Below are 57671 nucleotides of genomic sequence, written 5' to 3' on the forward strand. Positions count from 1 at the left end.
ACGAGAGCCACTACGGCCTGGCCCTGGCCCTCGGCGGCGGCGAAATGACGCCCGAAGAGCTGGCGCGGCTGTATGTGATGCTCGCGGGTGACGGGCATCTGCGGCCGTTACGCTATTTGCAGGAGCAACCGCAAACCGTCGGTGCACAACTGCTGACGCCTCAGGCGGCGTTTATGGTGCGCGACATGCTGCGCCATAACCCGCGTCCAGACGGATTGCCCGGCCGCCACTGGCGCACGGCGTGGAAAACCGGCACTTCCTGGGGTTTCCATGATGCCTGGAGTGCCGGCCTGGTCGGCCCCTACGTGCTGGTGGTGTGGGTGGGCAACTTCGACGGTCGGCCGAACCCGGCATTTGTCGGCGCCAAGACGGCTGCGCCGCTGTTCTTCCGCATTGCCGATGCCCTGCCGCTGGCCTTGCCCAACGTGGTGATCAAAGCCGACAAACCGCCCGCCGGACTGGTGCGCATCGATGTGTGTGCGGCCTCCGGTGAACTGCCCAACCGCTGGTGCCCGCAAACCCGCAAGACCTGGTACATCCCCGGCGTGTCCCCGATTCGCGTCTCCAACCTGCACCGTCCGGTGCTGATCGACACCCGCACCGGCAAAGCCGCGTGCCCGCCGTTCGATCCGCAATACACCCGTGAAGAAGTCTTCGAATTCTGGCCCAGCGACGTGCAGCGTCTATACCGCGCCGCTGGCCTGCCACGGCGTACGCCGCCCAATGTGATGAAAAACTGCCAGCCCAACCGCATCGGTGATTCAAGCGAAGCGCCGCAGATCCGCTCGCCGCTGACCCAAGTGAGTTATCAACTGCGCCTGTCCCAACCGCAGGAAAGCATCCCGCTGAATGCCAACGCGGCCAGCGATGCGGTGACGTTGTACTGGTTTGCCAACCAGACGTTGATTGGCCAGGGCTCACCGCAGACCACATTGAACTGGCGGCCGGGCAAGTCGGGGGAGTATCGGTTGCGGGTCAGTGATGATCAGGGGCGCAGTGCCAGCCGTGGATTGAAGGTGGAGTTTGTGCCGTGATCGGGCGCCTCTGTTGGCTGGCTCCGTAAAACCGCCGGTGAGGCTGCGCAAACAGAGAGCGTTTTAAACGTCCGCCCGATCACTCTCTCAAATGGCTGGCGCCTGTTACAAGGCCCCTCCCTGGCTCTACATCTGCCTGCCGTCACGCGCCGCAATTGCAACCGTGGTCGGTGATTCAGCCAATGGCACGAAGCGCCGTGTAGCGCCATCAAGCGCATCGATGCACCCCGCCTCGATGTCGTAGACCCAGCCGTGCAGATTCATGCGCCCCTGTTCGAGCGCCAGGGCAACCGAGGGATGCGTTCGCAGGTTGGCCAGCTGCGCGATCACGTTTTCGCGCACGAGACCATCGAGCTTCGCGCGGGGTGTGTCGAACTCATGCGCTGCGTTAATCGCTTTCGCGGCGTCCGAGTGCCGCAACCAGTTAGCGACCGCAGGAAGGTGGTCCAGGCAGGTGCAGCGTGAGATCGCGCCCATTGCGCCGCAGTCCGAGTGGCCGCAGATCACGATGTCTTGTACGCCGAGCACTGCGACTGCATATTCCACCGTGGCTGAAACGCCGCCGGGTTCAGGACCATACGAGGGCACGATATTACCGGCGTTGCGAATCACGAATAGTTCGCCCGGTTCGCGCTGTGTAAGGAGTTCCGGTACTACACGACTGTCCGAGCAAGTAACGAATAAAGCCTTCGGATTTTGTGCTGTCGCCAGCTGCTTGAAAAGCTCGACACGTTGCGGATACACCTCGCGCTGAAACCGCAGAAAACCGTCAATGATGTCACGCATAAAGTCCTCCAAACCCGAATACCGGATACTGGCGCGGGCACTCGATATGCCATCGCGCCGTTGTGGTCGTGATTATTGCAGACGTCGCGCCTATTGGCTGTAGTCGTTCGGCGATGGACGTCGAGCCGTGCACGGCGCCGCAGATTTGCGAAACATCGAGGCGGTCGACATTTATCGTTCGCATGGCCCGGTGATCGCAGATCCAGCCAGCCCGTGGGCGGACATTGGGCAACTCTTTGACAATAACGTTTCTGTAACTGACGAACGGTTAACTTGTGACTATATTCACATGTAGTCACAAGTTGTCATCAATCGTCGGGATGCGTAAGCTGCTCCCATGAATCAGCCAACACCACCTTCGCCCAGCACTCGCGGCCCAGCCGATCATGATATTCGCGACCAGATTGTCGCGGCGGCCAACGAGCATTTCAGCCAATACGGTTACGCCAAGACCACGGTGTCCGACCTGGCCAAGGCCATCGGCTTCTCCAAGGCGTACATCTACAAATTCTTCGATTCCAAACAGGCAATTGGCGAGGCCATTTGCTCCGGCTGTCTTGCGAAGATCGTCGAGGCCGTCGAGGAAGCCATAAACGAGGAGGGAATCTCTTCGACAGAGCGTTTTCGCCGTCTGGTCAAAACCCTGATCACCACGGGAATCGACCTGTTCTTCAATGACCGCAAACTCTACGACATTGCCGCATTCTCCGCGTCGGAACGCTGGCCCAGCTCCCAGGTGTATGACGCGCGAATCAAACAGTTCGTGGTGCAGGTAGTGCGTGAAGGGCGCGAAAGTGGTGAGTTCGAGCGCAAGACACCCCTGGATGAAACCGTCGAGGCGATACACCTGACCCTTCGGCCTTTCGTCAATCCTCTGTTGCTGCAATACAGCCTCGATCACGTCGAGGTCGCACCTACGCTTACAGCCAACCTCATCCTGCGTAGCCTGATGCCCTGAGGGAACGGCTGCTGGTCGCAGCCCTCCCCGTTCAAACGACTTCTTTTGCAATCGGTTTGTATCTAAGTGGCTAGACTAATTTGTCCTGATTGTGACTAATTAAACAAACAGTCACTTGATTAAATATGACATGGCGCTGTTTTTGAGTGATCACTAAGATCACGCTCACCAACGGAATGCTCAGCGTGGCAGGGGCCGGCGGACAACGCTGTACTCGTCACTGGAACTCAGCGCCCATGACATTCGCCATCAGACGTTGGTGAAGCCAGCGTGGCGTGGCCCAGGTCAGCACCGTGAGCACTTTGTTGCCGAAGCCGGGTACGACACTCATGCGTCCGGCTTGCAGCGCTCGGATACCTGCGCGAACCACGGGTTGAGGTTGCATCATCACCATTCTCAGCGCGGGCGTGAGTTTCTGGTTGGCGCTTTGGGCAAATCCCGTGTCGGACATACCCGGGCACAGTGCAGTCACGACGACGCCATGGCCCTTGAGCTCCTGGTGCAGCGCCTCGGAGAAGCGCAGCACGTAGGCTTTGGCCGCTGAATAGACCGCGAAATTCTTCACGCCCTGGTAGGACAGCAGGCTGGCGACCTGCAGTATGTGACCGCGGCGGCGAATGCGCATGTCCGCGGCGAATAGGCGAGTCATGATGGTCAGGCTGGCGATGTCCAGGTTGATCATTGACAGGGACTGGTCAATGGCATGGTCCAGGAACGGGCCCTGCAATCCATGCCCGGCATTGTTGATAAGCACATCGACCGCAATCCCTTGCTGAACCAAGCGCTTGTGCAACTGGGTCACCGCCGGAATCGAAGACAGGTCGACTTGCTCGATCACCACCTCGATACCGAAACGCCCGCGCAGTTCTTTCGACAGCGCTTCGAGCCTGTCGAGCCGACGTGCGACCAGAACGAGGGATTTTCCCTGCGCGGCGTATTGCCGGGCAAACTCCTCGCCAAACCCGCTCGAGGCGCCGGTAATGAGCACCCAGGAATTCTGGTTCGTTTTCATGTAGCCGGACTCCGGTTGTAATGACTGAAAACAACAGCGACTGTGCGTGCCCCAGTGCGAGCGGGCTGGTGTTTATGCCGGATCATCGATTCGCCACGGACTGTGGCTGGGGCGCTTGCCAACCGCCGCCGAGCGCCCGGAATGCCGCGACCGCAGCCCGGGCCGATTCGGTGCGTGCTTGTGCACGGGCGTCGGAAGCCTGGAGCAGCATTTCGTCGGCATTGAGGACGTCTATCAGGCTGGCGGCGCCTTTCTGGTAGGCGATGAATGACGACTGGCGAGCCTCGGTCAGTGACGCTTCGCCCGCGGTCAGCGTAGTGGCCTGGGCTTCTCGGTTCACCAGGGCGGAGAGCGCGTTCTCGACATCTTCGGTGGCGCGCAACGCCGACTGGCGATAGGCGGCCAGGGCCTCGGCTTCCTGCCCCTTGGCCTGATCGATCTGCGCGTTGATGCGCCCAAAATCAAACAACCTCCAGCGCAGACCCAGCGCGCCCGATGCCTGGCTGGCGCCGCCGGAGAACAAATGCCCGGCGGACACGGATGTGGCGCTACCCAGCAAGGCGCTCAGGGAAAATTTAGGGTAGTACTCTGCGACTGCCTCACCAATGCGGGCACTGGAGGCCGCGAGACGGCGCTCAGCGACGATCAAGTCAGGTCTGCGGCGCAACAGGTCGGCCGGCGTTCCCATCTCCGTGATTTGTGGGGCCAGTGGAATGCTGCCAGCCTCGGCCAGTTGCTGGCGATGGGTGCCTGGCGGTGTTCCGAGCATCACGTCGAGGGCATTCATGGCGGCATCCAGTCCGGTCTGCAGCACCGGCACCGTTGCCTGCACCTGGGCGAGAGCACCCTCGGTCTGGCGGACCTGATAGCTGGCGGCGAGGCCTTTGCTGTACAGCAGCCGGACTTTCTCCAAGAGGTCCTGCTGAGTCTTGACCTGGCGATTGGCGATATCCAGCCGGGCCTGCAAGCCACGCAGCGTGAGGTAAATATCGGCAGTCTGCGCCGCGACGGCGAGCCTTGTTGCCACAGCACCAGCCTCGGAGGCCTGGTACTCGGCCAATGCGGCTTCTCGTCCGCGCCGCAGGCCGCCAAAGATATCCAGCTCCCAGCTAGCACCGAGGTCCAGTTCGTAGGCGTTTCCATAACGGTCAAACCCAGGGTTTGAATTGAGCACCTGACCCAGCGGCGTCTCGATGGACTGATAGGCGCGTGCAGCCTGGCCACTGATGTTTCCCGAAGGCAGCAAGGCGGCATTGGCTGCGCCCAGGCCTGCACGCGCCTGGGCGACTCGTGCCGACGCCTGCACCAGGTCGAGGTTCTGCTCCAGAGACCGGGTGACGAAGTCGGTCAGTACCGGGTCGCCAAACCCCACCCACCAAGCAGTAAGGCTGGCTTGCGATGCGCCCGTCCTGTGTTCGACAGAGGACTGGCCCATAAAACGTTGCGAAAGCGCAGCGTCGGGGCGCTGGTAGTCCGGACCGACCGCGCAGCTGGCCAACAAACTGGCGCTTACTAAAAACGCTAGGGGGCGAAGCGGTGGCATTGAGGTGCCCTCAGATGAATGCTTGTGACCATATTATATTATGGTCACACCCTGTCAATTGGTTAAGTAAACAGCCGAACGTCTCTAAAGCTGCCTGTTTACAGACAGCTGATCACAAAGCAGGTGGGTTAAAAGCAATAAGCCAACTTGTGACGATTGACAGTATTGGTCACAAGCATAAGAATAAACTCCCGTCCTCTGCTCAATAAAGGGAACCTATGCTCCGGCTCCGACCTGTCACCCTTGCCGCTTGCCTGTTGCCTCTCGTCCTTACGGCGTGTGGCGACTCATCCACCGCCGTCGATCCGCGCACACTGGCCCCTTTGGTAAGGGTCGCGCAGGTACAGGATTCGTCCACTGGCGGGCGCTCTTTCACCGGGGTCGTGGCGGCCAGGGTCCAGAGTGACCTGGGTTTTCGCGTGTCGGGCAAGGTGTTGGAGCGCCTGGTGGACGCCGGCCAGACCGTTAAAAAGGGCCAGCCGCTGATGCGCCTGGACCCGATAGATCTCGGATTGCAGGCACGTGCCCAGCAGGAAGCCGTCACGGCCGCCCGCGCCCGCGCCAAACAGACCGCAGATGATGAGGCGCGGTACCGTGAGTTGGTGGCCGCCGGGGCGATTTCGGCGTCGGGCTACGATCAGATCAAAGCCGCAGCCGATACCGCCAAGGCGCAACTCAGCGCCGCTGAGGCGCAAGCCGATGTGGCCCGCAATGCGTCCGGCTATGCCGTGCTGCTCGCAGACGCCGACGGCGTAGTAATGGAAACGCTTGCCGAGCCGGGCCAAGTCGTCAGCCCTGGGCAGCCGGTCGTCCGACTGGCGCGAGCCGGGCAGCGCGAAGCCGTCGTGCAACTGCCCGAAACCCTGCGCCCAGCTGCAGGGTCCAGCGCGCAGGCAACGCTTTATGGCAATGCCGCCGGGGCTGTCAACGCCAGGCTCAGGCTGCTTTCGGACTCTGCTGACCGCGTGACTCGTACCTTTGAAGCACGCTATGTCCTCGAGGGGGCAGTGGCCAACGCACCGCTGGGCTCGACCGTTACACTGCGTATCGCCGAAGGCGCGGTCCAAGGGCAGGTGATGCAAGTGCCGATCGCGGCGCTTTACGACCCGGGCAATGGTCCCGGCGTGTGGGTCATTGACGGCGAACCGGCAAAAGTCAGCTGGCGCCCCGTCCACGTGCTGGGCTTGAGTGACGACGCCGCGCGAGTGGCAGGCCAACTCAACGTCGGTGAGCGCATTGTCGGCCTGGGTGCACATCTGCTGCGCGAAGGCGAGCCGGTCAGGCTGCTTGAACAGGGTGATGTGAAGGTCGCCGGGAGTCGCCAATGAGCCTCAACCTGTCGGCACTCGCTGTGCGCGAGCGCTCCATCACGGTGTTTTTGATCTTCCTGATCGCGGTCGCCGGGACCCTGGCATTTTTCAAGCTGGGGCGCGCAGAGGATCCGCCGTTCACGGTCAAGCAATTGACCGTCATCACCGCATGGCCGGGCGCGACGGCGCAGGAGATGCAGGATCAGGTCGCCGAACCGCTGGAAAAGCGCCTGCAAGAATTGAAATGGTATGACCGCTCGGAAACCTACACCCGACCCGGGCTGGCCTTCACCATGGTCTCGCTGCAGGACCGCACGCCGCCTTCACAGGTGCAGGAAGAGTTCTACCAAGCGCGCAAGAAGCTCGACGACGAAGCCACCAAGCTGCCGGCGGGGGTGATCGGGCCATTGGTCAATGACGAGTACTCGGACGTGACGTTCGCGCTTTTCGCCCTCAAGGCCAAGGGCGAGCCGCAGCGGCGGCTGGTGCGTGATGCCGAGGCATTGCGCCAGCGGCTATTGCACGTAGCGGGCGTGAAGAAGGTCAACATCATCGGCGAGCAGGCCGAGCGTATTTTCATTTCCTTCTCCCACGACCGGCTGGCGACCCTGGGTGTTTCGCCACAGGACATCTTCGCCGCGCTGAACAGCCAGAACGTCCTCACACCTGCCGGTTCCATCGAAACCAAAGGACCGCAGGTTTTCCTGCGGGTGGACGGCGCCTTCGACAAACTGGAGAAAATCCGCGATACACCGCTGGCGATCCAAGGGCGCACCTTGAAGCTTTCGGACGTGGCGACGGTTGAGCGCGGTTATGAAGACCCGGCGACTTTCCTGGTGCGCAACAATGGCGAAGAAGCGCTGTTGCTGGGCGTGATCATGAGCGAAGGCTGGAACGGCCTGGATTTGGGCAAGGCGCTTGATGCAGAGACCAGCAAGATCAATGCAGGCATGCCACTGGGCATGACGTTGACCAAGGTGACGGATCAGGCGGTGAACATCAACTCGGCGGTCGACGAGTTCATGATCAAGTTCTTCGTCGCCTTGCTCGTAGTGATGGTGGTTTGCTTTATCAGCATGGGCTGGCACGTGGGGATCGTCGTCGCGGCGGCTGTCCCCTTGACCCTGGCCATCGTGTTCGTGGTGATGGCGGCCACCGGCAAGAATTTTGACCGGATCACCCTGGGCTCGCTGATCCTGGCCCTCGGGCTGCTGGTGGACGACGCCATCATCGCGATCGAAATGATGGTGGTGAAGATGGAGGAAGGTTACGACCGGATCAAGGCTTCTGCCTACGCCTGGAGTCACACGGCTGCACCGATGTTGTCCGGTACGCTGGTGACGGCAATTGGCTTCATGCCCAACGGCTTCGCCCAGTCCACTGCCGGCGAGTACACCAGCAACATGTTCTGGATCGTCGGCATTGCCCTGATCGCCTCCTGGGTGGTCGCGGTGGCGTTCACCCCCTACCTGGGGGTGAAGATGCTGCCGGACATCAAGAAGGTCGAGGGCGGCCATGCGGCAATCTATGATACGCCGCGTTACAACCGCTTCCGTCGGATCCTGACGCGAGTGATCGCGCGCAAGTGGCTCGTGGCCGGCACGGTCATCACGTTATTTGTCGTGGCGATCCTGGGCATGGGCCTGGTGAAGAAGCAGTTCTTCCCCACCTCAGACCGCCCCGAAGTGATGATCGAAGTGCAGATGCCCTACGGCACCTCCATCGAACAGACCAACGCCACCACCGCGAAGGTCGAGGCCTGGCTGCAAAAACAGGCGGAAAGCAAAATCGTCACGGCCTACATCGGCCAGGGTGCGCCACGCTTCTTCCTGGCGATCGCCCCTGAATTGCCGGATCCGTCGTTCGCCAAGATTGTGGTACTGACAGATAGCCAGGAATCACGGGAAACCCTCAAGCTCCGACTGCGCGAAGCGGTTGCCGAAGGGCTCGCCCCAGAGGCACGGGTCAGGGCAACGCAAATTGTCTTCGGTCCGTATTCGCCATTCCCGGTGGCCTACCGCGTGATGGGGCCTGACGCGTCGAAACTGCGGGAGATCGCAAGTCGCGTTCAGGACGTGATGCAAGCCAGCCCGATGATGAGGACCGTCAACACCGATTGGGGCCCGCTGACGCCGACGCTGCATTTCAACCTGGATCAGGATCGCTTGCAGGCGGTCGGCCTGACGTCCAGCGCAGTCGCCCAGCAGCTGCAATTCCTGCTGGCCGGGGTGCCGATAACGGCCGTTCGCGAAGACATCCGTTTGGTGCAGGTAGTGGGACGCGCCGCCGGGGATATCCGCCTTGATCCGGCCCGGATCGAAGGCTTTACCCTGGTGGGCGCTGCGGGGCAGCGGATTCCGTTGTCCCAGGTCGGCGAAGTGGACGTACGCATGGAGGATCCGATCCTGCGCCGCCGTGACCGTACCCCGACCATTACCGTGCGCGGCGACATTGCCGAAGGCCTGCAACCACCGGATGTGTCGACTGCCATTATCAAGCAGTTGCAACCGATCATCGACACGCTGCCCGATGGCTATCGGATCGAGCAGGCAGGGGCCATCGAGGAGTCCGGCAAGGCCGGCCAGGCCATCGTGCCGCTGGTACCCATCATGATTGCCCTGACGCTGCTGATCATCATCGTCCAGGTGCGATCGATCTCGGCCATGATCATGGTGTTTTTGACCGCGCCACTGGGGTTGATTGGCGTGGTGCCGACGCTGCTGATTTTCCATCAGCCGTTTGGCATCAATGCCTTGGTCGGCTTGATCGCGTTGTCGGGGATCCTGATGCGTAACACGCTGATCCTGATCGGGCAGATTCACCAAAATGCCCAGGAAGGCCTGGACCCGTTCCACTCGGTCATCGAAGCCACGGTGCAAAGAGCCCGGCCGGTGCTGCTGACGGCGATGGCGGCGATCCTGGCGTTTATCCCGCTGACCCATTCCGTCTTCTGGGGGACGCTGGCCTACACCCTGATCGGCGGCACATTCGTCGGCACCATCATGACCCTGGTGTTCCTGCCGGCAATGTATTCCATCTGGTTCAAGATCCATGCGGCCAAGCCCGTTCAAACTGAAACAGTAAAGCTGGCATAAGCGATTGATCACTTGCCGTTGCAGCGGGCATCTACGCAAATGAAGAGGTTTTATGAGTACTCCAACAGGTAAAACGCGCATCGTAGTCACCGGCGTGGGTATCGTCGGCCCCTTGGGCTGTGGCGTCGAGGAGGTCTGGCGTCGGCTGCTGGACGGGCGTTCCGGCATTCGCAACCTGCCCGGCGAGTTCACTGAAGGTACGGGTGTTGCGGTAGGCGGCCAGGTACCGAACCTGGAAGAGGATGCTATTGCCGGCTACGACCCGGAGCGTTTTATCGCGCCCAAGGATCGCAAGAAGATGGATCGCTTCATCGAATTCGCCCTGGTGGCCGCCCATGAGGCCCTGGAGCAGGCTGGCTGGCATCCGTCTGAAACCGCAGACCAGGAGCGGACCGCCACGATCATTTCATCGGGAGTCGGCGGTTTTGGCGCCATTGCCGACGCCATACGCACTACCGACTCGCGCGGACCACGTCGCTTGTCGCCGTTCTCGGCTCCAGCGTTTCTCGCCAATATGGCGGCGGGGCATGTTTCCATCCGCCATGGCCTTAAAGGCCCGCTCGGCGCGCCGGTCACCGCTTGCGCCGCCGGCGTGCAGGCCATCGGCGATGCGGCGCGAATGATCAGGAGCGGCGAGGCGGACATTGCCGTTTGCGGTGGCACCGAGGCCGCAATCGATCGCGTGACCCTGGGCTGCTTCGCAGCGGCCAGAGCGCTTTCCACCGGTTTTGCCGAACGCCCTCAGGAAGCTTCGCGCCCCTTTGATCGTGATCGCGATGGCTTCGTCATGGCCGAAGGCGCGGGGTTGCTGGTGATCGAGTCGCTGGAGCACGCACTGTCGCGGGGAGCCAAGCCTTTGGCGGAACTGGTCGGCTATGGCACCAGCGCCGATGCCTATCACCTGACAGCCGGACCCGAAGACGGCAACGGCGCCCGGCGCGCCATGGAACAGGCGCTGCGCCAGGCCGGAGTCAGCCCGGCCGAAGTGCAACACATCAACGCCCATGCGACCTCCACCCCGGTGGGTGACAGCGGGGAGTTGGCGGCGATTCGCGCAGTGTTCGGGCGTGATGCCGGCGTGGCAATCACTTCGACCAAGTCCGCTACCGGACACTTGCTGGGCGCAGCCGGCGGCGTCGAAGCCATCTTCACGGTGCTGGCCCTGCGTGATCAGGTCGTGCCACCTACCTTGAACCTGCTTCATCCGGATGAGGGGTCTGAGGGGCTGGATCTGGTCGGGCTGAAGGCCCGCAAGATGCCAATAACCCATGCGCTGTCGAATGGGTTCGGGTTTGGTGGGGTCAATGCCAGTGTGCTGTTCCGGCGTTGGGAACAATGACCTGAACAGTTGATGCGATTCCCTGAATCCAGGGCTGTAGGCGAAGCTGCCGGCATGCAATACGCGGCCTGATGAGCCAGGTTGGTGTAGCAGGAGCTGGTTCGACTGATCTCACCGGCTCCCGCGACAGGGTTAATTCTCTGAACCAACCCTCATTCTCGTGCAGCCAATTACTCCACAGTCACCGACTTCGCCAGGTTGCGCGGCTGGTCAACGTCGGTGCCTTTGAGCACGGCCACGTAGTACGACAGCAACTGCAGCGGGATGGTGTAGAGGATCGGCGACAGGGTGTCGTGGATGTGCGGCATGTTGATGACATGCGTGCCTTCACCGTTGGTCATGCCGGCTTTCTCGTCGGCGAACACGATCAACTGGCCACCCCGGGCGCGTACTTCCTGCAGGTTGGATTTGAGCTTCTCCAGCAGTTCGTTGTTCGGCGCCACGGTAACGACTGGCATGTCGTCATCCACCAAGGCCAATGGGCCGTGCTTCAGCTCACCGGCCGGGTAGGCTTCGGCGTGGATATAGGAGATTTCCTTGAGCTTCAGCGAGCCCTCCATCGCCACTGGGTACTGCGCGCCACGACCGAGGAACAGCGTGTGGTTCTTGTCGGCGAACAGCTCGGCGACTTTTTCCACGGTGGCATCCATCGCCAGGGCTTCGCCCAGACGGGTTGGCAGGCGGCGCAGCTCTTCAACCAGGGTCGCTTCAACGCCGTCGGCGAGGGTGCCGCGCACTTGGCCCAGGGACAAGGTCAGCAGCAGCAGGGCGACCAACTGGGTGGTGAAGGCTTTAGTGGATGCGACGCCGATTTCACGCCCGGCCTGAGTCAGCAGGGTCAGGTCGGATTCGCGCACCAGGGAGCTGATGCTGACGTTGCAGATCGCCAGGCTTCCGAGGAACCCCAGCTCCTTGGCATTACGCAGGGCGGCCAACGTGTCAGCGGTTTCGCCGGACTGGGAGATGGTCACGAACAGGGTGTCGGGTTGCACCACCACCTTGCGGTAGCGGAATTCACTGGCCACTTCGACCTGGCACGGGATGCCGGCCAGTTCTTCCAGCCAGTAGCGGGCAACCATGCCGGCGTGGTAACTGGTGCCACAGGCAACGATCTGCACATTGCGCACTTTGGCGAACAGCTCGGTGGCCTGCGGGCCGAATGCATTGACCAATACCTGGTTCTGGCTCAGGCGACCTTCCAGGGTGCGTTGCACCACGGACGGTTGCTCGTGGATTTCCTTGAGCATGAAGTGGCGGAATTCGCCCTTGTCAGCCGCTTCGGCGCCATCGCGATATTGCACGGCTTCGCGCTCGACAGATTGACCGTCGATATCCCAGATCTGCACGCTTTCACGGCGAATGTCGGCGATATCGCCTTCTTCCAGGTACATGAAGCGATCGGTGACCTGGCGCAGTGCCAGTTGGTCGGAAGCCAGGAAGTTCTCACCCAAGCCCAGGCCGATCACCAGTGGGCTGCCACTACGGGCGGCAACCACACGGTCAGGCTGGCTGGCGCTGATGACGGCCAGGCCATAGGCACCGTGCAGTTCCTTGACCGTGGCCTTGAGGGCAGTGGTCAGGTCGCTGTGGTCCTTGAGTTTGTGGTTCAGCAAGTGGGCGATGACTTCGGTGTCGGTGTCCGATGTGAACACGTAACCCAGACCCTTGAGCTGTTCGCGCAGCACTTCGTGGTTCTCGATGATGCCGTTGTGCACAACGGCCAGGTCACCGGAGAAATGCGGGTGAGCGTTGCGTTCACACGGCGCACCGTGAGTTGCCCACCGGGTGTGCGCAATGCCCAGGCGGCCCACCAGCGGCTCGCCGGCCAACGCCTGGTCCAGCTCGCTGACCTTGCCGGGGCGACGCATGCGCTCCAGCTTGCCGGCGTTGGTGAAAACCGCCACACCGGCACTGTCATAGCCGCGGTATTCGAGGCGCTTGAGGCCTTCGATCAGGATGGCGGTAACGTTACGTTCAGCGACTGCGCCAACAATTCCACACATGGTGTTTCTCCTAGATGACTGCCGCGCATATCAGCGTAATGCCGCGGGCTTGGATCTGGTCGCGGGCCTCAGGCGGCAGGCGATCATCGGTAATAAGGGTATGGACACTGCTCCAGGGCAGTTCCAGGTTGGGAATCTTGCGGCCGATCTTGTCGGATTCGACCATTACCACTACTTCACGGGCGACCTCGGCCATAACGCGGCTCAGGCCCAATAATTCGTTGAAGGTCGTGGTGCCACGTTCCAGGTCGATGCCGTCGGCACCGATGAACAATTGGTCAAAGTCGTAGGAACGCAGCACTTGCTCGGCGACCTGGCCCTGGAACGAATCTGAATGTGGGTCCCAGGTACCACCGGTCATCAACAGCACCGGCTCATGTTCCAGCTCGCTCAAGGCACGTGCGACATTGAGGGAGTTGGTCATGACCACCAGGCCGGGTTGATGGCCCAGCTCGGGAATCATCGCGGCGGTGGTACTGCCGCTGTCGATGATGATGCGTGCGTGTTCACGCAAGCGCATCACGGCCGCCCGGGCGATAGCGCGCTTGTAGGCCGAGACGGGTTGAGCCGCGTCACCGACCAGCTCCTGGGGCATGGTGATTGCGCCCCCATACCGCCGCAGTAACAGGCCGTTACTTTCGAGGGCGGCCAGGTCCTTGCGGATAGTCACTTCCGACGTTTCGAAATGCCTGGCCAACACGTCCACACTGACTTCGCCCTGTTCATTGAGCAAAGTCAGGATGTTGTGGCGTCGTTGAGGGGTATTTCGTTTCGACATGATTGCTTTAAGTTTCGTTTCGAAAGATAACGAAGGCAATCAAAACCTATTGTCGAAAGATCGTCAAGCGTCATTTTCTAAATCAGCATGCAGCGAATATGAAAAAGGGGGCTTGTTCCTGGTGGCGGAGGATCAGTCAACATAGGTGTGGACTGACGCGCCGTCATCGAGAGCAAGCTCCTTCCGCGTGGTGATTAGCTGCACTGCGGTTGTGGGTAACTCAAGTCTTCTTGATTTTGACCGGGCGTTTCCAACCGTCGATGTTGCGTTGGCGCGCACGGGCGACAGCGAGTTGGGACTTATCCACATCCTGGTTAATGGTTGAACCCGCTGCCGTGTTCGAACCATCGCCGATGGAAACGGGGGCAATCAGCGAGTTATTGGAGCCGATAAAAACGTCTTCACCAATGGTTGTCTGGTACTTATTGGCGCCGTCGTAGTTGCAGGTAATAGCACCGGCACCAATGTTGCTGCGGGCACCAATCACCGCGTCACCGAGATAGGCCAGGTGGCCGGCCTTGGCGTCGTCACCCATTTTCGCGTTTTTCAGCTCAACGAAATTGCCAACGTGTGCCCTGGCGCCCATCACGGTCCCCGGACGCAGCCGCGCAAATGGACCCGCGTCACTACCCTCGCCCATCACGGCACCGTCGATATGACTATTGGCCTTGATCACCGCACCTTTGCGCAGCGTGCTGTCTTTGATCACGCAATTAGGGCCAATCACCACGTCGTCCTCGATAATCACGCGGCCTTCCAGGATCACATTGATATCGATCAGCACGTCACGGCCCACGGTGACTTCACCACGCACGTCGAAGCGCGCTGGGTCGCGCAGGGTCACGCCTTGGGCCATCAGCCGGCGAGCTTCGCGCAGTTGGTAATGACGCTCCAGCTCAGCCAGCTGTTTGCGGTCATTGGCGCCCTGCACTTCCATCGGGTCGTGGGGTTGCTCGGTAGCGACCAACAGGCCATCGCTCACGGCCATTTCGATCACGTCGGTAAGGTAGTACTCGCCCTGGGCGTTGTTGTTGGACAGGCGGCCCATCCAGTCGGCCAGCTTATTGGCGGGCACTGCGAGAATGCCGGTGTTGCCTTCGGTGATCGCGCGCTGGGCTTCGCTGGCGTCTTTGTGCTCGACAATGGCCGCAACCTTGCCGTCGGCATCACGCACGATGCGCCCGTAGCCGGTAGGGTCATCCAACTCCACGGTCAGCAGGCCCATCTGGCCAGGCACCACGTGCTTGAGCAGGCGTTGCAGAGTTTCCACTTCGATCAGCGGTACATCGCCATAAAGGATCAACACCGTGTCGGCACTGATGAACGGCACCGCTTGTGCTGTGGCGTGGCCGGTGCCCAGTTGCTTGTCCTGCATGACGAAATTCAGGTCATCCGCGGCAAGACTTTCACGTACCACATCGGCGCCGTGGCCGATCACTACGTGAATTCGCTGTGGATCGAGTTGCCGAGCGCTGTGGATAACATGACCGAGCATGGAGTTGCCCGCGACCGGGTGCAACACCTTGGGCAGGGCCGAACGCATGCGAGTACCCTGGCCTGCGGCGAGAATGACGATTTCAAGAGACATGAATGGCTACCAATCCTGGGCGGTCCGAGTTCAGACCAAAGAAGTGTTTTGCAAAAAAAGAAAAAGGGTAGCCGAGGCTACCCTTTTTAATCAATCGCGCATGAAGCATGACGGCACGGCCGTTTACTTCTTGCGGATCTGCTGGAGCGTGCGCAGCTGAGCTGCAGCCTCGGCCAGACGTACAGCAGCAGCGCTGTAGTCGAAGTCCGCACCCTTTTCATTCAGGGCCTTCTCGGCAGCCTTGACGGCTTCCTGAGCGGAGGCTTCATCCAGGTCGCCAGCACGTTGCACAGTGTCGGCAAGTACCTTGACCATGTTCGGCTGAACCTCGAGGAAACCACCGGAGATGTAGAACACCTCTTTTTCCCCGCCTTGCTTGGTCAGAGTGATCGGACCTGGCTTCAAGCTGGTGATCAACGGCGCGTGACCCATGGCAATACCAAGGTCACCGAGTTCGCCGTGTGCAATCACCATCTCTACCAGACCGGAGAAGATTTCCCCTTCCGCGCTGACGATATCGCAATGGACTGTCATAGCCATCTGATTGCCTCAACCTGATGAGCGCCCGTTTCCGGGCGCCTGGATTACAGTTTCTTGGCTTTCTCGATCGCTTCTTCGATGCCGCCGACCATGTAGAACGCTTGTTCTGGCAGGTGGTCGTAGTCACCGTTGAGGATGCCTTTGAAGCCAGCAATGGTGTCTTTCAGGGAAACGTATTTACCCGAAGCACCGGTGAAGACTTCAGCCACGAAGAACGGCTGCGACAAGAAACGCTGGATCTTACGAGCACGGTTTACCAACTGCTTGTCGGCTTCCGACAGCTCGTCCATACCCAGGATCGCAATGATGTCCTTCAGTTCTTTGTAACGCTGCAGCACGTACTGAACGCCGCGAGCGGTGTCGTAGTGCTCCTGGCCGATCACGTTCGGGTCCAGTTGGCGCGAAGTCGAGTCGAGTGGATCGACCGCTGGGTAGATACCCAGGGAAGCGATGTCACGGGACAGAACGACGGTGGCGTCCAAGTGGGCGAAGGTGGTCGCAGGCGACGGGTCGGTCAAGTCATCCGCAGGTACGTATACCGCTTGGATCGAGGTGATCGAACCTTCTTTGGTCGAAGTGATACGTTCTTGCAGAACGCCCATCTCTTCGGCCAGGGTCGGCTGGTAACCTACTGCCGAAGGCATACGGCCCAGCAGTGCGGATACTTCAGTACCGGCCAAGGTGTAACGGTAGATGTTGTCGACGAACAACAGTACGTCGTTACCTTCGTCACGGAACTTCTCGGCCATGGTCAGGCCGGTCAGTGCTACGCGCAGACGGTTTCCCGGCGGCTCGTTCATCTGACCGTAAACCAGTGCCACTTTGTCCAGAACGTTGGAATCCTTCATCTCGTGGTAGAAGTCGTTACCCTCACGAGTACGCTCACCCACACCTGCGAACACGGAATAACCGCTGTGCTCGATGGCGATGTTACGGATCAGTTCCATCATGTTTACGGTCTTGCCTACACCGGCACCACCGAACAGACCAACTTTACCGCCTTTGGCGAACGGGCAAACCAGGTCGATAACCTTGATGCCGGTTTCCAGCAGATCGTTGCCACCAGCTTGTTCGGCGAACGAAGGTGCCGGACGGTGAATGCCCCAGCGCTCTTCGGTGTCGATTGGGCCAGCTTCGTCGATCGGGTTGCCCAGTACGTCCATGATCCGGCCCAGAGTCGCTTTACCGACCGGTACGGAGATGGCTGCGCCAGAGTCGACAACGTCCAGACCGCGCTTCAAGCCTTCGGTGGAACCCATCGCAATGGTACGAACTACGCCGTCGCCCAGCTGCTGCTGGACTTCCAGAGTAGTGTCCGCGCCTTGTACTTTCAGCGCGTTGTAGATGCTCGGTACGCTGTCGCGTGGAAATTCCACGTCGATAACGGCGCCGATGATTTGAACGATACGTCCGCTACTCATAGCTGGATCCTCTGAATATTTGAACCGTTAAACCGCGGCAGCGCCGCCGACGATTTCCGAGATCTCTTGGGTGATCGCAGCCTGACGCGCCTTGTTGTAGATCAGCTGCAAATCGCTGATCAGATCACCGGCGTTATCGGTAGCGTTTTTCATCGCGATCATCCGCGCCGCTTGTTCAGCTGCGTTGTTCTCGACCACCGCCTGGTACACCTGCGACTCCACGTAGCGCACCATCAAGCCGTCAAGCAGCTCTTTGGCGTCCGGTTCGTAGAGGTAGTCCCAGTGGTGCTTGAGTTCCTGATCCGGGGTCGCCACCAGTGGAATCAATTGCTCCACGGTTGGCTGCTGGGTCATGGTGTTGATGAACTTGTTGGATACCACGGAGAGACGGTCAATCCGGCCTTCCAGGTACGCATCCAGCATCACCTTCACACTGCCGATCAAATCATTGATCGACGGCTCTTCACCCAGGTGGCTGATAGCTGCAACGACGTTACCGCCGAAGTTGCGGAAAAAGGCCGCACCCTTGCTACCAACAACACACAGATCGATCTCGACGCCTTTTTCGCGGTTTACCGCCATGTCCTTGACCAGGGCCTTGAACAGGTTGGTATTCAGACCACCACACAAACCACGGTCACTGCTCACAACCACATAACCCACACGCTTGACTTCGCGGTCGATCATGAATGGGTGGCGGTATTCCGGGTTGGCGTTGGCCAGATGCCCAATTACCTGGCGGATACGCTCCGCATAAGGACGGCTAGCAGCCATGCGCATTTGTGCCTTGCGCATTTTGCTGACCGCCACTTTTTCCATGGCGCTGGTAATCTTTTGCGTGCTTTTGATGCTCGCAATCTTACTGCGAATCTCTTTTGCGCCTGCCATGTAACACCTATCAGGTTAGCAAGCGGGAGCCTTGCGGCTCCCGCTGCGGCTTACCAGGTTTGGGTGGCCTTGAACTTCTCGATACCGGCTTTCAGGCCAGCGTCGATTTCGTCATTGAAGTCACCCTTCACGTTGATCTTGGCCAACAAGTCGGCGTGATCGCGGTTGAAGTAAGCAATCAGCGCTTGTTCAAAGCTGCCGACCTTGGCGATTTCGACGTCAGTCAGGAACCCACGCTCAGCGGCATACAGCGACAACGCCATGTCAGCGATCGACATAGGGGCGTATTGCTTCTGCTTCATCAGCTCGGTAACGCGCTGACCATGCTCAAGTTGCTTACGGGTCGCTTCGTCCAGGTCAGAAGCGAACTGGGCGAATGCCGCCAGTTCACGGTACTGAGCCAGAGCGGTACGGATACCACCGGAGAGCTTCTTGATGATCTTGGTCTGAGCGGCACCACCCACACGGGATACCGAAACACCGGCGTTCACTGCAGGGCGGATGCCCGAGTTGAACATGGCCGATTCCAGGAAGATCTGACCGTCGGTGATGGAAATCACGTTGGTCGGAACGAACGCGGAAACGTCGCCAGCCTGGGTTTCGATGATCGGCAGTGCGGTCAGGGAACCGGTTTTGCCGGTCACTGCGCCGTTGGTGAACTTCTCTACGTACTCTTCCGAAACGCGGGATGCGCGCTCCAGCAGACGGGAGTGGAGATAGAACACGTCGCCTGGGTAAGCTTCACGGCCTGGTGGACGGCGCAGCAGCAGGGAAATCTGGCGGTAAGCCACTGCTTGCTTGGACAGATCGTCATAAACGATCAACGCGTCTTCACCGCGGTCGCGGAAGAATTCACCCATGGTGCAACCGGCGTACGGTGCCAGGTATTGCAGCGCAGGAGATTCCGAAGCACTGGCAGCCACGATGATCGTGTTTTTCAGTGCGCCGTTTTCTTCCAGCTTGCGAACCACGTTGGCGATGGTCGATTGCTTCTGACCAATGGCTACGTAGACACAGAAAATGCCGCTGTCTTTCTGGTTGATGATCGCGTCGATGGCCAGAGCGGTTTTACCGATCTGACGGTCGCCGATGATCAGCTCACGCTGGCCACGGCCGACAGGGATCATGGCATCGACAGCCTTGTAGCCAGTCTGTACAGGCTGGTCTACCGACTTACGCCAGATCACGCCTGGAGCAACTTTCTCGACCGCGTCGGTCTCGGTGTTGCCCAGAGGACCTTTGCCGTCAACAGGGTTACCCAGTGCGTCGACTACGCGACCCAGCAGTTCCTTACCAACCGGAACCTCCAGGATGCGGCCAGTGCACTTGGCGCTCATGCCTTCAGCCAGAGACTGGTATGCGCCCAGGATAACGGCACCTACGGAGTCCTGCTCCAGGTTGAGGGCCATACCGAAGACGCCGCCCGGAAACTCGATCATCTCGCCGGACATAACGTCGGCCAGACCGTGAATCCGCACGATACCGTCAGATACGCTGACGACAGTGCCTTCGTTACGGGCTTGGGAGGTCACATCGAGCTTGTCGATGCGGCCCTTGATAATTTCACTTATTTCGGAAGGATTGAGTTGCTGCATTGCTCTGCTGCCCCTTCAAACTCAAGATTTCAATGCTTCGGCAAGATTCGCGAGTTTGCCGCGAATCGAGCCATCGATAACCAGGTCGCCGGCGCGAATGACAATGCCCCCAATGAGGGACTTGTCTTCCGCAACTTGCAGGCGCACTTCCCGGTCGAGTCGTGCACTGAGAACCTTGGCGAGTTTGTCTTGCTGTTCTTGGTTCAATGCAAAAGCACTGGTTACTTCAACGTCTACCGACTTCTCTTGCTCGGCCTTGTACAGGTCGAACAGAGCGGCAATCTCCGGCAGAAGCAGGAGACGGTCGTTTTCGGCAACGACGTGAATGAAGTTCTGCACTTTCACATCAAACTTGTCGCCGCACACTTCGATAAAAGTGGCGGCCTTGTCTGCGCTCGTCAGGCGCGGGGCCTTGAGCACGCGCTGCATGGTGTCGTCTTGCGACACTGCTGCAGCCAGGCCGAGCATGGCTGACCAAGAGGCCAGTTGCTGGTGGGCCTGGGCGTGCTCGAAGGCTGCCTTAGCGTAAGGTCGGGCCAACGTGGTCAATTCTGCCATGATCGCCCTCGCTTAAATTTCAGCAGCCAGTTTGTTAACCAGCTCCGCGTGCGCGTTTTGATCGATTGTGGCACCGAGGATCTTCTCAGCACCGCCGACCGCCAGAGCACCCAGTTGGGCACGCAGCGCGTCTTTGACGCCGTTCAGTTCCTGTTCGATCTCGGCATGAGCCGAAGCCTTTACACGGTCAGCTTCGACGCGGGCTTTTTCAACAGCCTCTTCGACGATCTGGTTACCGCGTTTCTTGGCTTGCTCAATGATCTCGGCTGCCTGTGCTTTAGCTTCGCGCAGTTGATGACCCGCTTTCTCTTGGGCCAACTCCAGGTCGCGAGCTGCACGGGTGGCAGCGTCCAAACCGTCCGCGATCTTCTTCTGACGTTCGTGCAAAGCCGCGATGACCGGAGGCCACACGAACTTCATGCAAAACACTACAAAAATGAAGAACGCAACGGATTGGCCAATCAGGGTTGCATTAATGTTCACGCCAACACCTCGCTCATTCGTTGTCCATCACCCTAATCACTCGAAAATCGAGTGATTAGCCAGCGAGTTGACCAACGAAAGGGTTCGCGAAGGTGAAGAACAGAGCGATACCAACGCCGATCATGGTCACGGCGTCGAGCAGGCCGGCGACGATGAACATTTTAACTTGCAGCATTGGAACCATTTCTGGCTGACGCGCTGCGCCTTCCAGGAATTTGCCGCCCAGCAGGCCGAAACCAATGGCAGTACCCAGAGCGCCCAGGCCGATCAACAGTGCAACAGCGATAGCGGTTAGACCAACTACAGTTTCCATCTTTCCTCCCGACTTTTACGTCGTATGGTTTAGGTTTTTTAGATTTTAAAGCGGTAAAACAAATCGTTTCATAGCCCGGTAGGGCCACCTTCCCGCGTTACCGGGAAGGACATCAGACTAGTCGAGACCGGTCTTAATGGTTCTCTTCGTGCGCCATCGACAAGTAGACGATGGTCAGCATCATGAAGATGAAGGCCTGCAGGGTGATGATCAGGATGTGGAACACAGCCCACGCCCACTGCAGGACCACGCCCAGGCCGCTAAGCCAGAGCAGACCACTGCCGAACATCACAGCGATCAGAATGAACACCAGCTCGCCGGCATACATGTTGCCGAACAGTCGCAGGGCCAGGGAGATAGGCTTGGCGACCAGGGTCACGAATTCCAGCAGGAAGTTCACCGGGATCAGCAGGGCTTGAACGAAAATGTTCTTGCTGCCGAACGGGTGCAGGGTGAGTTCGCCGATGAAGCCGCCGATGCCCTTGACCTTGATGCTGTAGAAGATGATCAACGCAAATACCGACAGGGCCATGCCCAGGGTCGCGTTAGGGTCGGTGGTGGAAACCGCACGGAACGGAATGTGGTGATCGCCGGAGATCAGGATGGCCAGCTGAGGAATCCAGTCGACCGGTACCAGGTCGACGGCGTTCATCAGGAACACCCAGACGAAGATGGTCAGCGCCAACGGTGCAATCACCGGGCTACGGCCATGGAAGCTGTCTTTCACGCTGCCATCGACGAATTCGACCAATACTTCAACGAAGTTCTGCAAAGCACCTGGCTGACCGGAAGTCGCCTTCTTTGCCGCCATGCGGAAAATCAGGACAAAGATCAGGCCCAGTGCGACCGACCAACCCAGAGTATCCAGGTGGAAAGCCCAGAAGCCCATTTCCTTGGCTTCAGCTGCGGTGTGGGCGAAGCCCCAGCCGCCGTTGGGAAGCTGACCGAAAGTCAGGTTCTGCAAGTGGTGCTGGATATAGCCCGAAGCGGTTGTTTCTGCCATGTGTGCCTCAAACGCCCTAAGGTTTCGAAAGTCTTGTTTTCATTAGCAGGGGAGCGAACCAGCTGACCAGTTGGGTCAACACGAAGGCGCCGAATACAGCCAGCGGCGCCAATGGCTTCACACCTGCAAAGGTCAGTGCGAACAGCACTGCCGTCAAAATCAGTTTCCCTGCTTCACCGGCGTAAAAAGACCGGACGATAGCCTGGGCTGCTCGGGCGCCGGAAAACCGAAAGGCCCTGTGAGCAAAATACATATTGGGCAGCAAGGCTATCAGGCCTCCGCAGAGTCCTGAATATCCGGCTACGACTCCATGCCAGTACCAAAGCGCCAATGCGGCGATCAGCAAAATGACAAATTGAGCCAATAAAACCGGAAAAACAGCCAAGCGATGGAACGGCAACGTGTTTGGCGTGCGGGTTTCCATCACTCTTGCTCCTCAATGGCCGGCTGCCGGAAATCAATAACTTGGCATAATTTGTGCCGACAAAATGCGCGCAGAGTATAGGGGCGGTTCTGCCCCTATTCAACTGTCGGGTAGTGTTTTCCGATCGCGCGCTACATAAGCAAATGTTTCAGCGGATGTGGGCAAGGACGCCCTGAAGTTCATCGAGGGAGTTATATCCGATGACCAACTGCCCCTTACCCTTCTTGCCATGGCGAATTTGCACCGCCGAGCCCAGCCGCTCGGCGAGTCGCTGCTCAAGGCGCGCAATATCCGGATCAGGTTTGGCGGTTTCCACCGGTGCAGGTTTGCCGCTGAGCCATTGGCGAACCAGGGCCTCAGTCTGACGAACGGTAAGGCCCCGTGCGACAACGTGTCGCGCCCCTTCAACCTGTTGATTTTCCGGCAATCCGAGCAAGGCACGGGCGTGACCCATCTCAAGGTCGCCATGGGACAACATGGTTTTGATGACTTCCGGCAACGCAATCAGGCGCAGCAAGTTGGACACAGTGACGCGGGATTTACCCACAGCCTCGGCGACCTGTTGCTGGGTCAGCTGGAACTCCTGCTGCAAGCGCTGCAAGGCGATCGCTTCTTCGATCGGGTTGAGGTCTTCACGCTGGATGTTTTCGATCAACGCCATGGCGATAGCGGTTTCATCCGGCACATCGCGCACCATGGCCGGGATGGTGTCCTTGCCGGCCTGCTGGCTGGCGCGCCAGCGACGTTCACCGGCGATGATCTCAAAACGACCCGCGCCGATCGGGCGCACCACGATCGGCTGCATCACGCCCTGGGCCTTGATCGAGTTGGCCAGTTCTTCCAGCGCCTGGGGGTCCATGTCCCGGCGTGGCTGGTATTTGCCACGCTGGATCAGATCCAGCGGCAGGTGTTGCAACTCGCGCTCGTCGGCCTGCACCGCTTGTTCTTCAAGCGATGTGACGGTCGGACCACTCAACAGTGCATCCAGTCCACGTCCGAGACCTCGTTTCTTGACGGCCATGGGGATTCCTTAAGTTGGCTGAGCTGCAGCGGTACGTGAGTTGCGGCGCTGACGGCGAACCATCTCGCCGGCCAGCGCCAGGTAGGCAATGGCACCACGCGACGACTTGTCGTATGCCAGCGCCGGCATGCCATAGCTTGGCGCTTCGGCCAAACGGATGTTGCGTGGAATCACGGTGTCGTACAACTGATCGCCGAAGTGTTCCTTGAGCTGCGCCGACACATCGTTCATCAGGCTCAGGCGCGGGTCGAACATCGTACGCAGCAGACCTTCGATCTGCAGGTTCGGGTTCAACAACTCGGCGATGCGCTTGATGTTATCCACAAGGTCGCTCAACCCTTCCAGTGCGTAATATTCGCACTGCATGGGGATAATCACCCCGTCGGCAGCCACCAACGCGTTCAGTGTCAACATCGACAGCGACGGCGGGCAGTCGATCAAGATGTAATCGTAGTTTTCGCGGATCGGCGCCAGGGCGCTGCGCAGACGGCTTTCTTTCATCTGCATTTCCAACAGCACCACTTCCGCCGCAGTCAAATCGCGGTTGGCCGGCAGCAGTTGATAACCGCCGTGTTCGGAAAAGTGCATGGCCTGGCCCAAGTCGCACTCGCCTATCAGCAAGTCGTAGACCGAGTTTTCCAGGCCATGTTTATCCACACCGCTGCCCATGGTGGCGTTGCCCTGAGGATCAAGGTCGATCAACAGCACCCGACGCTTGGTAGCGACCAGGGATGCTGCGAGGTTGATGCAGGTGGTGGTTTTGCCCACGCCACCTTTCTGGTTCGCTATCGCGAATACCTTAGCCATTCTTGCTTGTGTTCCCAATCATGCCGTGCGGCGCAGTATCAGCAGATGGCGTTGGCCTTGGCAACCGGGTACGGTCAAGGCGTGTTCGCTATCGAGGTGGAAGTCTGCCGGCAATGCTAACAGCTCGTCGCTTGGATGAACGCCCTTCATTGCCAGCCAGCGGGTATCGCGGTCGCCCAAGTGGCGAGTCCAGTTGCTGAAGTTCTCCATGCTGCTGAACGCCCGGGAAACAATTCCGTTAAAAGGCTGTGCAGGCGTGAAGGCTTCCACACGACTGTGGATAACTTGCAGGTTGTCCAGCTTGAGTTCGAGTTTGACCTGCGTCAGGAAGCGAGTCTTCTTGCCATTGCTGTCCAGGCAGGTCACTTGCGACTCGGGAAACAGGATCGCCAGTGGAATGCCGGGCATGCCGCCACCACTGCCCACGTCAAGCCAGCGACCGTTTTCGATAAACGGCATGACGCTCAAGCTGTCGAGCAAATGGCGCGACACCATTTCGTCGGGGTCGCGCACTGCCGTCAGGTTGTACGCCTTGTTCCATTTGATCAACAAGGCCAGGTAGCCGAGCAGCAATTCCTGCTGGGTTGCAGTCAAGTCGACGCCCAACTGGCGCGCACCTGTGGATAACTCTTCGGCGTGTTGCGAGGTGACCAACGAACTCAAGCGCTTTGCTCCAACTGACGGCCCGCGCCGCGTTTTTTCAAGTGAATCATCAACAGCGAAATCGCTGCCGGGGTGACGCCGGGAATACGTGAAGCCTGGCCCAGTGTTTCCGGACGCGTTATCCCCAGCTTGCTTTGAATTTCTTTCGACAGGCCGGAAATCCCGGTGTAATCGATATCCACAGGCAGCTTGGTGTCTTCACTGGCACGTAAGCGAGCGATTTCGTCCTGTTGGCGATCAATATAACCGGCGTATTTGGTCTTGATTTCGACCTGCTCGGCCACCTGTGGATCTTCTGCACCCTGCCCTGTTACTTCGACCAAGCCAGCGTAGTCGATTTCCGGACGGGACAGCAGATTCAGCAAGTTGTACTCGTGGGTCAGCGGCGTGCCGAATTTTTCCGCAATCGCATCGCCTTGCTCGGTGCCCGGGCGGACCCAGGTACTTTTCAAGCGCTGCTCTTCCAACGCGATGCTCTCGCGTTTTTTGCAGAATGCTGCCCAGCGCACATCGTCGACCAGACCCAGCTCGCGACCTTTTTCGGTCAGGCGCAGGTCGGCGTTGTCTTCGCGCAGGATCAAGCGATATTCCGCCCGGGATGTGAACATCCGGTAGGGTTCCTGGGTACCCAGGGTAATCAGGTCATCGACCAATACACCGATGTATGCTTCATCACGACGCGGGCACCAGCTGTCTTTGCCCTGTGCACGCAGTGCTGCGTTGGTCCCGGCCAACAAACCTTGGGCGCCGGCTTCTTCGTAGCCGGTGGTACCGTTGATTTGTCCGGCGAAGAACAAGCCGCCGATTACTTTGGTTTCCAGGCTGTACTTGAGGTCACGCGGATCGAAGTAGTCGTACTCGATGGCGTAGCCCGGGCGCACGATGTGCGCGTTTTCCATACCGCGAATCGACTGCACGATCTGGATTTGCACGTCGAACGGCAGCGAAGTGGAAATCCCGTTCGGGTACAGCTCGTGAGTGGTCAACCCTTCCGGTTCGATAAAGACCTGGTGGCTTTCCTTGTCGGCAAAGCGGTGGATCTTGTCTTCAATCGATGGGCAATAGCGCGGGCCGATACCTTCGATTACTCCGGAATACATCGGCGAACGGTCGAGGTTCGCGGCAATGATTTCGTGAGTGCGGGCATTGGTGTGGGTAATCCAGCAACTGACCTGTTTCGGGTGCTGCTCTTTGGACCCCATGAATGACATCACCGGGATTGGCGTATCACCGGCCTGTTCGGTCATCACCGAAAAATCCACTGAACGCCCATCGATACGTGGCGGGGTTCCGGTTTTCAGGCGGCCTACACGCAGCGGCAATTCACGCAAGCGTTTTGCCAGGGCGATCGAGGGCGGATCACCAGCGCGACCACCGGAATAGTTTTGCATCCCAATGTGGATAAGTCCGCCGAGGAACGTGCCGGTGGTCAGCACCACAGATTCTGCGAAGAAACGCAGGCCCATTTGAGTGACAACACCGCGCACCTGGTCCTGTTCGACGATCAGGTCATCTGCCGCCTGTTGAAATATCCACAGGTTCGGTTGGTTTTCCAGGGTTTCACGTACCGCCGCCTTGTACAGGATGCGGTCGGCTTGGGCCCGAGTAGCACGCACGGCCGGGCCTTTGCGGCTGTTCAGCACGCGAAATTGAATACCACCCTTGTCAGTTGCCATGGCCATCACGCCGCCAAGGGCGTCGATTTCCTTGACCAGATGGCTTTTGCCGATCCCACCAATGGCGGGGTTGCAACTCATTGCACCGAGGGTTTCCACGTTATGCGTCAACAACAGGGTTTTCACACCCATGCGTGCTGACGCCAGTGCTGCCTCGGTACCGGCATGACCGCCGCCGATGACGATCACTTCAAAACGGGAAGGGAAATCCACCACGCACCTCGTGCCTGCTTATGTAGGTAATTAGGAATTGATTGGTTGAGCTGGTTTTAGAGCTTTGGCGGCAAGTATAGGGACTTAGCCGTTCCTAAAGAACCCTTTGCACAAAATTTAACCAGCTGTGGATGAATCGAAGATAATAGAAATTAAAAGAGAGAAATTTATTAATTCTTTGTTTTTATGTTTATTTCTACTGAGCATGCTTTCTGTGGATAACACTCTAAAGGCCTTTATTTGCGTGGTGTACAAAGATTCAAAACCCTGTGGTCATGTGCCAATGAGGCCCTTGGATAACTGCTTTAAGCCTGTGGATTAAAGCAGTGGTTATCCACAGAGGGAGTTTTACTCAGGTTTGAGGAGGTGTTATCAACTGGGCACAGGCGCGGTTATTCACAGGCCTTAATCCGCAGAAATCCGTAAGGCCAGGCAAATTTCGGCAACACAAATGCCTCCAATGCCTTGGTGATCACGCCATAAATTCGCGGGAGTGGGTTGAACCGGGTTGAACCGAGAAGAACAGACAGGCACGAACGGCCTGTCTGTGAACAAAGAGGGTCTATTTACCGATGCAGAAGCTGGAAAAGATCCGGCCCAGCAGATCATCGGAGCTGAATGCGCCGGTGATTTCACCTAAAAGCTGTTGTGCCTGGCGCAAGTCCTCGGCCAGCAGCTCACCAGCTCCGGCCAAGGTCAGCTGGGCCCTACCGTGCTCTAACGCCGCGCTGGCATGACGAAGCGCCTCCAGGTGCCTGCGTCGCGCACTGAAGCTGCTTTCCGAGGTCTGCTCATAGCCCATGCAGGCCTTGAGGTGGTTACGTAGCAGGTCCACCCCTTCGCCAGCCGACTTCGCACTCAGGCTAATGGTGACATGCCCATCCTCACTGGTTTGCATGGCAATGGTTTCCCCCGTCAGATCGGCCTTGTTGCGAATCAAGGTCACTTTCGCCGGGTCCGGCCGTTGCTCAAGAAACTCCGGCCATAAGGCAAATGGGTCCACCGCTTCCGGCGCCGTCGCATCCACCACCAGCAATACCCGATCCGCTTCGCCGATGGCCTTAAGCGCCCTTTCCACACCGATTCGTTCGACCTGGTCATCGGTATCGCGCAGGCCAGCAGTATCGACCACATGCAACGGCATCCCGTCGATGTGGATATGTTCACGCAAGATATCCCGCGTGGTACCGGCGATCTCGGTAACGATCGCCGCTTCACGTCCTGAGAGGGCGTTGAGCAGGCTCGACTTGCCAGCGTTGGGTCGGCCGGCAATCACCACAGTCATCCCGTCACGTAGCAAGGCACCCTGCCCGGCTTCACGCAATACTGTGGATAATTCATCACGGACTTTATCCAGCATTGCCAATACGTGGCCATCGGCGAGGAAGTCGATTTCCTCTTCTGGAAAATCAATCGCCGCCTCGACGTAGATACGCAGGCTGATCAGTTGCTCGGTCAGGTTATGCACACGCAGGGAAAATGCCCCTTGAAGGGAGCGCAGCGCATTGCGCGCTGCCTGTGCGGAACTCGCCTCGATCAAATCAGCAATGGCTTCGGCCTGAGCCAGGTCGAGCTTGTCATTGAGGAATGCCCGTTCACTGAATTCCCCTGGCCGTGCCAGGCGGCAACCCAATTGCAAGCAACGCTGCAGCAACATATCCAGTACGACTGGGCCACCATGACCCTGCAATTCCAGGACATCTTCACCGGTAAAGGAATTCGGCCCTGGGAAATACAGCGCCAAACCCTCATCCAGTACACCTTCATCTGCATCCAGAAACGGCCCGTAATGAGCAAAACGCGGCTTCAGCTCTCGACCACTGATGGCTCGCGCCGCGACACCCGCAAGCGGCCCGGAAATTCGAACGATACCGACACCGCCGCGACCTTGAGCGGTAGCGACGGCAGCGATGGTTTCACGAGGAGCGCTCATATCAGGTTCCAGAACAAAAGTGACGGAAAGCAAAACGCCCCACTAGGGGGCGTCTTGAGTGGTTATCCACAGAGTAAATTACGCCGCAGCTTTTTTGGTAGCCGCTTCGATTTTACGAGTGATGTACCACTGTTGGGAGATCGACAACACGTTGTTGACTACCCAGTACAGTACCAGGCCGGCTGGGAACCACAGGAAGAAGAAGGTGAAGATGATTGGCATCATTTTCATCACCTTGGCCTGCATAGGGTCCGGTGGAGCCGGGTTCAGGCGCTGCTGGATAAACATGGTAGCGCCCATGATGATCGGCAGGATAAAGAACGGGTCTTTGATCGACAGGTCAGTTATCCACAACATGAACGGAGCCTGACGCATTTCCACGCTTTCCAGGAGTACCCAGTACAGCGACAGGAACACCGGCATCTGCACCAGAATCGGCAAGCATCCACCCAGTGGGTTGATCTTCTCTTTCTTGTACAGCTCCATCATGGCTTGCGACATTTTCTGCCGGTCATCGCCATGCTGTTCTTTCAACGCGGCCAATTTCGGCGCAACGGCACGCATGCGCGCCATCGATTTGTAGCTGGCTGCCGACAGAGGGAAGAAGAGCCCTTTGATCAGCATGGTCAGGAAGATGATCGACCAGCCCCAGTTACCGACGATGCTGTGGATATGTTGCAGCAGCCAGAAGATCGGCTGGGCGATGAACCACAGGAAGCCGTAATCCACAGTCAGTTCCAGACCTGGGGACAACTCTTTCAGGACAGCCTGGCTTTTTGGGCCGGCATACAGAGTAGCGCTGGTTTCAGCCTTGGCGCCTGGCGCAACGGTCAGTGTCGGGCCAGTAAAACCAATGATGTAGTTGCCTTGGCTGTCCTTGCGGGTTTGAACCAGGTTGGCTTCACCCTTGTTCGGGATCCATGCGGTCACGAAGTAGTGTTGCAACCAGGCAACCCAACCGCCTTGGACGGTTTCTTTCAGAGCACCCTTGTCGATATCTTTCATCGACACTTTTTTGTACGGCTCGCTACTTGTCCACAGGGCGGCGCCCAGGTAAGTCGCGGTGCCGGTGGCGGTGCTGGAAGAAGGATCGGCGCTGTTATCACGCTTGAGCTGGGCAAACAGGTTGCCGTTCCAGGGTTTGTCGCTTTCGTTGTCGATCAGGTAAGTGACCTTCAAATCGTACAAACCGCGGGTGAAGCTGAAACGCTTGATGTAATTGACGCCGTCGAGGCTGAATTTCAGGTCGACGTTCAACTGGTTCTGGCCATCAGCCAGTTGATAAGTCTTTTGTTCGGTCGAATAAACCGGACGACCGGTAGCACGTGCATCCGGGCCATTGGTGCCAGTCAGGCCACTTTGTGCCAGATAAACACGCTCACCACCGTTATCGAACAGTTGGAACGGAACATCCGGGTGGTCTTGACGACGTGGATACAGCGGCAGTTTCAACTGCGCGATGTCACCGCCCTGTGGGTCGATAGCCAGGTCAAGCACATCCGTTTTTACGTGGATGAGGTCTTTATTGGTGATTACCGGCGTTTCTACAGGGGTGCTGGTATCGGCATTTGCGCTGGGTACATCGGCACTGGCGGAAGCGTTGTTACCCAGCGGGGTGTCCGGAATAGCCGGCGCAGCCTGATTGGTAGCAACATTCTGAGTCGGCAGGGCAGCTTGCCCATAGTCCTGGTTCCACTTAAGAACCATAACGTAGGACACGATTGCCAGGGCGACGATCAGGATCGTGCGTTTAATATCCATGATTACTCGGCCATCGAAGAAGAACGGGAGGTAGGGATAGGTGGAACCGGGTCATAACCACCGGGATTCCACGGATGACAGCGACCTAAACGACGAAAGGTCAGCCAGCCACCGCGCAGAAGACCATGATTTTCTATGGCTTCTAACGCGTAGCAGGAACAGCTGGGGTAGAAACGACAGTGGTTTGCCATCAGAGGACTAATGGCATAGCGGTAAAACTGGATCGGAACGATGGCCAGTTTACGCATCAAGGCTGTCTACCCCCACAGTTTCGGTGCTGACTGCTGGTGCTGGCTTGTGGGTACGAGCCAAACGTTTCCAGAGCTTGCCGAAATGCTGAATCAATTCGGGGTTTTCTACATCCCCCAAGCCTTTGCGCGCGACGATAACAATATCCCAACCAACCAGAGTGTCCTGGTGGAGGCGAAACGATTCGCGCATCAGACGCTTGAGGCGATTGCGCTCAACGGAGAGCTTTACGCTCTTCTTGCCGATCACCAACCCGAGACGGGGGTGATCAAGATCGTTGTTACGCGCAAGGAGCAGGAGATTTTTCCCCGGAACCTTGCCGGTGGGGGAGTCAAAGACTGCCTTGAAATGCCGGGGGGTTAGCAGACGCTTTTCCCGACTGAAGTCCTGACTCACCACCAGTGCCGGATTATCAAACTGCCAGACGCGCGCGACCTTTGGCGCGACGACGCGACAGGACGGCACGACCGTTCTTGGTGGCCATGCGGGCACGGAAGCCGTGGGTACGGGCGCGTTTGATGGTGCTGGGTTGGAAAGTACGTTTCATGGCGTTGTTACCTGGTTCGTCCACAACGGGCCGGAATGGCCCCCGTTTTAAGAGACCGGCGATTCTAGAGAAAGCAAGCCTCTAGGTCAATTTCCAACCAGCTTTTCCTTTAATTAGATCTTTATAAGGCAAAGCGCCCTTTTCTTCTCACCTGGCTTCACGTCGAGTCCCATAGATATAGAAATAGAGAAGGAAGTTATTTAAAGCTTTTCTGTAAAGCTTATAAAAGCTAGGCAGCCCTTCATCTGTGGATAACTGCCTTTAGGCCTTATTCCACGTGATGTACAGAGAATGACAACACGGGGGAGAAACGGTGCTCTGCCTGTGCTGCGCTATCGGAAAAGCTGTGTGTGGAATAGCCAGTTATCCACAGGTCGGTTATACACAGACTTTCGCCCCTACTTTTGCAATGAGCTCACGGGCGTTTATCCACAGAGCTTATGCACAGACCATTGGTCGCCTTTTTCGCGGTTAAGGCATTGATTTTGGCTGCTCTGTGGGCAACCTACATGTGGATAAGTGAGCGGCTGGCCGCTACAATGGCGGCTGTTTTTGCCTCACCGGCTTTCAACTTAGGGGATATCCGTGTCAGTGGAACTTTGGCAGCAGTGCGTGGAGCTTTTGCGCGATGAGCTGCCTGCCCAGCAATTCAACACCTGGATCCGTCCGCTACAGGTCGAAGCCGAAGGCGACGAGTTGCGTGTCTACGCGCCGAATCGTTTTGTTCTCGACTGGGTCAATGAGAAGTACCTGAGCCGCGTTCTCGAATTACTCGACGAACATGGCAACGGCCTCGCGCCTGCGCTTTCCTTATTAATAGGCAGCAAACGTAGCTCCGCACCTCGCGCTGCGCCGAACGCACCGTTGGCCGCTGCTGCGTCGCAAGCCCAATCTGCACCGGCTGTTGCTACGCCTGCCTCTACACCGGCACCGATCAAACCTTCTGCCCAAAAGGGCGCGCCGGATAATGAAGAGCCGTCTCGCGACAGCTTTGACCCAATGGCTGGCGCCAGTTCGCAGCAAGCTCCGGTTCGCGCCGAACAGCGCACCGTGCAGGTCGAAGGTGCGCTCAAGCACACCAGTTACCTGAACCGTACCTTCACCTTTGAGAACTTCGTCGAAGGTAAATCCAACCAATTGGCTCGTGCGGCCGCCTGGCAGGTCGCCGATAACCCCAAGCACGGTTACAACCCACTCTTCCTTTATGGTGGCGTTGGCTTGGGTAAGACTCACTTGATGCACGCCGTGGGTAACCACTTATTAAAGAAGAACCCGAATGCCAAGGTCGTGTACCTGCATTCGGAGCGTTTCGTGGCTGACATGGTCAAGGCCTTGCAGCTCAATGCCATCAACGAGTTCAAGCGCTTCTACCGTTCGGTGGACGCCTTGCTGATCGATGACATTCAATTCTTCGCGCGCAAAGAACGTTCCCAGGAAGAGTTTTTCCACACCTTCAATGCCCTGCTCGAAGGCGGTCAGCAGGTCATCCTGACCAGTGACCGTTATCCGAAGGAAATCGAGGGCCTCGAAGAACGCTTGAAATCTCGCTTCGGCTGGGGCCTGACCGTTGCGGTAGAGCCGCCAGAGTTGGAAACCCGGGTTGCGATCCTGATGAAAAAGGCCGACCAGGCCAAAGTCGACCTGCCTCACGATGCTGCGTTCTTCATTGCCCAACGCATCCGCTCCAACGTGCGTGAGCTGGAAGGTGCGCTCAAGCGGGTTATCGCACACTCGCACTTCATGGGGCGCGACATCACCATCGAGCTGATTCGCGAATCACTCAAAGACTTGCTGGCCCTGCAAGACAAGCTGGTGAGTGTGGATAACATTCAGCGCACCGTCGCCGAGTACTACAAGATCAAGATTTCTGACCTGCTTTCCAAGCGCCGTTCGCGCTCGGTAGCACGTCCCCGCCAGGTGGCCATGGCCCTCTCCAAGGAGTTGACCAACCATAGCCTGCCGGAAATCGGTGATGTATTTGGCGGGCGCGACCACACCACGGTTCTGCACGCGTGCCGCAAAATCAACGAACTTAAGGAATCCGACGCGGATATTCGCGAGGACTACAAGAACCTGCTGCGTACACTGACAACTTGATGACACCAGCGCAGCTTATTAAGGCAAGGGACTAGACCATGCATTTCACCATTCAACGCGAAGCCCTGTTGAAACCCCTGCAACTGGTCGCGGGCGTCGTCGAGCGCCGACAGACCTTGCCGGTGCTTTCCAACGTATTGCTGGTAGTCGAAGGCCAGCAATTGTCCCTGACCGGTACCGACCTGGAGGTCGAGCTGGTCGGTCGTGTGCAGTTGGAAGAACCCGCCGAACCTGGCGAGATCACCGTGCCGGCGCGCAAGCTGATGGACATCTGCAAAAGCCTGCCGAACGACGCGCTGATCGACATCAAGGTTGATGAGGCCAAGTTGGTCGTCAAGGCCGGTCGCAGTCGTTTCACCCTGTCCACCTTGCCGGCCAATGATTTCCCGACTGTGGAAGAGGGTCCAGGCTCCCTAACGTGCAGCCTGGAACAGAGCAAGCTGCGTCGGTTGATCGAACGCACCAGCTTCGCCATGGCCCAGCAGGACGTGCGTTACTACCTCAACGGCATGCTGCTGGAAGTGTCGGAAGGCATCATCCGTGCAGTGGCCACTGATGGTCACCGCCTGGCAATGTGTTCGATGAAGGCCGATATCGGTCAGCCGGACCGCCACCAAGTGATCGTACCGCGCAAAGGTATCCTTGAGCTGGCACGCCTGCTCACCGAGCCGGATGGCAACGTCAGCATTGTCCTGGGTCAGCACCACATCCGCGCAACCACTGGCGAGTTCACCTTCACGTCCAAGCTGGTCGACGGTAAATTCCCGGATTACGAGCGTGTCCTGCCAAAAGGTGGTGACAAGTTGGTACTCGGTGATCGTCAGGCCCTGCGTGAGGCATTCAGCCGTACTGCGATCCTTTCGAACGAAAAATACCGCGGTATCCGTCTGCAGTTGGCAAACGGTCAGCTGAAGATCCAGGCTAACAACCCGGAACAGGAAGAAGCGGAAGAAGAAGTGGGTGTCGACTACAACGGCGGCTCACTGGAAATTGGCTTCAACGTGAGCTACCTGCTGGACGTACTGGGAGTAATGACCACTGAACAGGTTCGCCTGATTCTGTCGGACTCCAACAGCAGCGCTCTGGTGCAAGAATCCGACAATGACGACTCGGCTTACGTTGTCATGCCGATGCGCCTGTAATTATGTTCAGCAGAAGCTAGATGTCCCTCAGTCGCGTCTCGGTCACCGCGGTGCGCAATCTGCACCCGGTGACCTTCTCCCCCTCTCCCCGCATCAACATCCTCCACGGCGCCAACGGCAGTGGCAAAACCAGCGTGCTGGAAGCCATTCATTTGCTGGGGCTTGCCCGTTCCTTTCGCAGCGCTCGTCTGTTGCCGGTCATCCAATATGAACAATTGGCGTGCACCGTTTTTGGCCAGGTTGAATTGGCTGAAGGTGGGCATAGCAGCTTGGGGATATCTCGTGATCGGGGTGGGGAGTTCCAAATTCGCATTGATGGGCAGAATGCTCGCAGTGCGGCGCAACTCGCAGAAATTCTGCCGTTGCAATTGATCAACCCTGATAGCTTTCGCTTGTTGGAAGGCGCACCGAAAATACGCAGGCAGTTCCTCGATTGGGGAGTGTTCCACGTGGAACCGCGATTCATGGCCACTTGGCAGCGCCTGCAGAAGGCCCTGCGGCAGCGGAACTCGTGGCTGCGGCATGGTACACTTGACGCCGCTTCGCAAGCGGCCTGGGACCGGGAATTGTGCCTGGCCAGCGATGAAATAGATGATTACCGCCGCGCCTATATCAAAGCCTTGAAACCAGTCTTTGAACAGACCTTGAGGGAGTTGTTGGACCTCGAAGGGCTGACGCTGAGCTACTACCGGGGTTGGGACAAAGAGCGTGAGCTGAGTGCGGTGCTCGCCACGTCCTTGCAGCGGGACCAGCAAATTGGCCATACGCAGGCTGGCCCTCAACGTGCTGATTTGCGCCTTAGATTGGGCGCACACAATGCTGCGGACATCTTGTCCCGTGGCCAGCAGAAGTTGGTGGTGTGTGCGTTGCGTATCGCCCAGGGGCATTTGGTTAGCCAGGCCCGACGCGGTCAATGTATTTATCTGGTGGATGACTTGCCGTCCGAACTCGACGAGCAGCACCGCCGTTCGCTATGCCGCTTGTTGGAAGACTTACGCTGCCAGGTTTTTATCACCTGTGTAGACCACGAATTATTGAGGGAAGGCTGGCAGACGGAAACGCCAGTCGCTTTGTTCCACGTGGAACAGGGCCGTATCACCCAGACCCACGACCATCGGGAGTGAAGGCATGAGCGAAGAAAACACGTACGACTCGACCAGCATCAAAGTGCTGAAAGGTTTGGATGCCGTACGCAAACGTCCCGGTATGTACATCGGCGACACCGATGATGGCAGCGGTCTGCACCACATGGTGTTCGAGGTGGTCGATAACTCCATCGACGAAGCGCTGGCCGGTCACTGCGACGACATCAGCATCATCATCCATCCGGATGAATCCATCACCGTTCGCGACAATGGTCGTGGTATTCCGGTGGATGTGCATAAAGAAGAAGGCGTATCGGCGGCAGAGGTCATCATGACCGTGCTCCACGCTGGCGGTAAGTTTGACGATAACTCCTATAAAGTCTCCGGCGGTTTGCACGGCGTGGGTGTTTCGGTGGTAAACGCCCTGTCGGAAAAGCTGGTGTTGACCGTTCGCCGAAGTGGCAAGATCTGGGAGCAAACCTACGTGCATGGCGTGCCTCAGGCACCGATGGCAATCGTAGGTGAAAGTGAAACCACGGGTACTCAGATTCACTTCAAAGCTTCCAGCGAGACCTTCAAGAATATTCACTTCAGCTGGGACATCCTCGCCAAACGTATTCGTGAACTCTCTTTCCTCAACTCCGGTGTGGGTATCGTCCTCAAGGACGAGCGCAGCGGTAAGGAAGAGCTGTTCAAATACGAAGGTGGCCTGCGTGCGTTCGTTGAATACCTGAACACCAACAAGACTGCGGTCAACCAGGTGTTCCACTTCAACATCCAGCGCGAAGACGGTATCGGCGTGGAAATCGCCCTGCAGTGGAACGACAGCTTCAACGAGAACCTGTTGTGCTTCACCAACAACATTCCACAGCGCGATGGCGGTACTCACCTTGTGGGTTTCCGTTCTGCACTGACGCGTAACCTGAACACCTACATTGAGGCTGAGGGCCTGGCGAAGAAGCACAAAGTCGCCACCACCGGTGACGATGCGCGTGAAGGCTTGACCGCGATTATCTCGGTAAAAGTACCGGACCCTAAGTTCAGTTCCCAGACCAAAGACAAGCTGGTGTCTTCCGAAGTGAAGACCGCAGTGGAACAGGAGATGGGCAAGTACTTCTCCGACTTCCTGTTGGAAAACCCTAACGAAGCCAAGCTGGTCGTCGGCAAGATGATCGACGCGGCACGTGCCCGTGAAGCGGCGCGTAAAGCCCGTGAGATGACCCGTCGTAAAGGCGCGCTGGACATCGCCGGCTTGCCGGGCAAATTGGCAGACTGCCAGGAGAAGGACCCTGCCCTCTCCGAGCTGTACCTGGTGGAAGGTGACTCTGCTGGCGGTTCCGCCAAGCAGGGTCGTAACCGTCGCACCCAGGCCATCCTGCCGTTGAAAGGTAAGATCCTCAACGTCGAGAAAGCCCGTTTCGACAAGATGATTTCCTCCCAGGAAGTCGGCACCTTGATCACGGCTCTGGGCTGTGGCATCGGTCGTGACGAGTACAACATCGACAAGCTGCGCTATCACAACATCATCATCATGACCGATGCTGACGTCGACGGCTCGCACATCCGTACCCTGCTGTTGACCTTCTTCTTCCGTCAGTTGCCGGAGCTGATCGAGCGTGGCTATATCTACATCGCTCAGCCGCCGTTGTACAAAGTGAAAAAGGGCAAGCAAGAGCAATACATCAAAGACGACGACGCCATGGAAGAATACATGACGCAGTCGGCCCTGGAAGATGCCAGCCTGCACTTGAACGACGAAGCACCGGGCATCTCCGGTGAGGCTTTGGAGCGTCTGGTTAACGACTTCCGCATGGTGATGAAGACCCTCAAGCGTCTGTCGCGCCTGTACCCTCAGGAGCTGACCGAACACTTCATCTACCTGCCGGCGGTCAGCCTGGAGCAGTTGGGTGATCACGCAGCCATGCAGGACTGGTTGGCTCAATACGAGGTGCGCCTACGTACCGTCGAGAAGTCTGGCCTGGTCTACAAAGCCAGCCTGCGTGAAGATCGTGAACGTGGCGTGTGGCTGCCCGAGGTCGAATTGATCTCCCATGGCCTGTCGAACTACGTCACTTTCAACCGCGACTTCTTCGGCAGCAATGATTACAAGACGGTGGTCACCCTGGGGGCCCAACTGAGCACCCTGTTGGACGAGGGCGCTTACATCCAGCGCGGCGAACGCAAGAAGCCGGTCAAGGAATTCAAAGAAGCCCTCGATTGGCTGATGACTGAAAGCACCAAGCGTCACACTATCCAGCGATATAAAGGTCTGGGCGAAATGAACCCGGATCAGCTGTGGGAAACCACCATGGACCCGAGCCAGCGTCGCATGCTGCGCGTGACCATCGAAGACGCTATTGGCGCAGACCAGATCTTCAACACCCTCATGGGTGATGCGGTCGAACCTCGCCGTGACTTCATCGAGAGCAATGCCTTGGCGGTATCCAACTTGGACTTCTGATCAAGCCCGCTCGCTAAAGAAAAGGCCAATGCTTAGCGTTGGCCTTTTTTATTGAAGGGTGGAAAGCATTTTAAAAATGCTCCACGTGGAACATCGTCAGTTTCAGCCTGATGTGGTGGTTGCCACGCTCTCCAACCGATACCCATACCCATAGATGGTCAGCAATTGCCAACCTCGATCCGCCGTCAGTCCCAACTTGTTACGCAGCCGATAGATATGCGTGTCCAACGGTCGTGATGACACCATCTCTTCGTGAGTCCAGAACCGCTCATACAGGTATTCGCGAGACAGCGGCCGCGCCAGGTTGGCGAACAGGCAACTGGCCAAGCGATATTCCCTTTCGGTCAGATTGATCGGTTTACCTGCGCGGGTGACGGTCAATTCAGCGTCGTCAAAGGTCAGGTCGTTGAAACTCTGCAGTTCGCTGGTGGTGGGTTTTTGCAGGCCATGGCGACGCAAAACCGCACTGACCCGTGCTTTGAGTTCATTGGGGCGAAAGGGTTTGCTGACGTAGTCGTCTGCCCCGCTGTTGAGTGCCGTGACGATGTCGCTCTCCGCATCGCGGCTTGTCAGCATAATGACCGCAGGCGGGGCCTCCATGTGTTCTCGAGTCCAGCGCAACAGGGCGATTCCAGTGATATCGGGCAGTTGCCAATCGAGTATCAACAGATCGAAGGTTTCCCGGCGTAGCTGACGCAGCAGGTCTTCGCCGCGTTCAAAAAAATGCAGGGACCAGGGCTGTTCCGCAGTGCTGGGGATCTGTCGCAGTGTCTGTTCAACCCGGCGCAGTTCGGCGGGCTCGTCATCCAGTATTGCGACACGCATGGGTGGGTCCTTTCTACTAAAATGTCGGCCATCGATGGCCTTTTCGACAGCGATTTCGTACAGAACAAATACCGGTGATTGAATCTGAATAATTGTGGCCAGACTCAATACCTCGTGGATCAATCGGTACGCTGATATCAAAGAGCCGTTAACTCGTTGAAAATCTTCAGTCCCGATATAGGAAAGATACCGGCTCCCGCTCTTTAGGAAAAGGATCAGCCGACGCATGCGCTAGCGTAAACCTGCGCGTTTCTGTCAAACGCCTTCTGGAAGCCCCATGTCGATAAGCACCATGATCCCCTCTCCCTGCCGCGTGTTTGGTGCCCTGCCCTCGTTCCTGGTCTTGGCCCTGATGGCTGGGCAAGTTTCTGCGGCGCCCCGCGCCGCCTACGTCGATGATCATTTTGCCTGTCGCGCCCAGCCGCTGCCCGCGGTTGTTTTGCACCTGACCGGGGATGCCTGGAAGCTGGACAGCAAGGGCAAGGCGCACCCTCTGCAGGAAGGCATGACCATCGATGAGCAAGAAGGCGTGAGAACTTCGGAATCGGCGTTCACCAGCCTGTTGCTGGGTGATGGCTCGAGAGTGGTATTGCCCTCCAGCTCACAGATGCGTTTGCATCTGGTGCCTGGGCAGTCGATTCCCCAAGTGATTCTCGAACAAGGCCAGGCTGAAGCCTATGTGATCAAGCGAGCCAGCGACCATGACCGGTTCCAGATCGTGACGCCCGTGGGCGTGCTGGGGGTACGCGGTACGCACTTTCGAGTACGGGACGATGCCGGGCAATCAGTCTTGGAGGTACTTAACGGGCAGGTTGCGGTGAACCGTGACGTGAACATGAAGCGGGGCCCTGTCGAAGACGAAGTAAAAGTGGGCGCGCGCCAGGGACTGCTGTTCACGAAACAAGGTGACCTCAAGCCTGTAGAGCTTCTGCCCGCGCCCGTGTTGATCGGCCAGGATGGTTTGAAAGGCGATGCGCCCGTGTGGCATTTGTACCTGCAGCCATTACCGGGTGCGCAGCGCTATCGCGCGCAGGTTGCTACGGATACCGCCTTCCTGAACATCAAGCAGCAAAACTTTTCCAGCGAGCCGAAAATGAGCTTCACTGGGCTCAAGGCGTTGTTCTATCACGTGCGTTTGTCGGCCTACGATGAGCACGGCCTGGAGGGGGAAACCGGGGTTTATGACATTTTCTACTACCCACCCGCCACACAGGCGCAGGCACCCGGTGGCTGACCTATGATGCTCTGGCGCAAGGCCGAGAAACGCCAGCCTACCCATGCCCAGCGTTTATTCCATGGCTTGGTCCGCGAATGGTTGTGGATAGGTTTACTGTTATTGCCGATCACCGCCTACCTGTCCCTCAGCCCGGGCCTGGCGCTGAACAACCCGCTGTACGACAGCCTTCGCCGCCTCGCACCCCTGCCGGTGGATCCGCGCATCTTGTTGGTGACGATTGACGACCAGAGCTTGAAAGAACTGGGCCGTTGGCCTTGGCCACGCAGCTTGCATGCCGATCTGATCGACCGCCTGAGTGACGCCCGACCGGCCGCTATCCTGTTCGATGTGATCTTCAGCGAGCCTGGCGTGCCCGCCAATGATCGACGCTTGGCTGATGCGATTTGCAACGCGGGCAATGTGGTACTTCCGTTATTGCGTGAAGGCGCCACCAGCTATGGCGAGCCGGACGCCCAAATTTTGCCTTTGCTCAAGTGCGCCAGAGGGCTTGGGCATATCAATGTGGAAGCGGATAGCGATGGCGTCGTACGCAGCCTGTACCTGCGTGAAGGCCCTCCGGGTAATACGACACCGCAGTTGGCATGGGAAGCCTACACATTAAGCGGCCAACCTTCTGACATGCCAGGGGAGCCGTTGGCGCAAACCAATGCACAGTGGCATCGGGAGTACGCTATACGCATCCCGTTCATTGCGGCCCACACGCATTTTCCCAGCGTGTCCTATGCCAGCCTGTTACGTGGTGAGGTTGCTCCCGAGCAGTTGCGCAACCGCCTGATCCTAGTGGGGGCCACCGCCTCCGGAATGGGTGATCGTTTTGTTACACCGCTGTCTTCGTTTGCGGGCACCACGGCGGGGGTGGAGATCCAGGCCAACGTCCTCAATGGCTTGCTGCAGGAGCGCAGTATCGTCGAGCTTCCCGGTTGGCTCGCAGCGCTGATGGCCACGTCGCTGGTGGCATTGTTATTGGGCCTTCTGTTGTACCTCCCCCGCTACGCCCTGTGGATGACGCTGGGGTGCATGGCTGCCGCTTTGCTGGGCTCATGGGTGCTGCTGCGCATGGGGCACTGGTGGTCGCCAGCGGCGTGTCTGATCGGTTTGCTGCTCAGCTACCTGATCTGGAACTGGCGTCGCCTCAGCGTGATCCTTGCTTATTTCGGCTGGGAACTGGCGCAGCTGGATTACGAACCCAAGGTCCTCCCGGAACGTCGTCGCGCCCCGGCGAGCAAAGGTGATGTATTACAGGCGCGGATCTTTGCCCTGGAGCAAGCAGTCAGCCGTACACGGGACACGCGACGCTTCATGGCCGATGGGTTGGAATGCCTGCCGGTGGCTACGCTGATTACCGACCCCAGAGGCACCATACTGCTCGCCAATCGGATTGCCCGCGAAGTATTCGGCAGCGATCTGGTCAGCACCAACCTGATCGAACAGCTCGCTGACTTGGGCTACCCTCCGCTGCACAATGGCGTTCGACCTGCCCTGTCGGCGTTGGAGCTTGTTGAGTTTCGTGACATTCACCAGCGCAGCCTGCGCATGGAGCTTGCCCCCTTGCTGCCGGCTGAAGGCGATATCGCCCTCGGTTGGCTGCTGAGCCTGACGGACCTGAGCAAGGAACGCGAGGCCCAGCAGCACCGCGAGACCATGCTGCGCTTTTTGTCCCACGACCTGCGTGCGCCGCATTCGGCAATCCTGGCGCTGCTGGATGTGCACGATGGCGAGTCACCGGTATTTGCTCAAATCGAACAACAGGTGAAGCGCGCTCTGAGCCTCACCGAATCCTTCGTGCAATTGGCCAAAGCCGAGGCCGACGGCTATCAGTTCCAGCCCACGCTGTTTGCCATGCTTGTGATGGATGCGTTTGACCAGGTGGCTGTGCTCGCCCAGCTCAAGGGTATCCATCTGGTTCACGACCTGGATGAAGCCGATGAGGGAATGGTCTCGGCAGATCAATCGCTGCTCACCCGAGCCTTGTTTAATGTGCTGGAGAATGCCATCAAATACTCGCCCTCGGGCACTACCGTAAGGTTGAGCCATAGCAGCGTGCGAGGTGGTTTGGAATGCCGTATCAGCGATCAGGGGCCGGGTATTGCACCTGAAGATCTGCCCGAGCTCTTCAACCAGTACCGGCGCTTTGATTCGGCCCAAGGCAGTGAGGGTCTGGGACTGGGCCTGACCATGGTCAAAGCCGTGATAGAGCGTCACGGTGGCCATATCCTGTGTGAAAGCGAGTTGGAAAAAGGCTCTACTTTCATCCTGCATCTACCGCTTTTGGACGAATAAGAAACGTACTTTTCTTCTGTGCATAAAAAACCGGTCACAAGGACTAATGCCAGTCAGTTAAGAAGGAGAAAGGCTAAAAGGTAACCTGTGGCGAGGGAGCTTGCTCCCGCTGGACTGCGCAGCAGTCCCATGCTTTGTAGACAAAGAGCGGGGCCGCTTCGCGGCCCAACGGGAGCAAGCTCCCTCGCCACACATACAGCGTTCACCCTTAACTGACTGGCATTAGTCACAAGGACCGGTTTTTTAATGCTGAAAAAACTTATGCACGTTTTTCGAGATTTTATAAGGCTTAGAAATATGTAATAAAATCATCCGGTTAGGATTATAAATCGGCAATTCGCCAACAAACCGTGCACAGGTTATCCACAGAACGTCATACCGCAGGTGTCTCGACTACAACCGGCTCCGGAGGCAGGGAACCCATGGCTCGCTGTTGTGCCTCGTTCCACGCGGCAGCGCGGTCATTAAGTGCAGCAATGGCACGCGGTCCTTCCCCTTCGGCGTACATCGGTTCGCCTATCACCACGGTGATGGTGCCCTCGCGTTTTGCCCAACCGGTCTTTGGCCAGAACTTGCCGGCGTTGTGGGCAATTGGCAAAACCGGCAGATTGGCATTGACCGCCAGCGCGGTACCACCGCGTGAGAACTTGCCTACGGTGCCGTAGGGCACCCGAGTACCTTCGGGGAAGATCAGCACCCAGACGCCATCCTTGAGCAACTCGTCGCCTTTTTTGGCCACATGCTTGAGCGCCGCCTTGGGGTTGTCACGGTCAATGGCGATCGGCCGTAGCATGGCCATGGCCCAGCCGAAGAACGGCACATACAGCAACTCACGCTTGAGTACCTGGCTCAATGGCGAAAAGTAGGCCGACAGGAAGAACGTTTCCCAAGTGCTCTGGTGGTTCGACAGAATCACGCAGGGCTGTTCCGGGACGTTTTCAGCGCCCTTGATCTCGAAACGGATGTTCAGGAATACCTTGGTCAGCCACAACGCGCAGCGGCACCAATAGACGTTGATAAAGCGATAGCGCGCCTTGAACGGCAAAAAAGGCGCAATAAAAAAGCTCAGGGTGCACCAGAGAAACGAACTGGTGCCCAGCAGCAGGTAAAAGAAAAAGGTTCTGATGGCCTGCAAGATCGACATGGCGGCATTTACCGTTGCGGGACACGGCCCGCCTGTTAAAAGCGCACTCCCGAACAGTCCTTGGTCAGGAAGTCGAGGGCGGCTAGTTGTTGATAAGTTCTGCGGCAACCGCCGCCAGATCGTCAAAAATCAAAGTGCCTACCGGCAGGTTTTTCGCCTGGGTCTTTTCGCCTTTCCCGGTCTTAACCAAAACTGGCTGAGAGTCGACGGCTTTGGCCGCCTCCAGGTCACCGAGGCTGTCCCCGACGAACCATATCCCAGCCAAGGGCACCTTGTAATGTTCTGTAATGGTTTTCAACATGCCAGGTTTGGGTTTGCGGCAATCGCAGCCCTCATCCGGCCCATGGGGGCAATACACCACCAGCCCTACCTCACCGCCTTGTTCGGCCACCAACGTGCGCAAGCGCGCGTGCATGGCCTCCAGAGTCGCGATGTCGTAGTAGCCACGGGCAATGCCTGACTGGTTGGTGGCGATGGCCACCGTCCAGCCGGCTTTGCTCAACTGCGCGATCGCCTCGATCGAGCCAGGCAGTGGAATCCATTCCTCCACCGACTTGATGTATGCATCGGAGTCGTAGTTGATCACCCCGTCCCGATCGAGAATCAGCAGTTTCAACATGGTCAGCTCAGTGTCGAAATATCGGCGATGCCGATGAACAGGCCGCGCAGGCGTGCCAGCATGGCATAGCGGTTTTTCCGCACGCCGGCATCTTCGGCGTTGATCATCACGGCTTCGAAGAACGCATCCACCGGCTCACGCAAGCTCGCAAGGCGCGCCAATGCTTCGGCGTAGTTACGCTCGGCGATCAGCGGCTTCACCGCGTTTTCCGCTTTGGCGATGGCCGAGTTCAACGAGAACTCCTTGGCATCGGCAAACAGGCTTGGGTCGACGTCGGCATTGCCCAGGCCTTCGGCCTTGCTCAACAGGTTCGACACGCGCTTGTTCACGGCAGCCAGGGCTTCGGCTTCCGGCAACTTGCGGAATGCCTGTACGGCTTGTACGCGTTGGTCGAAGTCCAGCGCAGAACCGGGTTGCAGGGCACGTACCGACAGGTAGACGGAAACGTCCACGCCTTCGTCTTCGTAACGCGCACGCAGGCGGTCGAAGACGAACTCCAGCACTTGCTCGGCCAGGCCGGCTTGCTTGACCTTGGCACCGAACTGGCCGACGGCGAATACCACGGCCTGGGTCAGGTCGAGGTCCAGCTTCTTGTCGATCAGGATACGCAGCACGCCCAGGGCCGCACGGCGCAGAGCGTACGGGTCCTTGCTGCCGGTGGGCAGCATGCCGATACCGAAGATACCTACGAGGGTGTCCAGCTTGTCGGCGATGGCCACGGCTGCGCCGGTCAGGGTGCTTGGCAGCTCGGCGCCGGCACCGCGCGGCATGTATTGCTCATTCAGCGCCAGGGCCACATCGTTCGGCTCGCCGTCGTTGAGGGCGTAGTAGTAACCGGCAACGCCTTGCATTTCCGGGAACTCGCCGACCATCTCGGTGGCAAGGTCGCACTTGGACAGCAGGCCCGCCCGCGCGGCCCAGGCGGCATCACCGCCAATGCGTGGTGCGATGTAGGCAGCCAGTTTGGAAACCCGTACAGCCTTGTCATAGACGCTGCCGAGTTTTTCCTGGAACACCACGTTCTGCAGGCGCAGGTTGAAGTCTTCCAGCTTCTGCTTCTTGTCTTGCTTGAAGAAGAACTCGGCGTCGGTCAGGCGCGGGCGAACGACTTTCTCGTTACCGGCGATGATCTGCTGCGGGTCCTTGCTCTCGATGTTGGCCACGGTGATGAAGCGCGGCAGCAACTTGCCGTCCACGTCCAGCAGGCAGAAATACTTCTGGTTGTCCTGCATGGTGGTGATCAGCGCTTCTTGCGGCACCTCGAGGAAACGTTCCTCGAACGAGCACACCAGCGGCACCGGCCATTCAACCAGGGCGGTCACTTCATCGAGCAGGCTTGGCGGAACGATGGCGGTGCCTTCCTGCAGGCGGGCCAGCTCTTCGGTGCGTTTGCTGATCAGCTCGCGACGCTCGTTGGCATCGGCCAGCACGTAGGCAGCACGCAGGTCGTTGAGGTAGTTGGCCGGCGAAGTGATGCGTACGCCTTGCGGATGGTGGAAACGGTGACCACGGGAGTCACGGCCCGCCTTCTGGGCGAGGATGGTGCAGTCGATGACCTGGTCACCGAGCAGCATTACAAGCCACTGAGTCGGGCGTACGAATTCTTCTTTGCGAGCACCCCAGCGCATGCGCTTGGGGATCGGCAGGTCGTTCAGCGAGTCTTCGACGATGGTCGGCAGCAGGCTCGCGGTCGGCTTGCCGGTGATGACCTGGCTGAAACGCAGTTTCGGGCCGCTCTGGTCGATATCGCTCAGCTCTACGCCGCACTTCTTGGCGAAACCAAGAGCGGCCTGGGTCGGGTTGCCTTCGGCGTCGAAAGCGGCCTGACGCGGTGGGCCGTCGAGGTTGATGCTGCGATCCGGCTGCTGGGTTTCCAGAGCGGTCAGCAACACGGCCAGGCGGCGTGGCGCAGCGTAGACTTTTTTCGTTTCAAACTTCAGGCCGGCGGTTTGCAGGCCCTTTTCGATACCGGCCAGGAAGGCGTCGGCAAGGGTATTGAGCGCCTTGGGTGGCAGCTCTTCGGTGCCCAGTTCAACCAGGAAATCTTGAGCACTCATTGTGCAGCCTCCAGCTTAGCCAACACTTCATCACGCAGGTCCTCGGTTGCCATCGGGAAGCCCAGCTTGGCGCGTGCCAGCAGGTAGGCTTGAGCGACGGAACGCGCCAGGGTGCGTACACGCAGGATGTATTGCTGGCGCGCGGTTACCGAGATGGCACGGCGGGCGTCCAGCAGGTTGAAGGTATGGGAGGCCTTCAACACCATTTCATAGCTCGGCAACGGCAGCGGCTGGTCGAGCTCGATCAGGCGCTTGGCTTCGCTTTCATAGAAGTCGAACAGCTCGAACAGCTTGTCGACGTTGGCGTGTTCGAAGTTGTAGGTGGACTGCTCCACTTCGTTCTGGTGGAACACATCGCCGTAGGTCACTTTGCCGAACGGGCCGTCTGCCCACACCAGGTCATAGACCGAGTCCACTCCCTGCAGGTACATGGCCAGGCGCTCGAGACCGTAGGTGATTTCGCCGGTCACCGGGTAGCACTCGATGCCGCCCGCTTGCTGGAAGTAAGTGAACTGCGTCACTTCCATGCCGTTGAGCCACACTTCCCAGCCCAGGCCCCAGGCGCCCAGGGTCGGTGACTCCCAGTTGTCTTCGACGAAACGGATGTCGTGGACCAATGGGTCCAGGCCGACATGTTTCAGCGAGCCCAGGTACAGCTCCTGGAAGTTGTCCGGGTTCGGCTTCAAGACCACCTGGAACTGGTAGTAGTGCTGCAGACGGTTCGGGTTTTCGCCGTAGCGGCCGTCAGTCGGGCGACGACTGGGCTGCACATAAGCGGCGTTCCAGGTTTCCGGGCCGATGGCCCGCAGGAATGTTGCGGTGTGGAAAGTGCCGGCGCCTACTTCCATATCGTAGGGCTGAAGTACCACACAACCTTGCTCGGCCCAGTATTGCTGGAGGGCGAGGATCAAGTCTTGGAAGGTACGCACGGCTGGCGTAGGCTGGCTCACGAAATTCACCTGTTACTTGGGCTGCGATTTAAAGAGCGGGAGTATACCCGATTCGGTCCTGCAACCACTCCCTGGAGCCTTATGCCACGCTGCTTTTGGTGTTCTGAAGATCCGCTGTACATGGCTTATCACGATCAGGAGTGGGGAACGCCGTTGCGCGATGCGCAGGGTTTGTTCGAGTTGCTTTTGCTCGAAGGGTTCCAGGCGGGCCTGTCCTGGATCACCGTTTTACGCAAACGCGAGCATTATCGAAAGGTCTTGTTCGGTTTTGATGCGCAGCGGTTGGCGAAACTGACCGATGCGGAAATCGAAGCCTTGATGCTTGATCCGGGAATCGTGCGCAATCGCCTGAAGCTCAACGCCAGTCGGCGCAATGCTGCCGCCTGGTTGGCCCTGGAAGACCCGGTGGGTTGGCTCTGGTCATTCGTTGACGGCGTGCCCAAGGTCAATCATTTCAAGGATCGCAGCGAAGTCCCGGCAATTACTCCCGAGGCCGAAGCCATGAGCAAGGCCCTGAAAAAGGCCTGGTTCACCTTTGTCGGGCCGACCATCTGCTATGCCTTCATGCAAGCCAGCGGCATGGTCATGGACCACACCCGGGACTGCGACCGTTACGCGCAGTTGGTCAACGCCGGTTAGAATGCGCGCTTTGCGCACCACACACGATCAGGAGTGACCTGTGGAAAAGTTTAAAGGCGCCTTGCTGGTAGGCGCTCTCCGGTTATTTGCCCTGCTGCCTTGGCGCGCCGTTCAAGCTGTCGGTACGGCGATTGGCTGGATCATGTGGAAAACCCCCAACCGTTCCCGCGACACGGTGCGGATCAACCTCTCCAAGTGCTTCCCGGACATGGATCCGGCCGCTCGCGAGCGTCTGGTCGGCCAGAGCCTGATGGACATCGGCAAGTCCCTGACCGAAAGCGCCTGCGCCTGGATCTGGCCGGCCCAGCGCTCCATCGATCTGGTGCGCGAGGTCGAGGGCCTGGAAGTGCTGCATCAAGCTCTGGCGTCGGGCAAGGGCGTTGTGGGTATCACCAGCCACCTGGGTAACTGGGAAGTGCTGAACCACTTCTATTGCAACCAATGCAAACCGATCATTTTCTACCGTCCGCCGAAGCTCAAGGCGGTGGATGAGTTGCTGCAAAAGCAACGCGTGCAACTGGGCAACCGCGTGGCCGCGTCGACCAAGGAAGGCATTCTCAGCGTGATCAAGGAAGTGCGCAAAGGCGGTCAGGTCGGCATCCCCGCCGACCCGGAACCGGCCGAGTCGGCAGGGATCTTCGTACCGTTTTTCGCTACCCAGGCGCTGACCAGCAAGTTCGTGCCGAACATGCTCGCGGGCCACAAGGCCGTGGGTGTGTTCCTGCACGCGCTGCGGCTGCCGGATGGCTCAGGCTACAAAGTGATCCTGGAAGCGGCGCCGGAAGACATGTACAGCACTGACACCGCCACGTCCTGCGCGGCCATGAGCAAGGTGGTGGAGCGTTATGTCGGCGCCTACCCGAGCCAGTACATGTGGAGCATGAAACGCTTCAAGAAGCGCCCGCCGGGTGAGGCGCGGTGGTACTGACCCGCTGCTGACTCAAAGCCGATACAACACAGAATGTGAGAGAGGGGCTTGCCCCCGAGAGCGGTGACTCAGTCCACATGCATGGGCTGACACGGGCTAGCGCCTTCTCACATTTTTCGATCTGCTCAGGCCTGGCGGTCGAGTTTCTTCAGGAACACCGTCATTTCTTTCTCGGCCTGCTTGTCGCCATGGGCCTGGGCCGCTTCAATCCCTTTCTCCCACGCCAGCCGCGCCGCAGCGTTATCACCCAGTCCCGCCTGTGCCTTGCCCAGCAACTTCCACGCCGCCGAATACTTCGGGTCAAACTCGACGCACTTGCGCAAATGTTCCGCCGCCTTGGCGTTGTCCTTCAAGTCCAGATAACCCTTGCCCAAACCAAAGCGCAGCAAGGAATTATCCACACCCTTGGCGAGCATTTTCTCCAGGGAATCTAGCATGCTGGTGTACTCCGTTGTGTCAGAAAAAGCTCAGCCCCACGTGGAACAACTTCTCCACATCGCGGATATGCTTTTTATCCACCAGGAACAGAATCACATGGTCGCCCGTGGCGATCACTGTGTCGTCGTGGGCGATGATCACTTCTTCATCACGAATGATCGCGCCGATGGTTGCACCCGGTGGCAGGCCAATATCGCGAATGGCCTTGCCGATCACCTTGCTCGACTTCGCATCACCGTGGGCGATCGCCTCGATGGCCTCCGCCGCGCCCCGGCGCAGGGAATGCACGCTGACGATATCGCCACGGCGCACATGGGCGAGCAAGGTGCCAATGGTGGCCAGCTGCGGGCTGATGGCGATATCTATGTCACCCCCTTGAATCAGGTCGACATAGGCCGGGTTGTTGATGATGGTCATCACCTTCTTCGCCCCCAGCCGCTTGGCCAGCAGGGAAGACATGATGTTGGCTTCATCATCGTTGGTCAGGGCCAGGAAGATATCCGCGTCGGCGATGTTTTCTTCCAGCAGCAGATCGCGATCCGAGGCGCTGCCTTGCAGGACCACGGTGCTGTCGAGCGTGTCGGACAAATACCGGCAGCGTGTCGGGCTCATCTCGATGATCTTGACTTGATAACGGCTTTCAATCGCCTCCGCCAACCGTTCACCGATCTGCCCACCCCCTGCTATCACGATGCGTTTGTAGCTCTCATCGAGCCGGCGCATTTCGCTCATCACTGCGCGAATATTCGCCTTGGCTGCGATGAAGAATACCTCGTCGTCAGCTTCGATCACTGTATCGCCCTGGGGCAGGATCGGTCGGTCGCGACGGAAAATAGCCGCTACACGGGTTTCCACATTCGGCATGTGCTCGCGCAATTGGCGCAGTTGCTGGCCAACCAGCGGGCCGCCGTAGTAAGCCTTCACCGCCACCAGTTGCGCCTTGCCTTCGGCGAAGTCGATCACCTGCAAGGCGCCGGGTATCTCGATCAGGCGCTTGATGTAGTGGGTCACCACCTGTTCCGGGCTGATCAACACGTCCACCGGAATCGCGTCGTTGTCGAACAGCCCTGCACGGGTCAGGTAGGCCGCTTCACGCACGCGAGCGATCTTGGTGGGGGTGTGAAACAGAGTGTGGGCGACCTGGCAGGCGACCATGTTGGTTTCGTCGCTGTTGGTCACGGCGACCAGCATATCGGCATCGTCGGCACCGGCTTGGCGCAGCACCGTCGGGAACGACGCGCGGCCTTGCACGGTGCGGATGTCCAGGCGGTCGCCAAGGTTGCGCAGGCGCTCGCTGTCGGTGTCGACCACGGTGATATCGTTGGCTTCGCTGGCCAAATGTTCGGCCAGCGTACCGCCGACCTGCCCTGCCCCAAGGATGATGATTTTCATCCGGTCACTCCCTTAAAACCATTCAGCCGCGCGCGGCGGCGATCTTGATCAGTTTGGCGTAGTAGAAGCCATCATGGCCGCCTTCCTGTGCGAGCAATTGGCGGCCGTGGGGCTGCTTGATACCGGCAGCCGTGGCAAGGTCCAGTTCCCGCGCGCCGCTGGTGCGGGCGAGGAAGGCCTGGATCACCTCGGTGTTCTCGGTGGGCAAGGTGGAGCAGGTGGCGTAGAGCAGGATGCCGCCGACTTCCAGGGTCGGCCACAAAGCGTCGAGCAGTTCGCCTTGCAGCACGGCCAGGGCCGCGATGTCGTCGGGCTGGCGCGTCAGCTTGATGTCGGGGTGACGGCGGATCACGCCTGTGGCGGAACAGGGCGCGTCCAGCAGGATACGTTGGAAGGGTTTGCCGTCCCACCAACTGGCGGTGTCGCGGCCGTCGGCAGCGATCAGGTCGGCATTCAGGCCCAGGCGTGCGAGGTTTTCACGCACACGTACCAGGCGCTTGGCTTCCAGATCGACCGCGACCACTCCCGCCAGGCCCTGTTCGACTTCCAGGATATGGCAGGTCTTGCCGCCTGGTGCGCAGCAGGCGTCGAGCACGCGTTGACCGGGGGCCAGGTCGAGCAGGTCAGCGGCCAGTTGTGCGGCTTCGTCCTGCACGCTGATCCAGCCTTCGGCAAAACCCGGCAGGCTGCGTACGTCGGTGGCAGTCTCCAGCACGATACCGTCGACGCTGTACACGCACGGCGTGGCGTTGATGCCGGCCCCGATAAGCAATTGCAGGTAGGCATCGCGACTGTGGTGACGACGGTTGACCCGCAGGATCATCGGCGGATGCGCGTTGTTGGCGGCACAAATGCTTTCCCATTGCTCGGGCCAGAAAGCTTTCAGGGCTTTTTGCAGCCAGCGTGGGTGCGCGGTGCGCACCACCGGGTCATGCTCCAGCTCGGCCAGCAGCGCTTCGCTTTCGCGCTGGGCACGGCGTAGTACGGCGTTGAGCAGAGCCTTGGCCCAGGGTTTTTTCAACTTGTCGGCGCAGCCGACGGTTTCACCGATGGCGGCGTGGGCCGGCACGCGGGTGTAGAGCAACTGATAGAGTCCGACCAATAGCAGCGCTTCCACATCCGCATCGGCTGCCTTGAACGGCTTTTGCAGCAGCTTGGCCGCCAGTGCCGACAAGCGCGGCTGCCAGCGGGCCGTGCCGAATGCCAGGTCTTGGGTGAAACCGCGATCGCGGTCTTCGACCTTATCCAGCTGGGTGGGCAGTGAACTGTTCAACGAAGCCTTGCCGTTGAGAACGGCGGCGAGGGCCTTGGCGGCGGCCAGACGCGGGTTCATTGGGCGACCGCCCCGAGAACCGTACCCACGGAAAATTTCTCACGACGGCTGTTGAACAGGTCGCTGAAATTCAGCGCCTTGCCGCCGGGCAACTGCAGGCGTGTCAGGCACAGCGCCTTTTCACCGCAGGCCACCAACAGGCCGTCTTTGCTGGCACCGATGATTTCACCGGGAGCGCCTTTGCCATCGGCCAAGGTGGCGGCCAGTACCTTCAAGGCTTCGCCATTGAGCGTGCTGTGGCAGATCGGCCAGGGATTAAAGGCGCGCACCAGGCGCTCCAGTTCCACGGCCGGGCGGCTCCAGTCGATGCGGGCTTCGTCTTTATTCAATTTGTGCGCATAGGTGGCCAGGCTGTCGTCCTGTACTTCACCTGGCAGGGTACCCACGGCGAGGCCGGCGATGGCTTGGATCACAGCCGGTGGGCCCAGCTCGGCGAGACGATCGTGCAGGCTGCCACCGGTGTCTTCGCCGGTGATCGGGGTGGTGACTTTGAGCAGCATCGGCCCGGTATCCAGGCCCGCTTCCATGCGCATCACGGTCACACCGCTTTCGCTGTCGCCCGCCTCGACGGCCCGCTGGATTGGCGCCGCACCGCGCCAGCGTGGCAGCAACGAGGCATGACTGTTGATGCAACCCAGCCGTGGAATGTCCAGCACCGCTTGTGGAAGGATCAAGCCATAGGCCACGACTACCAGCAGGTCCGGCTTCAGAGCGGCCAGCTCGGCCTGGGCCTCGGCATTACGCAGGGTCGGAGGTTGCAGCACAGGAATGTTGTGCTCCAGCGCCAACTGCTTGACCGGGCTTGGCATCAGTTTTTGCCCGCGCCCGGCCGGGCGATCCGGCTGGGTATACACCGCGACGATGTCATAGGGGCTGGCAAGCAGCGCCTTGAGGTGTTCGGCTGCGAATTCGGGAGTGCCGGCAAAAACTATGCGCAGTGGCTCGGTCATGGGAGTTCTCGGTTAAAAACAGTCACAAAAGAAAAAGGCTTGCCGCAGCAAGCCTTTGGAAGAAGGGCATCAAGCTTGCTGGCGATGCTTTTTTTCCAGCTTCTTCTTGATTCGGTCGCGCTTGAGCGTGGACAGGTAATCGACGAACAGCTTGCCGTTGAGGTGGTCGCATTCATGCTGGATGCACACCGCCAGCAGACCATCGGCGATCAACTCGTAGGGCTTGCCATCACGGTCCAGGGCCTTGATCTTCACGCGCAGCGGGCGTTCGACGTTTTCGTAGAACTCCGGCACCGACAGGCAGCCTTCCTGGTATTCGCCCATTTCTTCGGTCAGCGGTTCGAACTCGGGGTTGATGAACACCCGTGGTTCGCTGCGATCTTCCGACAGGTCCATGACCACGACGCGCTGATGCACGTTGACCTGGGTGGCGGCGAGGCCGATGCCCGGGGCTTCATACATTGTTTCAAACATGTCATCGACCAACTGACGAACCTTGTCGTCCACTACGGCCACCGGTTTGGCGATCGTGCGCAGGCGCGAGTCGGGGAATTCGAGGATGTTCAAAATAGCCATAAGCGTAATTGCTGCACATGTGAGGTAGAGGCAAATCGGCGTTGGGATGGACCCAGACAGCCGGTGTGAAACGCTCAAAAGCCGCGGAGGCTATGGCATTTCACGCGAACGCACATAATAAAGGAGATTGACCCCATGAGGAAATCGCTACTCGTCTTGCTGCTGTGGGCCCCGTTTGCCACGGCCCTTATTCCCCAGCCTGCACAGCGGCTGGATCAACCGACGCAACAGGCAATCCAGCGCTTTTTATTGCACAACCGCATTCTCGATACGCCCCAGGATCTGGACCGTGCGCCTTACATTGTCGCGGCAGAAGCAGGACGGGTGTTGGGCGCCAATGGCGAGCGGGTGCATGCCCGGGGCTCTCTCGATCCGTCCCAGGCAAGCTATGGGATTTTCCGCCGCGGTAAAACCTATACCGACCCACACACTCAAGAACTGCTGGGCGTCAATGCCGACGATATCGGCACCGCACGCTTTGTGATGGCGGGTGATCTCACCACCCTGGCCGTGCAGCGAGTGACCCAGGAGGTTCGTCCAGGCGACCGTTTGTTGAGTACCGAACGCCCTGTCGAGCTGACAAGGTGGGAAGGTGCAGAACCGACCGCTTTTATCGAAGGCCAGATCATTGATATCCCCAAGGGCGTCACTCAGATCGGCGTGCTCGACGCGGTAACCCTGAATAAGGGCCGGCGCGACGGAATGGTCGAAGGCCAATTGCTCACCGTGATCAAGAGCGGCTCCACCGTCCGCGACACCCTCACCGGGGCGCCGACGCAACTTCCCGACGAACGTGCCGGCACCTTGGTGGTGTTTCGCACCTTTGAAAAACTCAGTTACGGCCTGGTGCTCAGTGCCTCGCGTTCACTGGCGGTGATGGACCGTTTCGTGACTGCCCATCAAACGCAATGAATAGCCTGCTAAATAAGTTACCAACAGAGTTATCCACAGCTTGTTCCGATCAAGGATGATCAAGATGTATCCGATAAACAGTGATGAAATTTCCCCTGCCGAACTGGAAGCGCGACTACGCTTGCACAGGCTGCCGGAACTGGGCCCCAAGCGTTTTCGCGTGTTGATCGAAGCGTTTGGTTGCGCTTCAAAGGCCCTCAGTGCACCTGCCAGTGCCTGGCGGTCCCTCGGGTTGCCAGCCGTCAGTGCCGAGGCTCGGCGCAGTCCTGAAGTTCGTGATGGTGCGAGTTCCACCTTGGCCTGGTTAGCCGGCCCGGCCCAGCATTTACTGATGTGGGACCAACCTGAGTACCCCGCGCTACTCGCTCAGATCGACGATGCTCCCCCGTTATTATTCGTCGCCGGCGACCCTGCGATCCTGGAAAAACCCCAACTGGCAGTGGTCGGGAGCCGTCGCGCCTCCCGCCCCGGCATGGACACGGCCGCTGCGTTTTCCCGCAGCCTGGCGAGTGCTGGCTTCGTTATCACGAGCGGCTTGGCGTTGGGCATAGACGGCGCGGCGCACCAAGCGGCATTGGAGGTAGGCGGCCAGACAATCGGCGTGCTGGGCACTGGGCTGGAAAATTTTTATCCACAGCGGCATCGCAGGCTCGCAGCGGCGATGATAGAGCAAGGCAGCGCCGTAGTTTCCGAGTTTCCGCTGGATGCGGCCCCTCAAGCGGGCAATTTTCCCCGGCGCAACCGGATCATCAGTGGCTTGTCGCTGGGTGTGTTGGTGGTCGAAGCCAGCATGGCCAGCGGTTCGCTCATTACCGCACGGCTGGCGGCCGAGCAAGGACGCGAGGTGTATGCGATCCCTGGCTCCATTCATCATCCTGGTGCCAAGGGCTGTCATCAGCTGATCCGCGATGGAGCGGTGTTGGTCGAAACCATTGAGCACATTCTGGAAGGTTTGCGCGGTTGGCAGGCCCTGTCACGCCCTGCCCCGATACCGGTCACTCACCCACTGGTGGCGTTACTGCATGCCGCGCCTCACACCAGCGAAGGCCTGGCGATTGCCAGCGGCCGGCCATTATCCCAAGTGCTGGCGACGCTGACGGAGCTGGAGCTCGAAGGCCAAGTGATCTGCGAGAGTGGCCGCTGGCTCGCGCGCCCCTAGGTTTTGTAAAGAAGATCGGTAAACTGCGCAGAGCTTTAGTCCGGAGAATGAGCAATGGTCAACAGGTGGCGTGTGTTGGAAGCCGCACGAGAAATTCGCGCAGGCGCGGTGATTGCCTATCCGACCGAGGCGGTCTGGGGCCTGGGCTGCGACCCGTGGAACGAAGAAGCGGTGGACCGGCTGTTGGCGATCAAGAACCGCTCTGTGGATAAGGGCTTGATCCTGGTGGCGGACAATATTCACCAGTTCGATTTTCTGTTTGAAGATTTCCCGGATACCTGGATCGAGCGCATGGCCAGCACCTGGCCAGGGCCGAATACCTGGCTGGTGCCCCATCAGGGCCTGCTGCCTGAGTGGGTGACCGGTGTGCATGACACGGTAGCCGTGCGGGTCAGTGACCATCCGTTGGTGCGGGACTTGTGCTCGCTGGTAGGGCCGCTGATTTCGACGTCAGCCAACCCTCAGGGCCGCCCGGCGGCGCGCACGCGGCTTCGTGTGGAGCAGTATTTCCGTGGCCAGGTGGACCTGGTGTTGGGGGGAGCCTTGGGTGGGCGCAAGAACCCGAGCCTGATTCGCGATTTGGCGACGGGTGAGGTCGTGCGGCCTTCCTGATACTGGGGTGTGGCTTTCGCGAGCAAGCCTGCGCCCCTGATCGATCGAGCTCCAACTGGAGGCGCGCGGTCGGACAGGGAAGCGGGCTTGCTTGCAATGAGGCCCTTCAAACCGCCAAGTGTCTTAAACGTTATGGCAACAGAATGGTCGACCCGGTGGTCCGCCGTCCCGACAACGCTGTCTGTGCCTTCGCCGCTTCAGCCAGTGGATACCGCTGGTTGATATCAATGCGCACCTTGCCGCTCTTGATCATCGAGAACAGATCATCGGCCATTGTCTGCAGGTTTTCCGGGTTGTTGGCATAGGTCGCCAGTGTCGGACGGGTCACATACAGCGAACCCTTGGCCGCCAGAATCCCCAGGTTCACCCCCTCTATCGCGCCCGACGCGTTACCGAAGCTCACCACCAACCCGCGTGGCGCCACGCTGTCCAGCGAGGTCAGCCAGGTATCCTTACCGACGCCGTCGTACACCACCGGTACTTTCTTGCCGTCGGTCAACTCCAACACGCGTTGTGCGACGTTTTCCTTGCTGTAGTCGATGGTTTCCCAGGCGCCAAGGGATTTGGCCAGGGCGGCTTTTTCCGGTGAACTCACGGTGCCGATCAGCTTCACGCCCAAGGCTTTGGCCCATTGGCAGGCCAGGGAGCCCACGCCTCCTGCAGCGGCGTGGAACAAAATGGTTTCGCCGCCTTTCAGTTCATAGGTCTGGCGCAGCAGGTACTGCACGGTCAAGCCCTTGAGCATGGCGCCCGCGGCTTGTTCAAAGCTGATGTCGTCCGGCAGGTGCACCAGGTTGGCGGCGGGCAACACATGCAGTTGGCTGTAGGCGCCCAGCGGGCCGCTGCCATAAGCCACACGGTCGCCGACCTTGAATTGAGAGACTTCACTGCCTACCGCATCGACAACCCCGGCACCTTCGGCGCCCAATCCCGATGGCAATGCCGGCGGCGCATACAGACCGCTGCGGAAATAAGTGTCAATGAAGTTCAGGCCGATGGCCTCATTACGTACGCGAACCTGTTGCGGGCCCGGCTCTGCGGGCGTGTAGTCCACATATTCAAGCACTTCGGGACCGCCATGGGCGCTGAACTGGATACGTTTGGCCATCTGCACTTCTCCTTAAGATTGAATCGCATAGCGCGCTATCGGACTCCTAAGCTTGATCTTCGTCAACTGCGATGCACATGGGTGCGGTGTTATCCTGTGCGCCCATTTGCCGCCGACGCCCGATGGCCTCGCGTAGCTTTGCCCGATTCAAGGTGATGCCATGACTACTCGCACTGAGGCTGTTAA

At 58.8% G+C, this 57671-nt stretch carries 52 protein-coding genes (2 of these 52 running past the window's edge); 17 read left to right on the top strand and 35 right to left on the bottom strand.

Annotated features, from left to right (window positions below; genetic code table 11):
- Window positions 1–1034 carry the 3' portion of a penicillin-binding protein 1C gene (gene pbpC, locus M5B97_RS10780; RefSeq protein WP_248731460.1) on the top strand. It extends 1276 nt beyond the left edge of the window, so 1034 of the gene's 2310 nt are visible here — the last part of the coding sequence; its start codon lies off the left edge, out of view; the stop codon is at window positions 1032–1034.
- A 126-nt stretch (window positions 1035–1160) separates the two neighbouring features.
- Here pbpC and M5B97_RS10785 read toward each other — a convergent pair whose 3' ends face one another.
- Window positions 1161–1820: a carbonic anhydrase gene (locus tag M5B97_RS10785; RefSeq protein ID WP_123716651.1), complete on the bottom strand. Its 660-nt coding sequence runs from the start codon at window positions 1818–1820 to the stop codon at window positions 1161–1163.
- A gap of 337 nt (window positions 1821–2157) precedes the next feature.
- On the opposite strand from M5B97_RS10785, the gene M5B97_RS10790 reads away from it, so the two are divergent.
- Window positions 2158–2778 carry a TetR/AcrR family transcriptional regulator gene (locus M5B97_RS10790; protein ID WP_123716652.1) on the top strand — a complete coding sequence of 207 codons (621 nt, stop codon included), beginning with the start codon at window positions 2158–2160 and terminating at the stop codon, window positions 2776–2778.
- 217 nt (window positions 2779–2995) lie between these two features.
- Here M5B97_RS10790 and M5B97_RS10795 read toward each other — a convergent pair whose 3' ends face one another.
- Both M5B97_RS10795 and M5B97_RS10800 read right to left on the bottom strand, forming a co-directional pair.
- Window positions 2996–3790, bottom strand: coding sequence for an SDR family oxidoreductase (locus tag M5B97_RS10795; RefSeq protein WP_248731461.1), 795 nt, complete (start codon window positions 3788–3790; stop codon window positions 2996–2998).
- 82 nt (window positions 3791–3872) lie between these two features.
- A complete protein-coding gene (locus M5B97_RS10800) occupies window positions 3873–5333 on the bottom strand; it encodes an efflux transporter outer membrane subunit (protein WP_248731462.1) in 1461 nt (486 codons plus the stop codon).
- Between the two features lie 218 nt (window positions 5334–5551).
- Between M5B97_RS10800 and M5B97_RS10805 the strand changes: the two genes are divergently transcribed.
- The 3 genes from M5B97_RS10805 to fabF are packed head-to-tail and all read left to right on the top strand — an operon-like array spanning window position 5552 to window position 11077.
- Window positions 5552–6661: an efflux RND transporter periplasmic adaptor subunit gene (locus M5B97_RS10805; protein ID WP_123716655.1), complete on the top strand. Its 1110-nt coding sequence runs from the start codon at window positions 5552–5554 to the stop codon at window positions 6659–6661.
- A complete protein-coding gene (locus M5B97_RS10810) occupies window positions 6658–9738 on the top strand; it encodes an efflux RND transporter permease subunit (RefSeq protein WP_248731463.1) in 3081 nt (1026 codons plus the stop codon). The genes M5B97_RS10805 and M5B97_RS10810 overlap by 4 nt, the downstream gene beginning before the upstream one ends.
- Before the next feature lie 52 nt (window positions 9739–9790).
- Complete coding sequence (gene fabF, locus M5B97_RS10815; protein ID WP_248731464.1) at window positions 9791–11077, top strand: beta-ketoacyl-ACP synthase II; 1287 nt, start codon at window positions 9791–9793, stop codon at window positions 11075–11077.
- Between the two features lie 170 nt (window positions 11078–11247).
- Here the strand turns inward: fabF and glmS are convergent, their stop codons facing one another.
- From glmS to rpmH, 21 genes are all read right to left on the bottom strand, one after another.
- Window positions 11248–13080, bottom strand: coding sequence for a glutamine--fructose-6-phosphate transaminase (isomerizing) (gene glmS / locus M5B97_RS10820; RefSeq protein WP_134661120.1), 1833 nt, complete (start codon window positions 13078–13080; stop codon window positions 11248–11250).
- A 10-nt stretch (window positions 13081–13090) separates the two neighbouring features.
- Window positions 13091–13861 (bottom strand): DeoR family transcriptional regulator, encoded by a 771-nt coding sequence (locus M5B97_RS10825; protein WP_177421594.1) that lies wholly within the window; start codon window positions 13859–13861, stop codon window positions 13091–13093.
- 217 nt (window positions 13862–14078) lie between these two features.
- Window positions 14079–15446, bottom strand: coding sequence for a bifunctional UDP-N-acetylglucosamine diphosphorylase/glucosamine-1-phosphate N-acetyltransferase GlmU (gene glmU / locus M5B97_RS10830; protein WP_248731465.1), 1368 nt, complete (start codon window positions 15444–15446; stop codon window positions 14079–14081).
- Between the two features lie 123 nt (window positions 15447–15569).
- On the bottom strand, window positions 15570–15986 hold the full coding sequence (locus M5B97_RS10835) for a F0F1 ATP synthase subunit epsilon (protein WP_003177061.1): 417 nt from the start codon (window positions 15984–15986) through the stop codon (window positions 15570–15572).
- Between the two features lie 44 nt (window positions 15987–16030).
- Window positions 16031–17407 carry a F0F1 ATP synthase subunit beta gene (gene atpD, locus M5B97_RS10840; RefSeq protein ID WP_010207684.1) on the bottom strand — a complete coding sequence of 459 codons (1377 nt, stop codon included), beginning with the start codon at window positions 17405–17407 and terminating at the stop codon, window positions 16031–16033.
- 27 nt (window positions 17408–17434) lie between these two features.
- Window positions 17435–18295 (bottom strand): F0F1 ATP synthase subunit gamma, encoded by an 861-nt coding sequence (gene atpG, locus M5B97_RS10845; protein ID WP_010207685.1) that lies wholly within the window; start codon window positions 18293–18295, stop codon window positions 17435–17437.
- A 50-nt stretch (window positions 18296–18345) separates the two neighbouring features.
- Window positions 18346–19890 carry a F0F1 ATP synthase subunit alpha gene (gene atpA / locus M5B97_RS10850; protein WP_010207686.1) on the bottom strand — a complete coding sequence of 515 codons (1545 nt, stop codon included), beginning with the start codon at window positions 19888–19890 and terminating at the stop codon, window positions 18346–18348.
- 21 nt (window positions 19891–19911) lie between these two features.
- Window positions 19912–20448 (bottom strand): F0F1 ATP synthase subunit delta, encoded by a 537-nt coding sequence (locus M5B97_RS10855; protein ID WP_010207689.1) that lies wholly within the window; start codon window positions 20446–20448, stop codon window positions 19912–19914.
- A gap of 12 nt (window positions 20449–20460) precedes the next feature.
- Entirely contained in the window at window positions 20461–20931 is a 471-nt protein-coding gene (locus tag M5B97_RS10860; RefSeq protein WP_060756576.1) for a F0F1 ATP synthase subunit B, read from the bottom strand.
- A 55-nt stretch (window positions 20932–20986) separates the two neighbouring features.
- Window positions 20987–21244, bottom strand: coding sequence for a F0F1 ATP synthase subunit C (atpE, locus tag M5B97_RS10865; RefSeq protein ID WP_002555987.1), 258 nt, complete (start codon window positions 21242–21244; stop codon window positions 20987–20989).
- 133 nt (window positions 21245–21377) lie between these two features.
- A complete protein-coding gene (gene atpB, locus M5B97_RS10870; RefSeq protein WP_024078254.1) occupies window positions 21378–22247 on the bottom strand; it encodes a F0F1 ATP synthase subunit A in 870 nt (289 codons plus the stop codon).
- Between the two features lie 16 nt (window positions 22248–22263).
- Window positions 22264–22671 (bottom strand): F0F1 ATP synthase subunit I, encoded by a 408-nt coding sequence (locus M5B97_RS10875; RefSeq protein WP_060756574.1) that lies wholly within the window; start codon window positions 22669–22671, stop codon window positions 22264–22266.
- 148 nt (window positions 22672–22819) lie between these two features.
- Entirely contained in the window at window positions 22820–23692 is an 873-nt protein-coding gene (locus tag M5B97_RS10880) for a ParB/RepB/Spo0J family partition protein (RefSeq protein WP_005792604.1), read from the bottom strand.
- 9 nt (window positions 23693–23701) lie between these two features.
- Window positions 23702–24499 (bottom strand): ParA family protein, encoded by a 798-nt coding sequence (locus M5B97_RS10885; RefSeq protein ID WP_123716661.1) that lies wholly within the window; start codon window positions 24497–24499, stop codon window positions 23702–23704.
- Between the two features lie 18 nt (window positions 24500–24517).
- A complete protein-coding gene (gene rsmG / locus M5B97_RS10890; RefSeq protein ID WP_123716662.1) occupies window positions 24518–25162 on the bottom strand; it encodes a 16S rRNA (guanine(527)-N(7))-methyltransferase RsmG in 645 nt (214 codons plus the stop codon).
- Window positions 25159–27051: a tRNA uridine-5-carboxymethylaminomethyl(34) synthesis enzyme MnmG gene (gene mnmG / locus M5B97_RS10895; RefSeq protein WP_105696012.1), complete on the bottom strand. Its 1893-nt coding sequence runs from the start codon at window positions 27049–27051 to the stop codon at window positions 25159–25161. Before mnmG ends, rsmG begins: the two co-directional genes overlap by 4 nt.
- Before the next feature lie 562 nt (window positions 27052–27613).
- On the bottom strand, window positions 27614–28984 hold the full coding sequence (mnmE, locus tag M5B97_RS10900) for a tRNA uridine-5-carboxymethylaminomethyl(34) synthesis GTPase MnmE (RefSeq protein WP_123716663.1): 1371 nt from the start codon (window positions 28982–28984) through the stop codon (window positions 27614–27616).
- A gap of 78 nt (window positions 28985–29062) precedes the next feature.
- Complete coding sequence (yidC, locus tag M5B97_RS10905; protein ID WP_123716664.1) at window positions 29063–30745, bottom strand: membrane protein insertase YidC; 1683 nt, start codon at window positions 30743–30745, stop codon at window positions 29063–29065.
- A gap of 2 nt (window positions 30746–30747) precedes the next feature.
- Window positions 30748–30993 (bottom strand): membrane protein insertion efficiency factor YidD, encoded by a 246-nt coding sequence (gene yidD, locus M5B97_RS10910; RefSeq protein WP_080752880.1) that lies wholly within the window; start codon window positions 30991–30993, stop codon window positions 30748–30750.
- Entirely contained in the window at window positions 30986–31390 is a 405-nt protein-coding gene (gene rnpA, locus M5B97_RS10915; RefSeq protein WP_003177079.1) for a ribonuclease P protein component, read from the bottom strand. The genes yidD and rnpA overlap by 8 nt, the downstream gene beginning before the upstream one ends.
- 16 nt (window positions 31391–31406) lie before the next feature.
- Window positions 31407–31541 carry a 50S ribosomal protein L34 gene (gene rpmH, locus M5B97_RS10920; RefSeq protein ID WP_003213577.1) on the bottom strand — a complete coding sequence of 45 codons (135 nt, stop codon included), beginning with the start codon at window positions 31539–31541 and terminating at the stop codon, window positions 31407–31409.
- 585 nt (window positions 31542–32126) lie between these two features.
- Here rpmH and dnaA point away from each other — a divergent pair.
- From dnaA to gyrB, 4 genes are read left to right on the top strand one after another with little or no spacing between them, the layout of a single operon-like run.
- Window positions 32127–33638: a chromosomal replication initiator protein DnaA gene (gene dnaA / locus M5B97_RS10925; RefSeq protein WP_248731466.1), complete on the top strand. Its 1512-nt coding sequence runs from the start codon at window positions 32127–32129 to the stop codon at window positions 33636–33638.
- Between the two features lie 38 nt (window positions 33639–33676).
- Entirely contained in the window at window positions 33677–34780 is a 1104-nt protein-coding gene (dnaN, locus tag M5B97_RS10930) for a DNA polymerase III subunit beta (RefSeq protein ID WP_122485322.1), read from the top strand.
- Between the two features lie 20 nt (window positions 34781–34800).
- Window positions 34801–35904 (top strand): DNA replication/repair protein RecF, encoded by a 1104-nt coding sequence (gene recF, locus M5B97_RS10935; protein ID WP_123716666.1) that lies wholly within the window; start codon window positions 34801–34803, stop codon window positions 35902–35904.
- 4 nt (window positions 35905–35908) lie between these two features.
- A complete protein-coding gene (gyrB, locus tag M5B97_RS10940) occupies window positions 35909–38326 on the top strand; it encodes a DNA topoisomerase (ATP-hydrolyzing) subunit B (RefSeq protein ID WP_134661113.1) in 2418 nt (805 codons plus the stop codon).
- 102 nt (window positions 38327–38428) lie between these two features.
- On the opposite strand, the gene M5B97_RS10945 is transcribed toward gyrB, so the two are convergent.
- Window positions 38429–39151, bottom strand: coding sequence for a response regulator transcription factor (locus M5B97_RS10945; RefSeq protein ID WP_134661112.1), 723 nt, complete (start codon window positions 39149–39151; stop codon window positions 38429–38431).
- Between the two features lie 352 nt (window positions 39152–39503).
- Here M5B97_RS10945 and M5B97_RS10950 point away from each other — a divergent pair, with 352 nt between their 5' ends.
- Together M5B97_RS10950 and M5B97_RS10955 are read left to right on the top strand one after the other, a co-directional pair.
- Window positions 39504–40385 (top strand): FecR domain-containing protein, encoded by an 882-nt coding sequence (locus tag M5B97_RS10950; protein WP_248731522.1) that lies wholly within the window; start codon window positions 39504–39506, stop codon window positions 40383–40385.
- 3 nt (window positions 40386–40388) lie between these two features.
- On the top strand, window positions 40389–42668 hold the full coding sequence (locus tag M5B97_RS10955; protein ID WP_248731467.1) for a CHASE2 and HATPase_c domain-containing protein: 2280 nt from the start codon (window positions 40389–40391) through the stop codon (window positions 42666–42668).
- A 373-nt stretch (window positions 42669–43041) separates the two neighbouring features.
- Here the strand turns inward: M5B97_RS10955 and M5B97_RS10960 are convergent, their stop codons facing one another.
- From M5B97_RS10960 to glyQ, 4 genes are all read right to left on the bottom strand, one after another.
- Window positions 43042–43812: a lysophospholipid acyltransferase family protein gene (locus M5B97_RS10960; RefSeq protein ID WP_123716670.1), complete on the bottom strand. Its 771-nt coding sequence runs from the start codon at window positions 43810–43812 to the stop codon at window positions 43042–43044.
- An 82-nt stretch (window positions 43813–43894) separates the two neighbouring features.
- Window positions 43895–44431: a D-glycero-beta-D-manno-heptose 1,7-bisphosphate 7-phosphatase gene (gene gmhB, locus M5B97_RS10965; protein ID WP_248731468.1), complete on the bottom strand. Its 537-nt coding sequence runs from the start codon at window positions 44429–44431 to the stop codon at window positions 43895–43897.
- Between the two features lie 2 nt (window positions 44432–44433).
- A complete protein-coding gene (glyS, locus tag M5B97_RS10970) occupies window positions 44434–46488 on the bottom strand; it encodes a glycine--tRNA ligase subunit beta (RefSeq protein ID WP_248731469.1) in 2055 nt (684 codons plus the stop codon).
- Window positions 46485–47438: a glycine--tRNA ligase subunit alpha gene (gene glyQ / locus M5B97_RS10975; RefSeq protein ID WP_003170711.1), complete on the bottom strand. Its 954-nt coding sequence runs from the start codon at window positions 47436–47438 to the stop codon at window positions 46485–46487. The genes glyS and glyQ overlap by 4 nt, the downstream gene beginning before the upstream one ends.
- 81 nt (window positions 47439–47519) lie before the next feature.
- Here glyQ and tag point away from each other — a divergent pair, with 81 nt between their 5' ends.
- Window positions 47520–48077: a DNA-3-methyladenine glycosylase I gene (tag, locus tag M5B97_RS10980; RefSeq protein ID WP_248731470.1), complete on the top strand. Its 558-nt coding sequence runs from the start codon at window positions 47520–47522 to the stop codon at window positions 48075–48077.
- A 40-nt stretch (window positions 48078–48117) separates the two neighbouring features.
- Window positions 48118–49005: a lysophospholipid acyltransferase gene (locus tag M5B97_RS10985; RefSeq protein WP_060756553.1), complete on the top strand. Its 888-nt coding sequence runs from the start codon at window positions 48118–48120 to the stop codon at window positions 49003–49005.
- Window positions 49006–49130: 125 nt separating this feature from the next.
- On the opposite strand, the gene M5B97_RS10990 is transcribed toward M5B97_RS10985, so the two are convergent.
- From M5B97_RS10990 to def, 5 genes are all read right to left on the bottom strand, one after another.
- Entirely contained in the window at window positions 49131–49442 is a 312-nt protein-coding gene (locus tag M5B97_RS10990; RefSeq protein WP_134661109.1) for a hypothetical protein, read from the bottom strand.
- A gap of 19 nt (window positions 49443–49461) precedes the next feature.
- Window positions 49462–50835: a Trk system potassium transporter TrkA gene (trkA, locus tag M5B97_RS10995; RefSeq protein ID WP_123716674.1), complete on the bottom strand. Its 1374-nt coding sequence runs from the start codon at window positions 50833–50835 to the stop codon at window positions 49462–49464.
- 22 nt (window positions 50836–50857) lie between these two features.
- Window positions 50858–52168 (bottom strand): 16S rRNA (cytosine(967)-C(5))-methyltransferase RsmB, encoded by a 1311-nt coding sequence (rsmB, locus tag M5B97_RS11000; protein ID WP_248731471.1) that lies wholly within the window; start codon window positions 52166–52168, stop codon window positions 50858–50860.
- Window positions 52165–53118 (bottom strand): methionyl-tRNA formyltransferase, encoded by a 954-nt coding sequence (gene fmt / locus M5B97_RS11005; protein ID WP_248731472.1) that lies wholly within the window; start codon window positions 53116–53118, stop codon window positions 52165–52167. Before fmt ends, rsmB begins: the two co-directional genes overlap by 4 nt.
- 69 nt (window positions 53119–53187) lie before the next feature.
- A complete protein-coding gene (gene def / locus M5B97_RS11010; protein ID WP_016970668.1) occupies window positions 53188–53694 on the bottom strand; it encodes a peptide deformylase in 507 nt (168 codons plus the stop codon).
- Window positions 53695–53829: 135 nt separating this feature from the next.
- Between def and M5B97_RS11015 the strand changes: the two genes are divergently transcribed.
- The 3 genes from M5B97_RS11015 (at window position 53830) to M5B97_RS11025 (ending at window position 56377) form a co-directional block, all read left to right on the top strand.
- Window positions 53830–54606: a peptidoglycan-binding protein gene (locus M5B97_RS11015; protein ID WP_248731473.1), complete on the top strand. Its 777-nt coding sequence runs from the start codon at window positions 53830–53832 to the stop codon at window positions 54604–54606.
- 64 nt (window positions 54607–54670) lie between these two features.
- Window positions 54671–55765 carry a DNA-processing protein DprA gene (gene dprA, locus M5B97_RS11020; protein ID WP_248731474.1) on the top strand — a complete coding sequence of 365 codons (1095 nt, stop codon included), beginning with the start codon at window positions 54671–54673 and terminating at the stop codon, window positions 55763–55765.
- 54 nt (window positions 55766–55819) lie between these two features.
- Entirely contained in the window at window positions 55820–56377 is a 558-nt protein-coding gene (locus tag M5B97_RS11025; RefSeq protein WP_134661104.1) for an L-threonylcarbamoyladenylate synthase, read from the top strand.
- A 130-nt stretch (window positions 56378–56507) separates the two neighbouring features.
- Here M5B97_RS11025 and M5B97_RS11030 read toward each other — a convergent pair whose 3' ends face one another.
- Window positions 56508–57485, bottom strand: coding sequence for a quinone oxidoreductase (locus M5B97_RS11030; RefSeq protein WP_248731475.1), 978 nt, complete (start codon window positions 57483–57485; stop codon window positions 56508–56510).
- Between the two features lie 160 nt (window positions 57486–57645).
- On the opposite strand from M5B97_RS11030, the gene hemF reads away from it, so the two are divergent.
- Window positions 57646–57671, top strand: partial view of an oxygen-dependent coproporphyrinogen oxidase gene (gene hemF / locus M5B97_RS11035; RefSeq protein WP_248731476.1) — the start only. 907 nt of this gene lie beyond the right edge of the window; only the first 26 of its 933 coding nucleotides appear in the window; its start codon is at window positions 57646–57648; its stop codon lies beyond the right edge, outside the window.

It is taken from the genome of Pseudomonas sp. MWU13-2517 (assembly GCF_023242545.1).
Lineage (GTDB): Bacteria > Pseudomonadota > Gammaproteobacteria > Pseudomonadales > Pseudomonadaceae > Aquipseudomonas.

Bases quoted from the DNA above. Each gene is read 5' to 3' on its own strand.
- glmS (WP_134661120.1), bottom strand. From the start codon at position 13,080: ATGTGTGGAATTGTTGGCGCAGTCGCTGAACGTAACGTTACCGCCATC.
- rsmB (WP_248731471.1), bottom strand. From the start codon at position 52,168: ATGAACCCGCGTCTGGCCGCCGCCAAGGCCCTCGCCGCCGTTCTCAAC.
- M5B97_RS10805 (WP_123716655.1), top strand. From the start codon at position 5,552: ATGCTCCGGCTCCGACCTGTCACCCTTGCCGCTTGCCTGTTGCCTCTC.
- M5B97_RS10790 (WP_123716652.1), top strand. From the start codon at position 2,158: ATGAATCAGCCAACACCACCTTCGCCCAGCACTCGCGGCCCAGCCGAT.
- atpD (WP_010207684.1), bottom strand. From the start codon at position 17,407: ATGAGTAGCGGACGTATCGTTCAAATCATCGGCGCCGTTATCGACGTG.
- M5B97_RS10855 (WP_010207689.1), bottom strand. From the start codon at position 20,448: ATGGCAGAATTGACCACGTTGGCCCGACCTTACGCTAAGGCAGCCTTC.
- fmt (WP_248731472.1), bottom strand. From the start codon at position 53,118: ATGACCGAGCCACTGCGCATAGTTTTTGCCGGCACTCCCGAATTCGCA.
- M5B97_RS10810 (WP_248731463.1), top strand. From the start codon at position 6,658: ATGAGCCTCAACCTGTCGGCACTCGCTGTGCGCGAGCGCTCCATCACG.
- M5B97_RS10885 (WP_123716661.1), bottom strand. From the start codon at position 24,499: ATGGCTAAGGTATTCGCGATAGCGAACCAGAAAGGTGGCGTGGGCAAA.
- M5B97_RS10960 (WP_123716670.1), bottom strand. From the start codon at position 43,812: ATGTCGATCTTGCAGGCCATCAGAACCTTTTTCTTTTACCTGCTGCTG.
- atpB (WP_024078254.1), bottom strand. From the start codon at position 22,247: ATGGCAGAAACAACCGCTTCGGGCTATATCCAGCACCACTTGCAGAAC.
- atpA (WP_010207686.1), bottom strand. From the start codon at position 19,890: ATGCAGCAACTCAATCCTTCCGAAATAAGTGAAATTATCAAGGGCCGC.
- M5B97_RS10880 (WP_005792604.1), bottom strand. From the start codon at position 23,692: ATGGCCGTCAAGAAACGAGGTCTCGGACGTGGACTGGATGCACTGTTG.
- recF (WP_123716666.1), top strand. From the start codon at position 34,801: ATGTCCCTCAGTCGCGTCTCGGTCACCGCGGTGCGCAATCTGCACCCG.
- gmhB (WP_248731468.1), bottom strand. From the start codon at position 44,431: ATGTTGAAACTGCTGATTCTCGATCGGGACGGGGTGATCAACTACGAC.
- glyS (WP_248731469.1), bottom strand. From the start codon at position 46,488: ATGAGTGCTCAAGATTTCCTGGTTGAACTGGGCACCGAAGAGCTGCCA.
- atpE (WP_002555987.1), bottom strand. From the start codon at position 21,244: ATGGAAACTGTAGTTGGTCTAACCGCTATCGCTGTTGCACTGTTGATC.
- glmU (WP_248731465.1), bottom strand. From the start codon at position 15,446: ATGTCTCTTGAAATCGTCATTCTCGCCGCAGGCCAGGGTACTCGCATG.
- dprA (WP_248731474.1), top strand. From the start codon at position 54,671: ATGTATCCGATAAACAGTGATGAAATTTCCCCTGCCGAACTGGAAGCG.
- M5B97_RS11025 (WP_134661104.1), top strand. From the start codon at position 55,820: ATGGTCAACAGGTGGCGTGTGTTGGAAGCCGCACGAGAAATTCGCGCA.
- M5B97_RS10795 (WP_248731461.1), bottom strand. From the start codon at position 3,790: ATGAAAACGAACCAGAATTCCTGGGTGCTCATTACCGGCGCCTCGAGC.
- M5B97_RS10955 (WP_248731467.1), top strand. From the start codon at position 40,389: ATGATGCTCTGGCGCAAGGCCGAGAAACGCCAGCCTACCCATGCCCAG.
- M5B97_RS10785 (WP_123716651.1), bottom strand. From the start codon at position 1,820: ATGCGTGACATCATTGACGGTTTTCTGCGGTTTCAGCGCGAGGTGTAT.
- M5B97_RS11030 (WP_248731475.1), bottom strand. From the start codon at position 57,485: ATGGCCAAACGTATCCAGTTCAGCGCCCATGGCGGTCCCGAAGTGCTT.
- gyrB (WP_134661113.1), top strand. From the start codon at position 35,909: ATGAGCGAAGAAAACACGTACGACTCGACCAGCATCAAAGTGCTGAAA.
- M5B97_RS10875 (WP_060756574.1), bottom strand. From the start codon at position 22,671: ATGGAAACCCGCACGCCAAACACGTTGCCGTTCCATCGCTTGGCTGTT.
- mnmE (WP_123716663.1), bottom strand. From the start codon at position 28,984: ATGAGCGCTCCTCGTGAAACCATCGCTGCCGTCGCTACCGCTCAAGGT.
- M5B97_RS10950 (WP_248731522.1), top strand. From the start codon at position 39,504: ATGGCTGGGCAAGTTTCTGCGGCGCCCCGCGCCGCCTACGTCGATGAT.
- dnaN (WP_122485322.1), top strand. From the start codon at position 33,677: ATGCATTTCACCATTCAACGCGAAGCCCTGTTGAAACCCCTGCAACTG.
- M5B97_RS11015 (WP_248731473.1), top strand. From the start codon at position 53,830: ATGAGGAAATCGCTACTCGTCTTGCTGCTGTGGGCCCCGTTTGCCACG.
- M5B97_RS10800 (WP_248731462.1), bottom strand. From the start codon at position 5,333: ATGCCACCGCTTCGCCCCCTAGCGTTTTTAGTAAGCGCCAGTTTGTTG.
- tag (WP_248731470.1), top strand. From the start codon at position 47,520: ATGCCACGCTGCTTTTGGTGTTCTGAAGATCCGCTGTACATGGCTTAT.
- fabF (WP_248731464.1), top strand. From the start codon at position 9,791: ATGAGTACTCCAACAGGTAAAACGCGCATCGTAGTCACCGGCGTGGGT.
- yidD (WP_080752880.1), bottom strand. From the start codon at position 30,993: ATGCGTAAACTGGCCATCGTTCCGATCCAGTTTTACCGCTATGCCATT.
- M5B97_RS10945 (WP_134661112.1), bottom strand. From the start codon at position 39,151: ATGCGTGTCGCAATACTGGATGACGAGCCCGCCGAACTGCGCCGGGTT.
- def (WP_016970668.1), bottom strand. From the start codon at position 53,694: ATGGCTATTTTGAACATCCTCGAATTCCCCGACTCGCGCCTGCGCACG.
- M5B97_RS10990 (WP_134661109.1), bottom strand. From the start codon at position 49,442: ATGCTAGATTCCCTGGAGAAAATGCTCGCCAAGGGTGTGGATAATTCC.
- M5B97_RS10835 (WP_003177061.1), bottom strand. From the start codon at position 15,986: ATGGCTATGACAGTCCATTGCGATATCGTCAGCGCGGAAGGGGAAATC.
- yidC (WP_123716664.1), bottom strand. From the start codon at position 30,745: ATGGATATTAAACGCACGATCCTGATCGTCGCCCTGGCAATCGTGTCC.
- atpG (WP_010207685.1), bottom strand. From the start codon at position 18,295: ATGGCAGGCGCAAAAGAGATTCGCAGTAAGATTGCGAGCATCAAAAGC.
- trkA (WP_123716674.1), bottom strand. From the start codon at position 50,835: ATGAAAATCATCATCCTTGGGGCAGGGCAGGTCGGCGGTACGCTGGCC.
- rpmH (WP_003213577.1), bottom strand. From the start codon at position 31,541: ATGAAACGTACTTTCCAACCCAGCACCATCAAACGCGCCCGTACCCAC.